We start from the raw sequence: 42,828 nt of genomic DNA, 5'->3' as shown, positions 1-42,828 counted from the left end.
TTGTAAAAGCATAAGCTTTGTTATTAAAATAGACAAGGATATATTTACAATATATTCTTGTTTGTTGTAATTTCATATTCGGTTTATAAAAGTTATTTACAAACCTTCTAAATTTTAAAAGATCTCCCATTCCTTCGCAACTCTTTCAATCATTTTTGATGTCGTTCCTCTGAAATTGGACGGGAATTATAATAGATTTTTCTCCCCTTGTCAAGGGTTTTTTCTAAATATCAGCTTAAATTTTGAAAGTTTCGCAGTTTTTAGGGTCTTTTGGGTTTTTTATGTCTTTTTGTCTATTCATATATATATGTATCCACAATATATACACATAAAATGATTTAAAATATACGATGTGAACAATTATTCATTATAATGTAACATTAGTATTAAATATTAAAGTAAATATTAAGACTAACATTATAAAATATCAAAAAATTAGAAAGGATTGAAATGTATAACAGAGATTATCTTTCACAAGAATCATCTCAATACAACTCGCAAGATGCATCAAAAGCTTCTTTAATGAGCTTCTTAAAAGCAACTTACCAGTTATTTGCTGGTTCATTATTAGCTGCTACAGCGGGAGCTTATATCGGTCTTGATATGGTTTCTATTATTGCAAGCTGGTATTGGGGACTAGTAATATTAGAATTTATATTACTATTTGCACTTTATGCAGTAAAAAATAAGCCAGGTATTAACCTAGCTGTATTATTTGGATTTACTTTCTTAAGTGGTTTAACTATTACTCCACTATTAAGTAAAATTTTAATGATGCCTGCTGGTGCGTCAATTGTTGCTCAAGCATTTTTAATGACATCAGTTGCATTTGGTGGAATCTCAATGTTTGCAATGACAACAAAAAGAGATTTTTCTTCAATGGGTAAAATGTTATTCATTGCATTAATTATCCTTATTGTTGGTTCTATTTCAAACATCTTCTTCCAATCTCCACTATTACAGTTAGGGATTGCAGGTGTTGGTGCATTACTATTTTCTGCTTTCATTCTTTATGATACACAACAAATCATCAAAGGTGGATTTGAAACTCCAATTGAAGCAGCAATTGCACTTTATTTAGATTTCTTCAACTTATTTGTATCTTTATTACAAATATTTGGAATCTTAAACAACGACGACTAATAAACTAGCCTTCAAGGCTAGTTTAACTACACATGACTGACAATAACAAAACTCTTAGATTAATTGATGCAAACCTTAATAGACTTAAAGAAGGTATTAGAGTAGTTGAGGATATCTTTAGATACAACTACGATAATAAAGAGATAGCATTAAAACTGAAATCACTTAGACATCTTTGCAGAGTTGATAACTATATTGAAGTATTAAGTACTAGAGATGTAAATAATGATGTATTAAAAGAATCAATTAAAAGTGAACAAAATAGAAGTGATTTAAACTCTATTTTAATAGCTAACTTTAAAAGGGCTCAAGAAAGCTCAAGAGTTCTAGAAGAGATTACAAAGTTAACATCTATTGAAGATAGTGAAAACTTCAAATATATTAGATATGAACTTTATAATTTAGAAACAGTCTTAATAAATATAACTTCAAACTCTAAATAGTTTAAATCATACTCTTTGTAAAGTCTTTTAGCCTCTTTGAAAGATAAAGAAGCATTAGGACTAACTCCTGATTTTTTAATATAATCAAATAAATCTTTTTTATTGTTAAATTCCAATTTATAAAGAATTGTCTCAAACTCACATTCAAAATATTTTGAAAATGATTCTTTTATAGAGTCTTCATCTAATATTGGTGATTTTGTATTTGTAATACTTTGAATTGTTTTAAAAGTGTTTGAAGTAAACAATACTGCATTTATTTCATCGGTAATGTTACTTAGGGTTTTTATAATCTTTGATAAGTCTTTTGACCATTGTAAAGCAGAAGAAGATAAAACGATATCATATTTATCATTTTTGATTTCATTTAAAAACTCATCTGTATCAAAATCAAAACACTTTACTTCTATATTTTTAGATTTAGGATGAAGTTCACACATTGATTTTGAAGCATCAATTGCTTTATAAAAATCTACTTCCCAATTGATATGATTAAATACTTGTCCAGACCCACAGCCTAATTCTAGCACTCTTTTAGGTTGAAACTTTAATTCACGGACAAGTGATTTTGCAACAATTTGTTGAATAATATTATGATTTTTATATTCGTTTGCGTATTTTGAAAATTGGTTTTTAGTAGACATATTTATATTTTAACTTTTTCTTAATAAGTTTTAGGTAAAATACCTACCATTTTTTTAAAAGGGAATTTAAAATGACATCTACACTTTTAATAGTTCAGTTTGTATTAGCAATTATCATAACTATAACTATTTTATTACAAAAAAGTTCTAGTATCGGACTTGGAGCATACAGTGGAAGCAATGACTCTGTATTTGGTGCTAAAGGACCAGGAAACTTCTTAAGCAAAGCGACTATGACGTTAGGACTTCTTTTTGTTATTAATACAATTGCATTAGGATATATTTACAATCAACAAAAAATGGAAAGTGCTGTGGACAGTGTTAAAACAGACACACTTATTCCAAGCGTACCAACAGAAAATAAAACAACTGCACCTGCTGCACCAACTAATGCTGCACCTGTAGTTCCTACAATTCCTGAAAGTAAATAATTTGTTTTAAAATGGAGTATCTTTTACTTCTAAAAAACAAACCTTTAACTACTAACTTTTTTAAGTTAGTAGCTTTCAAATTTGACTCAATAAATCAATATATAAAAGATTATAATGGTATAATCTTTTACAAATTTCAATTAGATAAACAATCAAGGAGAATACAATGTTAGAAGAAATCTATGAAGAAACTAAAGATCATATGGAAAAGTCTATTGAGGCTTTAAAAAGAGATTATAAAACTTTAAGAACTGGAAAAGTTAACACAAATATCCTAGAAGGGATTTCAATTGATTATTATGGAAACCCTACTCCACTTAACCAAGTTGGTTCAGTAACTGCAACTGATGCTACAACAATTGTTGTTAACCCTTGGGAAAAGAATCTTTTAGGTGAAGTTGAGCAAGCAATCAATGCTGCAAACATTGGTGTAAACCCAAATAATGATGGTGATGTAATTAAATTATTCTTCCCTCCAATGACTGTAGAGCAAAGACAAGAGAGTGCTAAACAAGCTAAGGGTATGACTGATAATGCAAAAGTTGCTATTAGAAATGTTAGAAAACACTCAAATGATAAAGTAAAAGCTTTACACAAAGAAAAAGAGATTACTGACGATGAAAACAAAAGAGCATTAGACGAAATTCAAAAAATTACTGATTCTTATGTTGTAAAAGCTGATGAGACTTTAAAAGCAAAAGAACAAGAAATTTTAACGGTATAATTATGAACGTAGAACAAATTTATAGAGATGCTAATGCCCTTTTAGAAGGACACTTTAAATTAAGTAGTGGTAACCACTCACAGTTTTATTTACAATCAGCAAAAGTTTTAGAAGACCCTAAAACTGCAAAGCTTCTAGCAGAAGCTTTAGCTGAACAAATTAAAAACTCTGGAATCAAAGTAGATGCTGTATGTTCTCCTGCACTTGGTGGACTAGTTGCTGGTTTTGCACTTGCAACTGCACTTGATGTAAGATTTATCTTTGCAGAAAGAGTAGATGGCGAAATGACTATTAGAAGAGGTTTTGAAGTACAAGAAGGTGAGAACTATATTATTTGTGAAGATATTATCACAACTGGTGGTTCAGCTCTTGAAGCAGCAAAACAAGTAGAAAATGATGGTGGAAATATTGTTGCTTATGCAGCTTTAGCAAATAGAGGTTTCTGTTCAAGAGAGGGTTCTGATTCTGAACCTAAAGATAACTGTAAACTACCATTAGATAAACCACTTTTTGCATTAGATGACTTTACTTTTGAAATGTATTCTCCAGAAGATTGTCCTTTATGTAAAGATGGTAGTGTTGCATATAAACCAGGAAGTAGAGGAAACTAATCTTCATGGCAAACAGATGGCGAGATATAAAACAAGGAAATGTTTCTAAGGAGTCTTCTTCAACTACTGAAGAGATAAAAGACTCTTTCGCCTCTGCACCAATTGGCAATAGAATCAAAGCATTTATCGTTGATATGTTTATGATTATGATGCCGATTATGTATATAACTACTTATTTAATCATGGATGGAAAAGATGATTTCCAAGGAAGTGATGAAGCAAGATGGATTACAGCTTTAGTTTTTGGTCTTATAATTGTTCTTTTTTGGATAGTTAAAGGGCAAACTCCTGGTTTTAAAGCTTATTCAATCAAACTAATTGATGATAATACTAAAGAAAAAATATCATTACCAAAAGCAATTCTTAGATATATAATATTTCTAGTTTCTGCAACTACGATACTTTTAGCATTTTTACCTTTTTTCAGAAAAGATAAAAAGACTATACAAGATTTACTTACCAAAACAACTGTTATAGAAACAAAAGAATAGATGCTTTTCTTTAAACTCTCTGCATTTTATTTTTTCTATTTTGCAGCGGTTGGAGTATACGTAATATTCTTACCAAAAGTTCTACACGATATTGGCTATTCAGCTTTTGAGATTGGTGTAGTATTTGCTATTGCACCACTTATGAAGTTTATTACTCCATTTTTATTTTTAAAGCATATTACATTAAATCAAAATGTATTTAAAACAGCCCTACTCTTATCTGTAGCTTGTTCTTTAATGCTTTATGTAACTTTAGAGAATCTTTATTTACTTATGATAAATAATGCTGTTTTAGCAGCTTGTTTATCTATGATATTACCTTACTTAGAAGTTACTGCTGTAAAGGTATTAGGAAAAGGAAGATATGGTAAATCAAGGCTTTATGGCTCAATTGGGTTTATGATCATCTCACTTGTACTAGCACAGTTTCTTACAAACCCATATGTTGCACTTCATTACTATTTAACAGTGAATGTACTAACTGTACTATTTGCCTTCTTATTACTTAGATATGATGATGTTAGCCATGATGAATCAAAATCTAATAGTGAATTCTCTTTCTTTAAATATTGGCCTTTTTGGATAAGTCTGTTTTTTATGCAGTTAAGTTTTGGTGCTTTTTATAACTTCTTTACTATTTATGAAACAGAGCATGGGATTAGTCTTGAAATGACTTCATATCTTTGGTCTTTTGGTGTTATATGTGAAATATTTATTCTTTATTTTCAAGGACCACTTTTAAAGAAAAATCTACTTGCTTTAATCAAGTTTTCTGTAGCAGTGACAGCACTTAGATGGTTTATTGTTTATATGTATCCAGATAATCTGACACTTACTTTTATAAGTCAAGGTATCCATGCCTTTTCATTTGGATTATTCCATAGTGCAGTAGTGATTTATCTATACTCACTATATGAAAATAAAAAACTTGCTCAACAGTTTATGTTTGGGGTAGCTTATGGATTAGGTGGTTTTTTAGGAGCTTTACTTGCAGGTTGGCTTTATGGAGAGAATCTATTTCTTTATTCAACTATTTTTGCACTATTTTCTTTACTGTTTTTATACAGTAAAAGACTTCCAAAAGAAGTCTAAACTGTTGCTTTTAATTTAAGTATATCTTGAATTTTTTCATTATTAATTAGAGTTTCAAACTCTTCATCATTTTCTATTTCTTCAACATACTGTTCATTTAAATCAATTGCTTTTTCTAAATCTAAAATTGCATTCTCTTCTTGCCCTAAAACAGCATAGATTTTAGATCTTTGATAATAAGCATTAGCATATGAATTATCTATCTCTAAAGCTTGGTTTGTAAGGTTTAATGCCCAGTTTGCTTCACCCATATCTAAAACAGCATCTGCTTTGTAAGTTAAAGCTTCTACTTCATCAGGTCTAATATTTAAAATCTCATCATAGATTTCAACTTTACCTGCAGGAGTTGACTCTTGACTTGATCTAAGCCATAAAGAGTGAATTGTATTGGTAACCTCAATCTCATGTTGATTACGTTTTACTTGTTTAGACCTATTTTCTAAATCTCTTTCAAAATTTAAAAGTCTCTCTTCATACTCTTCAATAATCTTTGATGTCTTTTCATCAATCATATTTTTTACTTTTTCATTTGTATCTTTAATTGATGTCCATCCAACAATTACAAGTAAAGACGTAGCAGCGGCAATAATATAGAACATATTATTAATAGTTGAAGTTGCATAATTAACTACATTGTTAGACATAGTAATCTCTTTTTTTGCTAAAGTTTCATGTAATTCAACTTTTAGATTTCTATTCTCTTCTCTTAACTGCTTAATTTCATGTAAAATATAGTTCTCTACAAATGGGTTATACAAAGGCTTTTCTAAATTATTTATCCTATCTTGAACTTTTTCTTCTTTTGTTGTTGTAGCAAAAGTTACACTAACTATGACAAATAATAGCAAAAATACTTTTCTCATCTAAATCCTTTGTGGGGTAAATTTCCCCTAAGATAACATTTTTTTGTATAAAGTTTCCAAAGCTATGTCAGAAATATTTTGAGATACACCAATATGGAATGAAATTTTTGAAGGACTCATATCAAACATCTCAAAAGACATGTTCTCTTCTTTTAATGCTGTAATTGCATCTACTATTGCAAAAGCATTCTCTCTTAGTCCAATTCCTACAAGGGTAATGATTGCTAAGTTGTATGTAACATAGATATTATCAGTTTTTAGTCTTCTTTCAATCTCTCTTCTTAGATTGTTAATATTACCTTTTAAATCTTCTTGGTCAACTAAAATAGAGATATCATCTCTATCTGTAGGATAGTGATATGTATTTATTCCAAACTCACTAAAGATTTTAAGAAGTTCTGCTGTAAAACCTATTTCATCTGCTAACATATCTTTTTGTAAATGAATTGCAGCCATATTATCAAGTTTTGCAATACCTACTAAGTCTTCCATAGGTACTCTTTCATTTAAAATAAGTGTACCTTCATGTTCTGGATTATTTGTATTTCTAATATTAATTGGTATTTTACTTTTTTTACAATTTAACATTGCATTAAAATGGAATACGTTAAAACCTTTAGAGCTTAATAGTCTTAACTCTTTAAAAGTAAGTCTAGGAATAACATTTGCTCCCTCAATCACTCTAGGGTCAACTTCATAAACTCCATTTGTATCAGTCCAATTCTCATAAATATCTGCATCTAAAGCATAAGCTAATTCTCCACCAGTAAGGTCACTTCCACCTCTACTCATAACAGAAATTTCTTTATCTTCATTTATTCCATAAAAACCAGGCACTAAATAGTAATCAGCCTTTTCAAAATTGAAGTACTCACTAATATTTTTGTGAGTTTTCTTAGAAACCTTTCCATCACAATATTCAGATGTAAGAATAAAACCAAAATCTTCAGGAAGCATTAGTTTTATATTTAAACCATTTTTTCGCATAAACTCAGTTATAAGTTTTGCATTATAGTGCTCTCCCCTTGATAGAAAAAAAGCATTTCTTTTTTCACCTTTTAAAGAGTTATTATTTAAATCTTTTACTAGGGAATCAATAATAGGCTTACTATCTACTTTTAAATCTTTACAAAGTTGCTCAAACTTATTGATAATTGCAGCAAAACTATCTTTTGCAGATACTTCTATTTTCTGTTCACAAAAATGATTTCCATCAGTTGAAAGGTTTAGTAAGTGGTCAGTTATTTTTTCATTGTGAGTGTCATCTCTACCAGGTGCAGAAACTACTATTACTTTTCTTTTTTCATCGCTTTTAATAATATTAAAAACTTTTTTTATCTGGGAGGCATCTTTTACTGAACTTCCTCCAAATTTACATACTTTTACATTCATTTTTCTTATTTCCTTATAAGTTAAATACTTACCTTATAGCCTCTATGTCTAACTGTTTCAATAAAGTTTTCATCAAACTCTTTTTTTAGACTATTTCTAATTGAGTTAATGTTAACCTCAATTACATTATCTGATACCATCTCTGGTTCATCCCAGTTTGCTTGTAGTAGTTCATCTTTTGAGATTGGTGCTCTATATCTATTTTTTATTAGATAACTCAAAATAGAAAAAGACTTTCCTTTAAATACAACTTTTTTGTCATCACTTACTAAGGCTTTTTCCTCTAAGTCAGCTTTATAGTTGTCTTTATAAAAAAGTTCTTTTTTAAAGTTATCTCTATGGATTGACTCCATTTTTGCTAAGATATATTCATTAGAAGTTGGCTTTTTTAGTACTGAAATTGCACCTTTTTTTAATAGACTTACTTCTAACTGTTTTGTCCAATCATCTACTAAAAATACTACTGCTGTTACTCTATTATCTATATTTCTTAATATCTTTTTACAGTCAAAGTAGTTATTACAATCTACAATTACTAAATTGTAATACCTTACTTCACTGTGATATATTGCATCACTTATATCTTCTGCAATATCTACTATATATAATTGCTCTTCATCTATATAATCTAATAGTTTCTCATCCAAGTTATATGTTAATAGTCTCATTTAATATATACACTCCTAACCACTTCATCATCTCTTTTTAAAATTAGAGTATTATCTTCTTCTATGGCTAATGAGTCAATAAAAAATGTTTCAATATAGTCATAATCTTGAAAAAATTTATCTATTTGAGTTTTAGCAATATCAAAAGAAGAGTCTTTGCTTAGTTCTATAATTAATGCATTGTCATTTAAAACAATTTTTTGATTAATTAAATTAAACTCTTCAAAGCTATAGATGAACTTTATAAATTCAAATTTCTTTTCCCTTGATATATTTAAATAGTTTTTAATATAGATAAATCTCACAATTAGTCCTCTAAGGGATATACTCCATTTTCATCATGGTGCTCAGTTCCCTTAATTGGAGGATTGAATACACAAATAAGTCTCATGTCTTCACTTCCACCATAAAGGTTATGGTCATCATGATTGTTTAAAGCATACATAACACCATCATAGATGTCATGTACTTCACCTGTTGCTAAATCTTCAATTTTTCCATTTCCAGCTACACAATAAACTGCTTCTAAATGGTTTTGATAATGGATATGCGTTTTTGTATTTGCTTTAATAATTGTTTCGTGGAAAGAGAATCCCATGCCTTCATCTTTTAAAAGCATTCTTCTACTAACCCATTGTCCACCTTCAGCAAATACTTCTCTTTCAGTTCCCATTACATCTTTTTTGATATCTTTAACAATCATCTATTAAAACTCCCCTGTTAATTTTTCTTTCTTTTCTTTTACTAATCTTCCAACTGCTTTATCAAATCTTTTTAAACCTTCAAGTAGAGTCTCTTCATCAATAATTAATGGTGGTAAAAACTTAACAATTTGGTCTTCACTACCACAAGTTTCAACAATAAGTTTCTCTTCAAATGCTAAAGAAGAAAGTTCTCCCGCAACTGAGTTATCATTTTTAATATCAAATGCATATGCTAAACCTCTACCTCTAACAACTACTTCTAAATCATCTTTATATTTATCAGCTATTTTTTGAAGCTCATCTTTAATTACTTTTTCTTTGTATTTAACAGCATTTGATAAGTCATCATTTTGCCAATACTGCTCAATTGCAACTTTTGCAGCAACGAATGCTAAGTTGTTTCCTCTAAATGTACCAGTATGCTCACCAGGTTTCCATTGGTCTAAATCAGGCTTTAATAATACAAGTGCCATTGGTAAACCACCACCAATAGATTTTGACATAGTTACGATATCTGGATTAATTCCTGCAAATTCAAATGAGAAGAATTCACCACTTCTACCATTACCAACTTGAATATCATCAATAATTAATAAAATATCATACTCTCTACAAATTGACTCAAGCTCTTGTAACCACTCTTTAGATGCAACATTAATTCCACCCTCACCTTGAATAGTTTCAACAATAACAGCTGCTGGAATATCAACACCACTACTGCTATCTTCTAAAAACTTTCTAAAGTATGCCATTGTATTCATATCACCAAAGTAACCATCAAAAGGCATAAATGTAGCATTTGTTCTACTAATATAACTCTCATCTCTGTAGTCATTATTACCAGTAACAGAAGATGAACCTTGAGTTAAACCATGGAAACCATTTGTAAATGAAACTACATTTGATCTTCCCTTTACAAGTCTTGCAAGCTTTAAAGCTGTTTCAACTGAGTTTGTACCAGTTGGTCCTGTAAATTGAACTTTATAATCAAGGTTTCTTGGTACTAAGATTGTGTCTTGGAAAGTTTGTAAAAACTCTTTTTTTGCACTTGTTGCCATATCAAGTCCATGAACAACACCATCTTTTTGAATATACTCAATTAATGCAGAACTAATGTGATCATTATTGTGTCCATAGTTTAATGTTCCAGCTCCTGCAAAAAAGTCAATAAAGTCTTCACCTTGTTCATTTGTTAAAATAGCTCCCTTTGATTTTTCAAAAATTGTTGGGAAACTCCTGATATAACCTCTTACCTCTGATTCTAAGTTTTCAAAAATTCTCATCTTCTCTTTTTCCTTTATTTTTTAAACGGTCCTATTTTATATAGAACCTCTTCTTCATGTTGATTAGTAAAATCACTAGCTTCGAAAAACTCCATACTATTCATTTGAGTTTCATAATGATTTGCAACTTTTTCAAATACCCTAATAGATGAATTATTACTAGGAGATACCGTTGTATGTAAATAGTTTACATTTAAATCCTCTCTTTGAATTATGTCCATAATTAATCTTCTTGCTAAATCATTTCCTCTAAAGTCTGAGTCAACTGCAACCTGCCATATAAACAGAGTATTTGGCTCATTTGGAATCATATATCCTGATACAAAGCCAATTACTTTATCTTCATATGTTGCAACTGAACAAATATCACGAAAATGTGTAGTTTGTAACAAATAAAGGTATTCAGAATTTACATCTAATACCTTAGTACTTTTCACAAGTTCGTAAATTTTCTGTGCATCTTTCTTGGAAGGTTTACAAATATTTATTTCACTTTTTGACATTTGTCTTTCCTTAAAATATTTTATTGACATAAAAAATTTTACATATGATATGTATTTTTTTTACATCTTATGTGTAAATTTATAACATATAAACCTTAGATAAAACTTAGACGAATGGTAACACCTCAAAATATATCAATATTTATAGCCTAAAATTAATTTTCGCTTAAGAAAAAATAAATATTATTATTTAAGAGCTTTATTTTTGAGGTTCACTAAATCACACACTAAAAGGGGCACAAATGAAAAAGTTATTCATAGCACTATTTTGTCTATGTAGCTTCACTTACGCTGTAGAGTACGATGCTTTACAAGGAAAGATGTTATCTCTATCATGTGCATCATGTCATGGGACTGATGGAAAATCTACAACTATAACACCATATATAGCTGGTATGAGTAAAACAGTTATGTATCAAACGTTACTTGCTTATAAAAATGGGGAAAAGACAGGAACAATGATGCAAAAACATGCAAAAGGTTTTACTGATGCTGAGTTAGAACAAATCTCTTATTACTTTTCTAAAGTAGAAAGATAAAGGATTGAACATGATGAATAGAAGACATTTTAATAAAGTACTTGTAGGATCAGTTGCACTTTCATTTGCTGCTTGTAGTAGTATCACTAGTGTTTCTTTACCTAAAGATAAAAAAAGAGTTGTTGTAGTAGGAGGTGGTTTCGGTGGAGCTACTGCTGCTAAATATCTGAAAAAATTCTCTCCTGAAACAGAAGTAATCTTAATTGAACAAAACAAAGAGTATTACACTTGTCCATTTGGAAATACTGTAATTGCAGGACTTAACGATATTGATTATATTAGACATGATTACAAAACTTTAGAGAGTAAATATAAAGTACAAGTTATCCATGAAAAAGTAAAAAAAGTTGATGGAGCTACTAATTCTGTAATCTTAGAAAATGGTGATGTTATTCCTTACCACAGAGCAATCGTATCACCAGGGATTGATTTCAAATATGAAAAAGGTTATGTAGAAGGTTCTGAAATGTATGCTCCTCATGCATATAAAGCAGGTGCTCAAACTACACTTTTAAGAGAACAACTTGAAGGAATGAATGATGGAGGAACATATGTAATGGTTGCCCCAGCTAATCCATTTAGATGTCCTCCTGGTCCATATGAAAGAATCTCTTTAGTTGCACACTATTTAAAAACTCATAAACCAAACTCTAAAATCATTATCTTAGACCAAAAGAATAAATTCTCTAAACAAGGTCTATTCCAAGAAGGTTGGGAAAACCTTTATGGTGATATGATTGAATGGAGAAGTGCAGAGTTTGGAGGAAAAGTTATCTCTGTTGATCCTAAGAAATTAGAGATTACAACTGAAGATGAAGTTGTAAAAGCAGATGTTCTTAACTATATTCCTTCACAAAAAGCTGGACAACTTGCATTTGATTCAGGACTTACAAAAGGTGATTGGTGTCCAGTTAACACTAAAACTTTTGAGTCAAGACTTGTTGAAAATGTACACGTAATTGGAGATGCTTCAATTGCAACAAAGATGCCAAAATCTGGTTTCTCTGCAAATTCACAAGCTAAAATTGCAGCACTTCAAATCACAAGATTATTGAAAAATAAACCTGTAGTAAACCCACCAAAACTTGCAAATACTTGTTATAGTTTAATTGCACCAAATTATGGTATTACAGTTGCTGCTGTTTATGAAGCTCACGAAGATGGAATTAGAACAGTTCCAGGAGCTGGAGGACTAAGTCCTATGGGTGCTGATGCTTCATTTAGAGCATTAGAAGCAGAATATGCTGTAGGTTGGTATCAAAACCAAACTGCTGATATATTTAAATAAGAAGAAGTACTCATATGAGTACTTCTTAATCCTCGATACTCATTATAAGTAGTTTCACGTTTTTCTTTTCTTGAATCTCTTCAAGCTTTAATCCAGGAATTTGAATTTGCATAAACTCACTATGATTTTTTATATCATTTTTTGCTATTTCTTGTAAAAGTTTTCCTCTATAAAACTTAGCCCAGTGAGAAACAACTTTCCCATCTTTTATAAATTTAAATGTCAAAACATTTGCTTTTTTTACTTTATAAAACTTCTCATAAAAACCTGCTCGTAAATCAATCACTTCTTCACCAACAAACTCATCTAAACTATCTGAAAAGTTTTCTAAATAAAATTTCTCAACATTTATATTAGGAAGTTTTGCACCTTGCTTATATTTATAGTCAGGTATTAAATCATTTGCTTTTATTGGACCAAAAAGATTTGAGAATAACAATACATTCTCATCTATATACTTTTGCGTTTTTTCATCTAAGTTTTTATAATCTAAAGCATCAAAGGCAACACCTTCATATCTATTGATAGCTTTCATAGTTGGCTTATCTTTTAAACTCTCTTTGTATTTTTCTACTTCTTCTAGCTTTTTTAAACCAAACCATTTAGATAGTTCTTCTATTGTTAAACTTGAAACATACTCTTCGTAAGTATTAAAAATCTCTTCTCTTTTTTCAAATAACTCTTCTAAAAAAAAGTTCTCTTTACAAAAAGGTTTGTTTTCTCCACCACTATTTTTTGTCTCTGCTGGAGCTAATAAAATCTTCATATATCTTTACCTTTATAATTTATTGTACAAATTCTCCACTATGATACAACCATCTTCCATCTACTTTTAGGAATTTACTTTTTTCCACAAAAGAAGAATCAATTGCACCTTGAAATATAGTGGCTTTAAAAGTCACATAAGATACCTCTTGACCATCAATAAAGTCTAATATCTCTAACTTTCTAAAGTCACTATACTTTGAAAAATTGTTTATTGAGTCTTTCCAACCTTGAATATCAGTTGTATATTCTGCATTATCTCTATGAGTAGTTGAAATAATATAGTCTTGATTGTTTGCAACATAAGCACTATATCTTGATTTCATAAGCTCTAATGCAGTTAAAGGAGTTTCACCAAAGTGAAATAGTCTACAGCATTTTTTATACTTTTTTAAGCTCCCACATGGGCAAAAAGAATTCCCAGAAATTTTCATACCAAACTCCTTTTTAGATAGTATTTTAGCAGAAAATTTCCTAGGTTTTAATATATAGCTACTTTTTAGCTTCTTTAACTTTTACATCTTTTTCAATATTTTTAATCAAACCTTTTCCAAAACCTTTTAAAACTAATAAATCTTTAGGATTATTAATTTTTTGTTTTTTTCTAAAGTCAATTATCATTGAAGCCTTTTTTTCACCTATGCCTTTTATCTGCATCAACTCCTCTTTACTTGCGCTATTTAAGTCAATTGATGCAAATAAAAATGCACAACTCAACATTAGTCCTAAGAATATTTTTTTCATTTCTTGCTCCTTTTATATAATAAATTAAATTATATATAAATAACATTTAATTTTATTTAAACTGCTCATTAGTAAAGTATAAACTCAAATATAATAAAATCTTTTAAATCAAAGGGGAAAGACACAATGGGACAAATACCACTAGAGTTAATATCTAACTTTATATCAATGGTTATACTAATCATGATATTTGTAAAATATTATCAATACAAACAAAAGTTAGATGTATTAAAAGGTTTAGATGACCTAAAAAACAAGAAAAAACTTACAGCAGAGGACAAATCTTTTATAAGTTCAAATCTAAAAGATTATCAAATTCTTTTTGCAAGGGATGAGCAAAGAGTTAAACTAGCATATCCAATTTTTATCTTAGTTGCTGGTATTGTTTTAGCATTTTTAGAGTTCAAAGAAGCAATGATTCACTTAAATGTTATTGTTGTTGCATTTATTTTTATGCAAGTAAACAAAATTCATAATAGAAATTTCGTTAACCTACTAACTGAACTAAACAAATAAGCTAGATTAAATTTTTTAATCTAGCTCCTTTATCTTCAATACTTACTTCAAATTCACATTCATATAAACTATTTGTTTTTAAGAACTCAATTAGTTGCTCAATAGTTTGCTCATAGTTTTTACAATAGATATAAAACTTCATAACTCCCTCTTTTATATCAACTGCACAAAGCTTTAAAAAGCTTTCTTCTTCAAGTTTTTCTAAATGATTTTTTTCAAAGGCTGTAAAAAATGCTAAACATGCAGGGTCTGGAAACATAATATCATCTGCCACATGGAAGTTATGTTTTACTACTACTAAGGTCTCAAAACCTTCTAAATCAATATCTTTTTTAACTCTTAATAACTGATTTATACTATCAGTTGTCACTAATTCCCAAGTATCTTCATTTATTACCATTGTATTTGCTCTTTATTGTTTTGTTTTAAAATCTCATTTGTTTTTGAAAAATGTTTACACCCAAAAAAACCTCTATAAGAAGATAAAGGACTTGGATGAGGCGCAGTTAAAATATGATGTTTTGTTTCATCAATTAGTTTGCTTTTTTTAATAGCAGGAGCTCCCCAAAGTATGAAAACTATATTTTCACATGATGATGAGATATATTTAATAATATTGTCAGTGAAAGTTTCCCAACCCATTTTGTGGTGGGATTTTGGTTTTGCTTCTTCAACTGTAAGAATTGCATTTAATAAAAGAACTCCTTGTTTTGCCCAAGGTGTCAAGTCTCCATCTAAACAAATAGAGTCATTTCCTAAATCCTCTTTTATCTCTTTTAAAATATTTTGCATAGAAGGAGGGTTTTTAATATCACTTGGTGTTGAGAAAGAGAAACCTTGTGCTTGTCCTTCTCCATGATAAGGGTCTTGTCCTAAAATAACTACCTTTAAATCCTTTAAAGGTGTTTTTTCAAAAGCATTAAAAATCAACTCTTTTGGTGGAAAAATCTTTTTTGTTGCATACTCTTTTTCTAAAGACTTTTCTAAACTTTTATAATAATCTTTATTTTTTTCAATATTTAAAATATCATCCCATCTGTTCATAATCTACCTTTAGTTATAAAAGAGTATTATTGCAGATTAAATTTAAAAAAGCCTATTAGAGAAGATAAAAAATAGAATGAAACCATATATAAAATCAATTATCGCATCATTTTTAGTAATTTTAGCCTGTTTAGGTTTTGGAAGATTCTCTTTTGGAATGGTTCTACCAAACTTACAAGATAGTCTACTTCTTAGTTCTTCACAAGTAGGTTTTATAGGAACTGCAAACTTTATTGGCTATTTTATTGGAATATTCTTTGCAAACTTTTTATATAGAAAATTTTCTACTCATAGATTAATCTTTACAACTATTTTATTACAAGCCTTTTCTATGTTTTTAATGACCCTTACAAGTGACTACAAACTTGTATCGTTTTTCTATTCTTTTAGTGGCTTCTTTTCTGCTATTTCAAATATTGCTATTATGGCTTATATCTCAAATGTTATTCCTAAAAATATTAGGGGAAAAGCTTTAGGGATAATAGTAAGTGCAAGTGGTTTAGCCATAGTATTAAGTGGGCAAATAGTTCCTTTTACACAAGATATTGTAAAAGATGTTCCTTGGGAAACAGCATGGATAATTTTTTGTTTAATCCTTCTAGTTGTTGCTTTTATGTCCCAACCTGGAATAAAAAAACATGCAGCTCACAATATAAGTGATATCACATTTAAAACTAAAGAGTTTATTACTACAACAAGCTTTTGGAAGATTGCATTTGTTTATATAGTGTTTGGTTTTACTTACTCTATTTATGTAACCTTTTTTGTAAGTGCTGTAATGCAAAAGTATGAATTATCAACACATATTTCAGGTAACTTTTGGACTTTACTTGGATTTATGAGTATTTTTTCTGGCTTTTTATTTGGAACATTAGCAGATAAGATTGGAGCATACAAAACATTGATTTTTGTATTTACTTTACAAACTATAGCCCATGGAAGTTTAGCTTTTAGTCTTCCTTCTTTTTCTATTTGGGTTTCAGTAATTTTATTTGGTATCTCTGTTTGGAGTATTCCTTCTTTGGTAACTTTACTTTGTTCAATAGAGTTTCATGGAAGTAAAACAGCAAAAGTCTTTTCCCTTGTAACTATTCTCTTTGCAGTATTTCAAGCCTTTGGACCATTTGTTGCGGGAGTAGTTCACGATATCACAAAAGACTATTCTGATATATTTATGATTACTTCACTTTTAGCATTAATTACAGTTTTTATCTCTTTTATATTTTCAAAGGATAAAATATCTTCTAATATAATAGAAAAATAAACAAAAAATAAACTATGAGGAACTACTTTGAAAAATAATGGATTTATATTTGACTTAGATGGAACACTAATAGATTCTTTAACAGATATTGCACTTTGTTCAAATATTGTTTTAAAAGAGTTTAATCTACCAACCCATGAAATAGCAACTTACAAATATTTTGTTGGTGGAGGTGCAGAAGTTTTAGTTAATAATGCTGTACCTAAAGATTCTACAGAAGAGTTAAATAGAAAAGTTCTAGAAAGATTTAAAGAAGTATATGACCAAGAGCTACACGATAATACAAAGCCTTATGATGGCATTTATGACTTATTAGACCTTTTACATGAAAATGAGATAAAAGTAGCTGTATTATCAAATAAACCCCATGAGTTTACAATCAAATATGTTGATGAGTTTTTCCCGAAATATTCAAATATCTTGGAAGTACATGGTTCAAAAGAGCATGTTCCTAAAAAACCCCACCCAAGTGCAGCTATAGAAATTGCAAATGCTTTAAATCTAGAGTGTGAAAATATCTATTTTGTGGGAGATAGCGATGTGGATATGCAAACTGCAAAAAACTCAAATATGAAAGCAGTTGGTGTATCTTGGGGATTTAGAGGTCCAAAAGAGTTGATTGAAAATGGAGCCGACCATATAGTTGAAACTCCAATTGATATCTTTAAACTACTTAAATAGAAGAGTTAAAACCCTAACTCTTCTATTACTTCTTTTGGTGTTTTTCCTACACTTTCACATAAGCTTTTAAACTTATCCTCACCTTTTGCATCTATTCCTAAAACTTTTAATTTAGCTATTAACTCTTCTGTCTCAATGCCTAAATCATTTGCTATTTGTGAAATATTTTTTCTTCCTAAGCCAGAAAGTGAATCAGACTTTTTAACACTAACTTCTTGTTTTTCACTTAATATTGAGAAAACTTTTTGAGCACTTATGTTATTGTTTTTAGCAATATCTTTTAAAGTATCCATTTCATCTGCTTCAATATTTTTTGATTTTAAAATAGCCAAACTTTTTTCTAAATCAAAGTCTACTTTTAAAGCAAACTCTTCTAAGGTATCAAGTTCTGCATGGGAATATGGAGCTTTTTCATACTTTTGCTCCCATGAATTTTTTATATCTTCACTAAAATCTATAAATGTAGAAAACGGAGATACTTCATTTAAAGTTCCTACCAAAAAAACAAGTGTAATCACAAAAGCTACAGCCATCTCTTTTGTAAATACAACTACTACTTTTGCTTTATTTTTCATATAACTAAGCATAGGTTTCCAGTTATAATATATATGTAAAATAGTAGCTATTATAAATAGAACCATAAAAGTTGAGTGTACCTGTGCATACTCTTCTTTTCCTAATCCTAATATTTCCCAGTTAGACCATTTTGCAACTCTTCCAGGAGGAGAGATAAACAACATGATTCCAGTGTAAGTCATAAGAATCATTGACAATAACATTGTTAAAGATGTGATTTTTTTAAGACTCATAATAAACTCCTTCATACTATAAGTTTATTATATTCCAATCTATTTAAATAAGTGAAATTTTTATGTAAGTTTTTGCTTGAGCTAGATGTTAAACATCTAACTCAAAGAAAGTTTCATCAATCTTCTTATACTCAGCAACTGAGCAAGTGATTTTAATTGCATTGTCATAGTCTTCAAAGTACTCTTTGAAAAGCTTTTTAAGCTCTGTAATGTTTGCAGTTCTAAAAACAAAGTAACCTACAATATTTTTACCTCTTTTTCCTGCTTTTTCTATTCCAAAACTATCGAATTTCCACTCAACACCTCTTGAATAAAAAAATACCTCTTCAAGTCTTTTCTCTAATTCACTTCTAACGTGATCATTATACTCTTTTAGGTGAACATAAAAAGCTACATTCACATTGAATGCATCCTGTACAAGCTTCTTTTCAAACTTTGTTTCAGGTGTTTTTGTTAAATCTGTATTATCCATTTTGTTCCCTATGTCATAAAATAAAATATGTAATTATAGTACATCTGAATAAAGAACAAATAAAAAGAAACTCTTTTTTATAGATATATAACTACAGTTAATAATTATCATAAATCATGTTAAGTTTTTTTTAAGCATAAGATAAATAACTATAGATTATAATTCTACAAATAAAATCATAAGGAAAACTAATGAAATTAAAAGCACTTTTATTAACTTTAGCCCTTGCAACAAGTTCAATGTTTGCAGCAGAGTTTGTAGATTACAACAAATTAAGCTCAATGCTTAAAAAAGAGAATAAAGCAAATGGTACATATGCAACAACAGAAGATGTAAAAAAAGCTTTAAAAGCAAAAGATTGGTTAGTAGCAGATGTAAGAACAATGGAAGAGTGGGCAGCTGCACATATCAAAGGTTCAGTTAGAATTGGAAGACAAGCACCAGAAAAAGGTTTAGCTTTACACGCTTTAGATATGGATGATAACTTTATCAAACAAAATGTGATTATCGTTTGTAACTCTGCTGCAAGAGCTTCAATTGAAGCAGAAACAATTAGAAAAATGGGATTTAAACAAGTTAAAGTTTATGATTTATACTCTTGGATTGATGAGTGTAATCCTGTAGTTACAAAATATACAGTAAAAAAAGACAAAGGTGGAACTGGTCTTAAATTTGGTAACTTCTTTGCAGAACACTGTAAAGAGAAGAAATAATATCTAAAGGAATTTTCTCCTTTAGATTACACTCCTATCTTTCTAGCATTTTTCATTTGCATTTTTGCAACTTCTCGTAAATCAACATTACTATCAAGTTCATCTACAATCTCAGCACCAAGTAAAGACTCTAAGGCATCTTCTAACGTCACTACACCTTCTGTTTGCTCATAATTGTCTGTTACAATAAATAGATGCTCTTTTTTTAATAAGAACATATCAATAAGTTTAGAAATAGAGATATTTTCATTTACACGAAGAACTGGTTTTATTAAGTCTTCTTTTGTTTCATAATTGTCTTCAAGCATTTCATGGAAATACTCTTTTGAAATAACTATTCCTACAATATCATCAATATCTTCATCATAAATAGGAACCCTTGAATACTCTTTGAACTTTTCTAAATCAACTTTTGTTCTATCATTAAAACTATCTAAAAAATCATTTTTTTGTACAGAAAAAACCACAGATCTTGGAGTAAAGACATCTTTTACCTTTATCTCATTTAGATTTAAAAGGTTTTCAATCATAACTGTTTCTTTTACTCTTAATACACCTTTTTTCTCTGCAATTGTAGCTGTTGCTAAAATCTCATCTTTTGTCATAGTCTCTTTTTTTGAAGGAGTTATAAAAGTAGTGATTTTATTCATAACGATTAAAATAGGATAAGTAATAAATACTAAGCCTTTAATAGTTCTAGTTGCAAAACCTGCTAAACCTTTCCAATAATATGCACCTAAAGTTTTAGGAATAATCTCTGAAAATACTAAAATCAAAATCGTTAAAACAGCAGAGATATAAAACATATACTCTTCACCAAACATTTTTGCAGCCTCTGCACCAACACCTGCTGCACCTAAAGTATGAGCAAAAGTGTTTAAAGTAAGAATTGCTGCGATTGAAAAGTCTATATTCTTTTTTTGATACTCCATTAAAGAACCAAGCTTCTTTTTCTCTTTTTTTACTACCTCGATATGAGAATCAGTTATTGAAAGAAGTACAGCCTCTAAAATTGAACAAAGAAAAGAGACTCCAACTGCTATCAAAAAATATATTGTCATCAACATCTGTTAAATATCCTAATTGTTTTAATATTTTTGCTAATTATATACTATTTTTTAGAAAAATAAATTTTTTCTTCAATATTGTAATGATAAATTAAGTGGAAAATCACTTTTATAAGGAAAGTCAATAATATTTTGACTAAATAAGAATAAGGAAATTCATCACGAACTCATCAGGAAGCTAAATAAATGAGTTCGTGAAAAACTCCCATTAAAGAAGTCCTTATCCAAGAGAATAGAAAACTAAGCTCTTGGATATGAGAAGTTTGAGTAATTAAACTGCTTTTTTAACTTTCTCTTTTTCAATATAGTCTCTACAATCTATACAATACATTGCATGAGGCTTAACTCTTAATCTTCTAATAGTAATTTCAGAGTCACACATTTCACAAAGTCCAGTGTACTTTCCTTCTTCAATCTTTCTAAGAGCATGATTTATTAAATTTAACTCTTTTAATTGTTGATTCTTGATATGTACATCTGTAGAGTAGTCTCTACTTGCTGCTGCGAAATCACCTTCATCGTTTAAATCCATTTCACTTAAATTTAAATGTTCATTAGACAGATTATTAAGTGTTGACTCGATTGTCATCTTGTTTTGTAATAAAAGACTTTTAATCTCTTCTATTTGTTTTTTATTTAAACTTTTTGGCATGTTTTTCCCTAAAAATATTTTTCTTAATTGTACCGCAACACAGTTGCAAATAAATAGCATTGTTATATTTTTTTGCTTTATTTATCATAAAATATAAGATTGTGTATAATATCAAATAAAAATAATCTTTAAAGAGTTAATATGGATAAAAAATATACACCTGTACCTTGTGCATTTTATGATGAGTTTGAGGCAGCCGCCGTTAAAGGGCAAATTTGTGAAATTGTTTATTTAGAAAATGATGTAGAAAAAATAATCAAATCAAAAATAATTAATCTACAAACAAAAGACAAAGAAGAGTTTGTAATTCTTGAAAATAATCAAAAAATTAGATTAGATTTTATACAACTTTTTAATGGAGAATCTCCAAAAAATAGAAAATATTGTTAAAAGATTTGATACTTTTCCTTAAACTTGCTTAAGCTTCAAAAAAGGTTGCATATGCAATAATTGTATATGCAACTAAAAGGAGCCTTATGAATTATGCATTAAAAGACTCTATTGCTTATCGACTTATCAGAAGTTCGAATAGCGTTGTTAATAGTTTAAATAAAATACTTTCAGCTTATGATATTGCTATTGAACAACGTGCGACGCTAGAAATCATTAAATATGAACCTAACGTTAATCAAACGAAAATAGCGCAACTTCTTGGTAAAGATAAAACAACGATAAGTCGTTCATTAAACTCTTTAGAAAAAAAAGAGTTGATCACTAGAGAAAGTGATACCCAAAATGACAAAAGAAGCAATAAGATAAAGCTAACAAAAAAAGGTGAACGAATTTTAGAAGAAACACTTCCTTATGTAACCGATTTCAGGGAAGGACTTAATTCTAAAATCAGCGAAAAAGAGCATAAACTTTTTTTTGAAATATTAGATAAACTCGAACTCTAATAAATGTATATTTATAAAAGTCCTTTTGAGTGTGCTAAAAATTGTAAGGAGTAGATATGAATAATTATGTACAGGTTTCATGCGATTTATATGACATGTTTGAGGAAGCGGCAAGTAATAGCGTTAATTGTGAGATAACATTTTTAAAAGAAAAAGAAGAAGTGACTGTTACTTCTAAAATAGTGGACATAAGAAATGTAAGTAACAGTGAGTTTATGGAAACTGCAGATGGTACTGTAATTAGACTTGATAAAATTGTGGAGTTTAATGGTAGACCAACTGCTGATATTAATTACTATCAACACGCATAAATTTTTTTACCTAATTTCTTGACTATATAGTCAAAGAATTAGATTTTTGTACCCGTCAAAATAAACAACCTACTCTTCCTTGTGAGTAGGTATGTTTTCTCTTCTAAGCATCTTCATGTATAATACCTAATATCATTTTTTAAAATCTAAGGTTACCTATGAAGACACTATTTTTTTGTATTCTATTTTTTATTTCTATTCAAGCTGTTGCAAAACCTATAGTATTTACTGAGGAAGAAAAAGAGTTTATAAAAAACACTCCCCTAGTAAAAGTCGGGATGATGCCTGATTTTACGCCTTTTTCATACTATATAAAAAATACACCTGTAGGCTTTGAACATGAATTACTAAATATCTTATCTCAAAGAACTGGACTAGTATTTGAAAAAGAGTATGCTAAATGGACGACTATTTATACAGCCTTTAAAAACAAAGAAGTAGATGTAATAACAAGTATTTCACATAAAAAATATAGAGAACCTTTCACTACTTTTACAAGCTCTTATTATGATATTCCTATTATGATTTTTGTTAGAGATGATTTTGGTGAATATCTTGGAATAAAAAGCTTAGAAGGTAAAAAAGTTGGTGTTTTAAAAGATGTATTCTATATAAAAGAGCTTCAAAAAATTGACAATATAAATTTAGTATATTATGACACCTATGAAGAACTAACAAAAGATTTAGTTTTTGGGAAGATTGATGCTTTAATGCAAAATCTTACAAACATAAACTATCTAATCAAAAAAAACCTATACTCAAACCTAAAACTTGCTAGTGAACTTATCTTACCAAATACAAAAAAAGAAGACCTAAGACTAGGAGTAATTCCTGAAAAACCAATTTTGAGTTCAATTTTACAAAAAGGATTAAACTCTATTACAAAAAAAGAGAAAGAAGCTTTAGTAAATAAATGGATTGGTTCTATAAAAGAGTACAAAGGTGGACATATTGAGCTTAACAAAGATGAAAGAGCTTATTTAAATACAAAGACTATCAAGTATTGTATAAACCCTGATGGTTTACCTTTTGAAGGTCTAAATGAAAAAAATGAACACTCAGGGATTAGCTCTGATTATTATAGTTTGTTTGAAAATATTTTATCTGCAAAGTTTGAGCTTGTAAGAACAGAGAACTGGAATCAGTCAATAACATTTATCAAAGAGAAAAAGTGCGATATGTTGGCTCTTGGGATGGAAACATACGAAAGAAAAAAATATCTAAACTTCACAAGTAACTATTTAAATGTACCACTTGTAGTAGCTACAAAAGTTGATGTACCCTTTATAAATCATATCCTTGATTTAGAAGGAGAGAAAGTTGGTATCATAAAAGGTGATGCTTTTGTGAAGATTTTAAGACAGAAGTATCCATCTCTTGATTTAGTAGAAGTTGAAGATATAAATGAAGGGCTTGACAAAGTTAAAAGTGGAAAGCTTTTTGGCTTTATTGATACCCTTGCTAGTATTGGATATGAGTTTCAGCACAAGTATTTTGGGGAACTTAAAATTGCAGGAAAGATAAATGAAACGCTAGAGCTATCTATGGCAGTTGTAAAAGAGGATGAAATTTTATTAAACATCTTACAAAAAGCTATAAATAGTATGACAAATGATATGCACAGAGAAATCTTTAGTAAATGGATTCCAATAAAATATGAAAAAGGTGTAAACTACGGACTTGTATGGAAGATTGCTATTGGTTCTTTGATAGTTATTCTTTTAGTGGTTTATTGGAATAGAAAAATCATAAAAACAAATAGACTTTTAGAAGAAGCTCAAAAAGATATAGAAGAGAAAAACAAAGAGCTAGAAAAACTTGCAACGACAGATAAACTAACAAACCTATACAATAGAAGAAAGATAGAAGAACTTTTAGAGTTTGAGATAAATAGAAGCGAAAGGTTTAATCACAACTTTGGTTTAGCAATAGTTGATATAGATAAGTTCAAAGAAGTAAATGACACATATGGTCACCAAGTTGGAGATAAAGTACTAAAAGAGCTTGCAAATATTCTAAATACAAATAGAAGAAAAACAGACTTTGTAGGACGATATGGTGGAGAAGAGTTTGTAATCATCTGCCCAGAATCAGATGTACAAGGGGTGATTAAACTAATGGAAACTTTTAAAGAAAAGATTTGCAACTATGAGTTTTCTAAAGTAGAAAATAAAACTGCAAGTTTTGGGGTAACCATGTCTCAAAGAGGTGATACTATTGAGTCAATTCTAAAAAGAGCAGATGATGCACTTTATAAAGCCAAAGATAATGGTAGAAATAAAATCGAGTACAAATAAATGACTATAGAACAAAGATTTTTACAAAAAGCTGTTGAAGATAAAAACTATGTTAGCTTTTCATATGAGAATAAATCATATAAGAAAGTTAAACCTTTAAAAATAGAAGAGAATATTTTACATAGTGACTCTGGAAAGTTTGAGATTAGTAAACTTTCTAGAGTGCAGGTTTTGAAAGATAGGTTTTAGTCTATTACTTTTTGATGGCAAAAAGTAAAACAAAAAGCCACCCACGGTTTCGAAGTTTGCTAAAGCAAATACCTTCAAGTTTTTAAATTTATTTCTAGCTTCGAAAACTCACTCACAAAAGATATATTTAATATCTTTTATTCATTCAAACAGTTCTCAGCTTTTTGCGAAATTAATTTATAAACTTTCAGCTTCTGCAAATGTGGGATTTTTTACTAATAATTAAGACTATTATTACATAAAATAGATTATTTATTAATCTTTAAATATAATTATTTAAAATACTTAAAGGTTTAATATGGGTACTGATATATCTGTTGTAAATGCTGGTAAATTTGCTAAACCAATGAATACACTAATTGAGAAAATAGCTAATGCAACAGGAGTGATTTATGAACCAACAAAAATTCGAAGAAAAGCAAAAGCTGAAGCAGATGCAGCAAAGACAAAAGCGCTTGTAGATTTAGAAATTGAAGAAATTCAAAAGAGAGCTTTAAATAGACTTGTTAATGAAGAAATTAAAAAGCAAGAAAATATTGAAGCTATTACAGAAAAATCTTTTGATTCAATAAAAGAGAATGCATCTCCTGAAAATATTGAAGATGATTGGATAAGTAACTTTTTTGATAAGTGCAAATTAATTTCAGATGAAGATATGCAAAAATTATGGGGTAAAGTTCTTGCTGGAGAAGCAAATACTCCAGGAAAACACTCTAAAAGAACTATTGAGTTTATGTCTACAATGGATAGATATGATGCAGAAATATTTAATAAATTAAGCCATTTTTGTTGGATTTTTGACGACATTCAACCTATTATTTTAAACCATAAAGATAAAGAAACAAATAAACTTCTTTCATATAATGAATTAACTCATTTAGAATCTATAGGGTTAATAACTACCGAAAGTTTTGGATTAGTTAAGCTTATTGCAAATAAAATAGAAGCTATTTGTTTTTATAAAGGAAGACAACTTAACATCAAAGCTTCAAACTCTAAAAACTATAAAGTTAATATAGGAATAATCGCTTTAACTAAAATAGGACAAGATTTAATGAGTATAATATTAGATAATCAAAACTATGAATCTTCTTATTATGATTCTATTATAACTAGTTTTTATAAACAAGGTTTTATACTTTCAGAATCTTTAGAAAATAGATATCTATTTAAATCAAATAACTAATTTTATTCAAGGTCAAGGCAGATAGAATTTTTAAGCAAGGAGTTTACTTTTGTAAATGACTTACTTAAAAATTTGTGTCGAACGTAGAGATTGGATAAAAGTAGTTATTTTCCTCTCGACATACTTTTTCCAGCTAAATATCCTGAAGCCCAAGCAAACTGAAGATTATATCCCCCACGGTTACCCACAATATCCAACACCTCTCCAGCTAAATAAAGCCCCCTACACTTCTTACTCTCAAAAGTTTTATCATCAACTTCATCAGTTCTAACTCCACCGCCACTAGCTTCTGCATGTTTGAAACCTTGAGTATCAATAACTTTCATTCTAAGATTTATAAGAGTGTTTACTATAGCTCTAATATGTTTTGCATTTACATCAATGGCTTTTATTTCACTATCTACTTTTATCATATCAAGGATTACTGGAACTAGTTTATTTGAAACTACTCCACTAAGGATATTTCCTAGTTTTTCATTTGGTAAAGACTTCACTAAAGACTCTATCATTCCTAAAACTTCATTTCTAGTTTGTTTTGGGAAAAGATTTATAGCTATTTGTACATCTTGATATAAAGACATTGGATAAACAGCATATTGAGAGATATCTAAAATAGCAAAGCCAGAAACCCCATACTTAGTAAATAAAACATCCCCTAAGATTTCATTCTCTTTTTGTCCATCTATATAAAGAGTGACTAAAGACTCTTTTTTTACCCCTTGAAGTCTAGCTTTATGTTCAAAGTCTGTTTGAAGTCCCACAAGTGAAGGGTAAGTTATATTTGACGAGTGTCCAAAGCTACTTGCAATATCCATTCCTATTTCTGTAGAGTTTAGCTGTGGAGCTGCAGCAAGTCCAGAACTAATCAAGACTTTATCATAATCTTTAAACTCTTTCTCTTCTGAACTAAGTATAAATTTCTCTTCTTCTTTTCTAATCTTTACTATTTTAGTATTGCCGATAAAATTTAAACCCAAGCTTTCTAGTTTAGATTGTAAAAGAGTAGTTACAGATTTTGCTTCATTTGATAAAGGATATACCTTACCATCTTCTTTAACATCAAGTAAAAGCCCAAGTGATTTACTAAACTTTTTAAAATGGTTAAAATCAAACTGCTTTAAACAGTAGCTAGTAAAAGAAGGGTTTTCTCCTATATAGTTAGAAACTTGGGCATTTATATTTGAGATATTACATCTTCCATTTCCACTTGCAAGTATCTTTTTTCCTATGGCATTATTAATATCAAATAGGTCAATTTCAAGACTTGGATTTTCACTTTTTGCTGTAATTGAAGCTATTAAACCTGCTGCTCCTGCACCTATTATTGCAATCTTACTCATTTAGTACTCTTTTTTTTCAAATTTTTTTATTATGATAAATATTATTTATTACAAAATGATTTTTATATCTTGATAGATACTTATAACTTTGATATAATGGGGATTATAACAAATATTTTCTTAACATCTTAATCAATCCATACTAAGTTAATCAACTATAATTCACAGCCCAGATATAAAGCCTATTTGATTAATCACTATTAAAACACTTGACTTTAATTTAAAAATATTATACAATTTCACTACAAAATAAAAAAAGACAATTTTATAAAGGAAAAAAAATGCAAAAAGAAACAATTGCAGTTCATGGAGGTTACAACAACAAAGAAGGTTGGGGTACTATGTCTGTGCCAATCGCACAAACAACTGCTTATGCATTTAGGGATGCAGAACACGCAGCAAACTTATTTGCATTAAAAGAGTTAGGTTCTATTTATACTAGACTTACGAACCCTACTACTGATGTATTAGAACAAAGATTTGCACAACTTGAAGGTGGAGCAGCTGCTATTTGTACAGCAAGTGGTCAATCTGCAATCTTCTATGCTATTGCAAATGTTGCTGAAGCAGGTGATAATATTTTAATCTCAGACAAACTATATGGTGGTGCAGTTACTTTATTAACTCACACTATTAAAAGATTTGGGATTACTGCAAAAGTATTTAAAAGTGCTGATGCTAGTGATTTAGAAGAGCAAATTGATGATAAAACAAAAGCTATCTTCTTTGAATCATTATCAAACCCACAAATTGCTATTGCAGATGTAGAAAAAATTGTTGAAATCGCTAAAAGAAATGGTGTTTTAACAGTTTGTGATAATACAGTTGCAAGTGCAGCTTTATTTAACCCAATTTCATGGGGAGTAGATGTAGTTGTTCACTCAACTTCTAAATATACAAACGGTCAAGGTACTGCTGTTGGTGGTATTGTTGTTGAAAGAGATGGTTTAGCAGAGTTTTTCAAAGAAAATGCAAACAGATATTCACACTTTGTTGAGCCAGATGAATCATATCATGGATTAGTTTATGTTGATGTTCCTCTTCCAAACTTTTGTTTAAGAATTAGATTAAACCTTTTAAGAGATATTGGAGCTGCACAGTCACCACATAACTCATGGTTACTATTACAAGCAATTGAAACTTTAGATATTAGAATGGAAAAACATTCAAACAGTGCTTTAGAAGTAGCCAAATTTTTAGAATCTCATCCAAAAGTTAAATCAGTTAACTACCCTGGATTAGAGTCAAATGCAGACTATGACAAAGCACAAAAATATTTCAAAGATGGTAAGTCTTCTGGTCTTATCTCTTTTGAAGCTGAATCTTATGAAGCAGCAAAAACAATAATTGACCAAGCTAAGTTATTTAGTGTTGTTGTAAACATTGGTGATTCTAAGTCGTTAATTGTACACCCAGCTTCAACAACTCATTCACAAATGAGTGAAGAAGAGTTATTAAAAGCAGGTGTGAATCCTAGCACTGTTAGGTTATCTATTGGATTAGAAAATCCAAAAGATTTAATTGAAGACTTAGAGCAAGCATTAGCGTAAGGATAACAGTAATGCCTCTAATTTCAACAAAAGGTGTATATGGTCTAACAGCCATGTATGAATTAAGTAAGCACGAAGATGAATCTCCCATGCAAATTAAGGAGATTTCATCAAATGCTAATATTCCACAAAACTATCTTGAGCAATTACTAGGAAAGCTTAGACGAGCTGAACTAGTAAAAAGTATCAGGGGAGCAAAAGGTGGATATGTATTAGCTCAGAAGCCTGAAGATATTTCAGTAAAGGATATTTTAGTTGCCCTTGAAGGTGATTTAAAAATCATCGATAGCAAAGCTGATAACCCGATTTTAAATATCTTCTTTGATGATGCTAAGAAAAGCACAAAAGAACTGTTTGATATCTCACTAGCAAAACTAGATGAATATCAAGACAAATATAACGAATTTTTACATTACAGTATATAAATAGAAAGGATATAAAAAATGAAATTTGCAAACAATGTTACAGAATTAATTGGAAATACACCTCTTGTAAAGTTACAAGCAGCGAGTGAAAAAAGTGGAGCTACAGTTTTAGGAAAATGTGAGTTTATGAACCCAACTCATTCAGTAAAAGATAGAATTGGTACAAACATGATTAAAGCTGCTTTAGAGCAAAACTTAATCAATGAAAATACAACAGTTATTGAGCCAACATCAGGAAATACTGGTATTGCTTTAGCTTCTGTTTGTGCAGGACTTGGAATCAAGTTAATCCTTACTATGCCTTCATCAATGAGTATTGAAAGAAGAAAATTATTAAAAGCTTTAGGTGCTGAATTAGTACTTACTGAGCCAGAAAAAGGAATGAAAGGTGCTGTTGAAAAAGCAAATGAATTAGCTGAAAAAACTGAAAACTCATTTGTTCCTCAACAATTTGCAAATGGTGCAAACCCAGATATTCACAGAAAAACAACTGCAAAAGAGATTTTAGATGACACTGACGGAAAAGTTGATATCTTAGTTGCAGCTATTGGTACAGGTGGTTCTATCACTGGTATTGGTGAAGTATTAAAACAACACAACCCTGATATTCAAGTAATTGCAGTTGAGCCAGAAGCTTCTCCTGTATTAAGTGGTGGTAAACCAGGACCACACAGAATTCAAGGTATTGGTGCTGGATTTGTTCCAGATGTATTAAATACTACTGTTTATGATGAAGTAGTACAAGTTTCAAATGAAGATGCAATTGCAGCTTCTAGAAATTTAGCTAGCAGCGAAGGTCTATTAGTTGGTATCTCAGCTGGAGCAAATGCATTCATTGCAGAGCAAGTTGCAGCAAGACCAGAAAACAAAGGTAAAACAATCGTTACTATTCTTTGTGACACAGGAGAGAGATACTTAAGTGTTGGTCTATATGATGATGAGTAAAAACTCATCATCATTCAATAATTCTATGGGGTAAATATGGCAGAAAAAGCTTACAGATCAGTTGTAAAAACTGTCTCTTGGCGTACAGTTGGAACGCTAGATACAATCATCATCTCTTATTTTATTACAGGTAATTTAGGAATGGCAGCTTCAATTGGTTCAATTGAACTTGTTACTAAAATGATATTGTATTACTTCCATGAAAGAGCATGGAATAAAATTTCCTTTGGAAAAACTAAAGAACCTGATTATCAAATTTAAAAAAGGCAATTATGGACATCAATGATTTAAACCAAAAGTTTCAAAACTCAACTGCACAAGAGATTACAGAATACTTCATAAAGGAGTATGGACAAGATGCTGCTTTATCAAGTAGCTTAGGTGCAGAAGACCAAGTTTTAACAGACATGGTTCTAAAAGTAGATAAAAGTGCAAATATCTTTACACTAGATACGGGAAGATTACATCCTGAAACATATGATGTTATGGATGCTACAAACCTAAAATATGGTGTTAAGTTAAATGTTTTTTTCCCTTTAAATGAAAAGGTAGAAGAGCTTTATCAAAAACAAGGTATCAATGGACACTTTGAGAGTATTGAAAATAGAAAAAATTGCTGTAACATTAGAAAAATGGAGCCTCTTAGACGAGCACTTAAACCTTTAAAGGTTTGGATTACAGGTCTTAGAGCAGCACAAAGTGTTACAAGAACAGATATGCCAGTAGTTGAATATGATGAAAACTTTGAAGTAATCAAAGTTAATCCTCTAATCAACTGGAGTGAAGAAGATGTATGGAATTACATTAAACAAAACAATGTTCCATATAACAAACTTCATGACCAAGGTTTCCCTAGTATTGGATGTGCACCCTGTACCAGAGCCATTAAGGATGGTGAAGATATTAGAGCTGGAAGATGGTGGTGGGAAAACCCTGAGCATAAAGAGTGCGGATTACACGCAAAGTAGTTAAATGTAGATGAATTCAAACTTTTAATTTGAGGGAATCTAAAACAAAAAATTAATGGGACGAGATATAATGAGTGAAATAAATATAAGTACTGAAAGACTTACACATTTAAAACAATTAGAAGCTGAATCAATGCATATTATGAGAGAAGTAATAGCTGAGTTTTCAAACCCAGCAATGCTTTACTCAGTAGGAAAAGACTCTTCTGTAATGCTACATATTTTACAAAAGGCTTTCTATCCAGCACCGCCACCACTTCCTTTAGTACACGTAGATACTAAATGGAAATTTAAAGAGATGATTGAGTTTAGAGATAGACGAGCAAAAGAAGTAGGAATGGAATTAATCGTTTACTCTAATCCAAAGGGAATCGAAATGGATATTTCTCCATTTGAACATGGTTCTGCTTTACATACTGATATTATGAAGACTCAAGGTCTAAAACAAATGCTAGATATTCAAAAGTTTGATGCAGTATTTGGTGGGGCTAGAAGAGATGAAGAAAAATCAAGAGCTAAAGAGAGAATTTACTCATTTAGAGATGAAAACCACAGATGGGACCCAAAAAACCAAAGACCAGAGTTATGGAATATCTATAACGGTAGACACACAAAAGGTGAGTCTATTAGAGTATTCCCATTATCAAACTGGACTGAGCTTGATATTTGGCAATATATCTATTTAGAGCAAATACCTATTCCTGATTTATACTTCTCAAAAGAAAGAGAAGTAGTTGAATACATGGGTACAAAAATCATGGTAGATGATGAAAGAATGCCAGAAGAGTTAAGAAAAACTGCTAAGAAAGAGAAAGTGAGATTTAGAACACTTGGATGTTATCCACTAACAGGAGCAGTTGAGAGTGAAGCAACTACTTTACCTGAGATTATTCAAGAGATGTTAGTTTGTACAACATCTGAAAGACAAGGTAGATTAATTGATAGTGATGGTGACGCATCAATGGAGAAGAAAAAACAAGAGGGGTATTTTTAATGGCACACCAATCAGATTTAATTGCTGAAAATATTGAACAATATTTAAAAGAGCATGAACACAAAGAGATTCTTAGATTTATTACTTGTGGTTCAGTTGATGATGGTAAAAGTACTTTAATTGGAAGACTTCTTTATGATTCAAAAATGATTTTTGAAGACCAATTAGCATCTATTGAAAAAGACTCTAAAAAAAGTGGTACAACAGGGGATAAAATTGACCTTGCACTTTTAGTTGATGGACTAGCAAGTGAGCGAGAACAAGGTATTACTATTGATGTTGCTTATAGATTCTTCTCAACTGATAAAAGAAAGTTTATTATTGCAGACACTCCAGGTCATGAGCAATATACAAGAAACATGGCTACAGGAGCTTCAACAGCAGACTTAGCGATTATTCTTATTGATGCTAGACAAGGTGTTTTAACTCAAACTAAAAGACACTCTTATATCGCTTCATTATTAGGAATTAAAAACCTAATTGTTGCTATTAATAAAATGGATTTAGTTGACTTTAGCAAAGAGAGATTTGAAGAGATTAAAAAAGATTATGAAGAGATTATTCCAAATCTTCCTCATAATGAAGATATTAACTTTAACTATATTCCAATCTCTGCATTAGATGGAGATAATATTGTTTCAATTTCTCCTAAATGTTCTTGGTATGAAGGTCTTCCATTAATGGGATTACTTGATAGTGTAGAAATTCACCATGATGAAAATGATGACTTTAGACTACCAGTTCAATATGTTTCTAGACCTCACTTAAACTTTAGAGGTTTTTCTGGAACTATTGCAAGTGGTAAAATATCTGTTGGTGATGAGATTACAGTTTTACCATCAAGAAAAACATCAGTTGTTAAATCAATTGTTTCAAATGATGTTAAAGACTTAAGACCAATAGGAAAAGATGAAACTGTTGAGACTATTGAAACAGCATATGCACCAATGGCTACAACAATTACATTAAAAGATGAAATTGATATTTCAAGAGGAGACATGATTGTAAAATCAAACTCTATTCCTCAAGTTTCAAACAAACTAAATGTAATGGTAGTTTGGATGGATGAAAAACCAATGGAGTTAAACAATAGCTATATAATTAAAAGAGCTACTTCTGTTATAAATGGTTCATTTAAAGCAATTGAATTCAAAAAAGATATCAATAGCTTTAAAGAAATCTCTACAGATAGTCTTGAACTAAATGATATTGCAAAATGTTCATTATCTTTAGATAGACAAATTGCTGTTGATTCATACTATGAAAATAGACACACTGGAAGTTTTATTATCATTGATAGATATACAAACTCAACAGTTGGTGCTGGTATGATTGTAGATGCAGTTGAAACTCAAAGTAAAGATGAAGAGTTAAGAGAGTATACAAAAGCTGAAATAGCTTTAAACCAATATATTAGAGATAACTTCCCTGAGTGGGGATGTAAAGAGATTTTAGGATAACTCATGGCAAAAGAAACTAAAGCACAAAGAGTAGAACGAATCAAAAAAGAGAAAGATGGTCTTGATGTACTTCAAGACATCTATCTTTATGCAGTTACAGGTGAAGAAGTAGACCCAGAAGATATTGATAGATTTAAATGGTACGGAATGTACACACAAAACAAAAATCTACAAGCAGATGATGATAACACTTTATATTTCATGCTTAGAGTTAAACTTGAAGGTGGTCAATTAACACTTCCTCAACTAAAAGTTGTATCTGAGATATCTGAAAAATATGCAAGGGGAACTGCTGATTTTACAACAAGACAAGATTTACAGTTTCACTTTATCAAAGTAGTTGATTTACCAGAAATCTTCAGACTTCTTGATACAGTAGGATTATCATCTATTTTTGCAGCAGGAGACGTTCCAAGAAACGTTGTTTCATGTCCTATTAATGGTATTGACCATGAAGAAATCGCTGATGTAAGAGAAACAGTTGATAAACTAAATGAAGCATTTAAAGGAAATAGAGTATTCTCTAACCTTCCTAGAAAATATAAAGTTGGTGTAAATGGATGTTCTAAAAACTGTATGCACCATGAAATCCAAGATGTTAGTTTCAATGCTGTAAAACAAGAGAATGGAAGAATCCAATTTGCAGTAAGTGTTGGTGGTGGTTTAGCTTCAAATAAAAGAGTTGCTAATCATATTGGATATGTTACACCATCACAAGTTGTTCCAGCAGCTAAAGCTATTACTAAAATCTATAGAGACCATGGATTAAGAGAAAAAAGAAATAAAGCTAGACTTGGGCACTTAATTGAAGAGTGGGGAATTGAAAAGTTTGTTGAAGAGTTACAAGCTTCTTTAACATTTAAAATCAAAGAACCAAATGAGATTGAATATACAAACTCAAGATTTAGAGAGCACTTTGGAATTCACCAAAGTAAGCAAAAAGGTAAAAGCTATATTGGGTGTGCATTAAACTCTGGACACATTGGTGTTGAGGGATTAAATGACCTAATTGAACTATTTGAAAAATATGGAGCAACTGCACTTAAATCTACAGTTACTCAAAATATTATCATCTTAGATGCAAATAGCGATACTGCTGAAGAGTTTGCTAAAGAACTAGAAAAAGTTAATATTTACCCTTACCCATCTAACTTTAGAGCAAGGGTTCAAGCATGTACAGGTATTGACTTCTGTAAATTTGCAATTTCAGAAACAAAAGGTGTTGCAAAAAGATTAGTTGACCACTTAGAAAACAAATTCCCTGATTTTGGAGAAAGAGTTTCTATTTCTGTAAATGGTTGTCCTAACTCTTGTGCTCACCCACATATTGTTGACCTTGGTTTTATGGGAACAAAAGTTAAAAAAGATGGAAAAACTGTTACAGGATTTGAGCTTCTTGTTGGTGGTTTCCTTGAAGGAGACAAGTCTCAATTTAACCAAAAAACTGGAATTAAATTTGCAGTTGAAGATGTAAATGAAAATGTTGAAGAGATTATAAATGAATATATAGCTTCTGAACATTCATCATTCCATGATTTCATCATTACAAAAGCGAAATAGTAGAAAAGATTAAATTCTTTTCTATTATTAATTAAACATATAATCTAAATAAGTTAAAATTATTTAATGAAAAAAGATATCTACAGACCATTTTTTGATAAAAATACCAATACATTAGATTTTATTAGATACAACACTATAGGTAAGAACAAAAGCGATTACTTTGACTATACAGCTTCTGGACTTGCGTTTAGACAAATAGAGAACCGTATAAGAGATGTGCTTGAAACATATGCTAATACACACTCTAAAGAGTCTTTAAATGCAAATATTACAAACCAATATTATAATGAAGCAATAGAGAGCCTAAGCAATAGTTTAGAGCTAAATGAAGAGTTTGCTATTATTCCTTCTGGTTGTGGAGCAACATCTGCAATAAAGAAGTTCCAAGAACTACTTGGTGTGTATATTCCACCAGCAACACTAAAAAGATTTAAAATAGCTGTTGCAAAAAAGAAATTACCTCTTATTATAGTTGGGCCTTATGAACATCACTCAAATGAAGTAAGCTACAGAGAAGCACTTTGTGAAGTTCAAAGAATAAGACTTACTGATGAAGGTTTAATTGACCTTAGACAGCTAAAAGAGATTTTACAAGAGAATCGACATAGAGAGATTATTGGATGTTTTTGTATAGCTTCAAATGTTACAGGAATCATAACACCATATGAAGAGATTTCAAGACTATTGAGACTTTATGGAGCAACTGTATGTTTTGATGCAGCGGCTAGTTCTTCATATATGAATATTCCTTGTGAATTATATGATGCCCTTGTAATGTCTCCCCATAAACTTCTTGGAGGTCCATCAAGTTGTGGAGTTCTTGCTATTAGAAAATCATTAGTTGATGAAACTTTAGCTCCAACTTTTGCAGGTGGTGGAACTGTAGCTTATGTAAATGCTCAAGTACAAGAGTATGAAAAAGATATTAGTGCTAGAGAAACAGCAGGAACTCCTGGAATTTTACAACTTATTCGTGCAGCACTTGCTTATCAACTTAGAAATGAAATAGGTTTTGAGTTTATAAAAGAGCAAAAGAAAGAACTTCTTTCTCACTTACTAGAAGGTTTAGAAAAAATAGAAGGTATTACAATCTATGGTAATAAAGAAGAAGAGAATATAGGAATTGTCTCTTTTAATATTGCCAATTTAAACCCATATAAGATATGTGAAAAACTATCTTCGAATAGTGGTGTTCAAACAAGAGCTGGATGTTCTTGTGCAGGACCATATGGACATGATTTATTAGGTAAAACTTCTAAAGAAGAGTTAGAGGAAAAACCAGGATGGCTTAGAATTTCTGTTCACTATTCACAAACAAAAGAGGATATTGATAGATTAATAGAGGCTATTAAAAGCTCTCTTTAATTAAGAGATATATTTTATAATTCGAATATTGTCTCTATCAATGTTTCTATATTCATCATATAAACTTTGATATTTTAGTTTTTCTTTGAAAGTAATTGGTGTTCTAATTGATTTATACTCAACTAGTTTATCATCTTTATAAACACCACTAATTGTGGCGTGAACCCAATAAAAACCTTTGTCTTTTCTAAGGTTTTTTATTACGCCTTCCCATTTTTGTTCAGTTTTTAGAGTATCCCATAAGTTTTTAAAAACCCTTTTAGGCATATCTGGATGTCTAAGTATATTATGAGATTGTCCCATTAACTCATTTATTTCATAGCCAGAGATATTTGCAAAAGCTTCATTTGCATATGTTATTTTCCCTTTTAAATCAGTTCGAGAAATAATTAATTCATCTTCTGGGATTTCTGTTTCAATTAAAAACTCACTCTCTAAAAACTCCATGATTTCTACCTTTTATCAAACTCTTTTGCAAAGCCTTCAAGATCTTTTTTCTTTAAATCACCTCTATACACAATTTGGTCAGCAGGAATATCTTCATTTAACATTTTTGGAACAACATCTGCATCATTTAATACATCCATATGTTCATCTAACTCATCCTCACTATAAGCCATTTGCATATCAGCACTTACAATATGAGGAATAGCTTCTATAACTCTTAGTTTTTCAAGCTCTTCTTGTACACCGTTTCCTTCTATTGTAACAATAACTCTTCCTACCTCATCATGAAGATGATATTCACACACTTCACATTTTTTTAATGCTTCTACAACCTCATCTAAATACTCTGGTCTTGTTTGAACTACGATACTTGAAATATTCATTTTAATCTCCAAAAATTTATTGTTTGACTATCACTACTTGCAAAAATCTCTTTATCTGATATAAATAGAATCTGCGTCAAAGTAGCATCTTGTCCAATTAGTTTATATAAATACTTTTTACTGCTTGTATTAAACACTAAAATTTCATTCTCCTCATTATATGCAATTGCACCATACTTAGCATTTTTGCTTAAAGCACAACTGTAAAGAAGAAAATCAAAATTTAGTGCATATGAGCTAAAACTATCATAGAAAACTGCTTTTCTATCTTGTCCTGCTGTTAATACTTTTCCCTTTTTAAAATCTAGTTGATAAACCCTATCTAGATTTAAAGCCTTTAATCTCTTTTCAACTACTAAATCACTTGTTTTTAATACTCTTATTACTCCACTCTCATCTGTAGTAATTAACTTACTTCTATTCTCATTTAATGCAAAATGTGAAAAAGAGGATTGGCTAACTTGTGTTAGAACTGTTACCTCATTTTTTTCTATATCAAAAATTCCAATCTGATTACTTAGTAATGCAAATACTATTCTTGTATCACTTACAAAAGATGCCTTTTGAATAAAAAACTTTTTCTCTATTCCGATTAGCTTCTTTAACTCTTCATTTTCATATATCCAAAGGTTTCTATACCCTTTCATCCCTTGAGTTACTATTAGTATTTTGTCCTCTATTAAATCAATAGAATAAACCTTTGCAGGAATTGTATCTCCCATAAAGTCTTTTATCTTTGGAAGTTCTATTGTTTTAATTATCTTTTTCTCTTTAGTATCAAAGACTTCTACAGTTCCATTAGCTGTCCCTGCATATAAAAGTTCATCTTTATATACTATTCCTTGAACTGCACCTGTTGCTTTTAAAGAGTATGTAGGAGTTACTTCCTCTAAAGCAAAAGATGACACTACTAAGATAAAAAAAGATAAAAAAAGTTTACTCATCTAAATCCAAGTCCTCTTTTATTTTTGCCATTTGTTGATGTAGTTCATAAAAGTGTTCATCTGTCACATCATCATCTTTTGACCATTGAACTTCTATATCTGAACCATAATCTTCACTCATAAGAGCTAACTGTTTTGAGAAGTCTTCCATATCTTGACAGATAACTTGTCTTGTATCTTCTGTATCAGTTAATCTAATAACCCAAGTATCATTATCTGACTCTTCTACATTTGCTGTAAATATTGCTGGCATTTACACTCCTTTTAATATTATTGCATCACTAGGGCATACATTCAAACAAAAACCACAGCTTGTACACTTATCTTCTACAATAGAAGGTCTAAACATTCCTAGAAACTCTATTGCATCATCTAAGCAAGGGTCTTTACATGAAAAACACATTGTATTGTGCCAACTTAAACACTTAATCATATCAATCTCTACTTTTACAGGTATCTTCTCTTTTGAGTCTTCTAATAAAACTCCATACTCACAGGCTTTTGCACATTCGCCACAGTAAGTACAACCACCTTTAGAAAAATCAATATGAGGTGTTTTATCTTCACCCATTACAATTATATCTTCTTCGCACAAAGTAACACAAGGTGCATCACAACTTGGGCACTCTTTGAGAAAAAGACTCTTGTCTTCATTGTATGGTAATCTTATAACTTGCTCTTGTTCTTCTTTTTTATTAAAAGAAGAAGCAAGAGAGCTAAATAACTCTCTTCTTCTCATATTACTCTACTAAAGTATCTAAACCTTCAGTTAGACTAGTTCCAGTCCATGAAGATTTTTTTGCTCCGTCTTTACTTGTATAATCAGGAGTAAATGTATTACCTACTAATTCTCCCTCACTTTGAGGAGCATGACATTGAGAACAGTTGAATCTTGAATTTGATAACTGATGCATCTCATTAATAGTCACATAGTCCATTTTTTCTGTTGAAGTATTTTCAACAAGTTTACCATTTTTAACGATATCACCATTTTTTGTTAATGACGTATCAGGTCTAAAATTAATCATGTGTGATTTTGGATACGGTAAAGCTCCAAAAGACTCTGCCACACCTGGTGTATGACAAGAGATACATTGATTATTATTAACTGTAATTGGAAGCATTCCATCTACATCATGTGGAATCATTGGCGGAGCATCTTGGAATGCTCTATCAATAGTTTTTGACGTACTTGGAGCTGCTTTACTATATTTTGTTTCATCTGGCGTTACTTTGTCTTCACTATAAAGGTCAACTTTTCTAAGCCCTAAAGACTCTTCACTAATTGTAGGTTGAGCTGTACTACATCCTACAAAGATTAAAAAGGAAGAAGTTGCAAGACCAATACTAATTTTTGTGATTAGTTTCATTTTATTTCTCCTTGTTTTTTTGCTCTATTAAATTTCTTATTGAGAAGTTTAGTGCATCATCATCACAAACTTCTACACATCTAGCACAATTTGTACACTCGCCTGAAAGAACTTGTTCACTTGATTTTCCAACCATAAAAAGTACTTGGCTTTCTGGACAAACCTCTTTACATTTCATACATAAAGTACATTTACTTTCGTTATGTTCAACACGAACTAGACTATATTTACCCACTATTGAGTAGAAGGCTCCTAATGGACAAACATGTCCGCACCATCCATTTTTTAAAACAAAAAGGTCAAAAAGAAAAATAATAAGTACCGCTGCCCATCCTAGGCCCATACCAAATATTATTCCCCTGTGTAACATAGAGATTGGAGAGATAAACTCAAAAGCAGGAACTGCTAAGATAAACGATATCACTAAACTAAGACCTAATACCCAATATCTAATCGTTCTACTTGCTGGCTGTCTTTTTTGAATTTGATTAAAACCTAATCTTCTTCTTAAGAAGTTAGATAAATCAGTTACAATATTCATTGGACAAACCCATGAGCAAAATACTCTTCCACCAACTAAAGCATAGAAAATAAAAATAATCAATGCTCCTATAAATATATCAGAGGCAACCACTGCTCCTGAGAAAAACATCTGTAATACAGCATAAGGGTCACTTAATGGAACCTTATCAAATAATACAGAAGTACTTAGATTACCAGTTAAAACACTCCATCCCCAAATGTTTGCTGCTACATAAAGGAATAGAATCGATACTTGAACTACTCTTCTTTGGATTAAATATTTATTCTTAATCATCTAGTAATCCTTCCATATCATTTAAAGAATCAACTGCTTTACGCTCACTAATGTCTGTTTTAGTAATTTCACTAGTAACGTTTTCTAATCTTTTCTCATCTGCTTTATCCCAACCTTTAATATAATAATCCCCTACTTTTCCTAAAGCAACTTCTCTAGGAAGAACAAATATGGCTGCTTTTTCTGTAACACAAGCTTTTTCACAAAGACCACATCCAGTACAATAATCACTATTCACAACAGGTTTCATAAAAGCATGTTTTCCTGTTCTTTCATTTTTAGTGTACTCAATAGTAATTGCTTCACCTAAAATAGGACAAGCTCGATAACAGGCATCACACTGAATTCCCCAAAAGGCAATGCAGTTTTTAGAGTCAACAACTGCAACTCCCATATCTGCCATATTTATATCTAGTTTATTATTCTTACTAACCTTAGTTATATCTAAGGCATCAGTTGGACAAACTGGAACACATGGTATATCTGGACACATATAACATGGTATATCTCTTGGAGTAAAATATGGTGTACCTAAAGGCTTATTATCACCTGGCTTTGCTAACTTTAATGTATCATAAGGACAGGCTTCAACACACATACCACACTTAATACATGTTTTTAAAAAGTCCTCTTCATCTAAAGCAGCAGGAGGTCTTAGTGTTAATTGAGATGCTGTCACCTCATCAACATAAGCACTCCAAGTTAGGGCACCTAAAGTTGCTAATCCAAAGGCTCTTGCTATATTTAGAAAGAATCTTCGTCTATCACTTACAACTTCTTTTTTCATTTTTTACTCTTTTTGTTTCTTTTGTTTTTATACTTTATATACGTTTACTGCACATTTTTTAAAGTCTGTTTGTTTTGACTGCGGACAAGTGTAGTCTGCACAAACTTTATTAATAAATACTTTTTCATCAAACCATGGAACATAAACAAGTCCTCTTGAAGGTCTGTTTCTTCCTCTTGTTTCAACTCTAGCTTTAACTTTTCCTCTTCTAGACTCAACCCATGCTAACTCACCTTGTTTAACACCAAACTTCTTAGCATCTTCTGGGTGAATATAACAAAGTGCTTCTGGAACTGCTCTATATAGTTCAGGAACTCTCATAGTCATTGTTCCACTATGCCAGTGTTCTAACACTCTACCTGTACTCATCCATAATGGGTAAGTTTCATCTGGAACTTCTGGTGGATCCATATATGGTCTAGCGAAGATTTTTGCTTTATTTTTTAAAGCTTTTTTAGTTTTGTCTTTAATACCATTTAAATCACCTTGAGGTAATGCTTTTGCTAATTTACCATAGAATGCAAACTCAGTGTGTCCTGTTTCTTTACCATATTTTTTAGCATATGGGTCATATTTAGCATTAAATCTCCATTGAGTCTCTTTACCATCAACAACTGGCCATTTAAGACCTCTTACTCTGTGATAAGTATCAAAGTCTGCTAAATCGTGCGCATGTCCTCTACCAAACCATGCATACTCTTCAAATAGATATTTTTGAATAAAGAATCCATAACCTTCCCAAACTTTTCCATCACTACCTTTAACATTTCTGCTATCACCTAATGCTTCTGAGTTATCAAAACCTTTTTGGATAGGGTCTTCTAAATCAACTTTATATGATTTTGCTTCTTTATTTGCAAATAGGATTTCGTACATTGTAGTATCTTCGTTATATCCCATTTTTTTAGCTTCTGCAATTACATCTGGAAGTTTTTTACCATTTCTTAGAGTATATTCACCCCAAACATCTTTTACAGTAAATCTTTTTGAAAGCTCTACCCATTGCCATGTATCAGACATTGCATCACCTACAGGTAATACTTGC

The 42,828-nt window shown here is 30.3% G+C and carries 55 protein-coding genes (1 of these 55 only partly in view); 28 read left to right on the top strand and 27 right to left on the bottom strand.

Annotated features, from left to right (window positions below):
* The first annotated feature begins 450 nt into the window (after positions 1–450).
* Together CRV03_RS05660 and CRV03_RS05655 are read left to right on the top strand one after the other, a co-directional pair.
* The gene (locus CRV03_RS05660; protein WP_129084178.1) at positions 451–1,143 is read left to right on the top strand and encodes a Bax inhibitor-1/YccA family protein; all 693 of its coding nucleotides are present in this window, start codon (positions 451–453) and stop codon (positions 1,141–1,143) included.
* Positions 1,144–1,175: 32 nt separating this feature from the next.
* Positions 1,176–1,586 carry a thiamine-phosphate pyrophosphorylase gene (locus CRV03_RS05655; protein ID WP_129084177.1) on the top strand — a complete coding sequence of 137 codons (411 nt, stop codon included), beginning with the start codon at positions 1,176–1,178 and terminating at the stop codon, positions 1,584–1,586.
* On the opposite strand, the gene CRV03_RS05650 is transcribed toward CRV03_RS05655, so the two are convergent.
* Positions 1,538–2,230: a methyltransferase domain-containing protein gene (locus CRV03_RS05650; protein WP_129084176.1), complete on the bottom strand. Its 693-nt coding sequence runs from the start codon at positions 2,228–2,230 to the stop codon at positions 1,538–1,540. The genes CRV03_RS05655 and CRV03_RS05650 overlap by 49 nt on opposite strands.
* Before the next feature lie 71 nt (positions 2,231–2,301).
* Between CRV03_RS05650 and secG the strand changes: the two genes are divergently transcribed.
* The 5 genes from secG to CRV03_RS05625 all read left to right on the top strand — a co-directional run bounded on the left by secG (position 2,302) and on the right by CRV03_RS05625 (position 5,579).
* Positions 2,302–2,661 carry a preprotein translocase subunit SecG gene (gene secG / locus CRV03_RS05645; RefSeq protein ID WP_129084175.1) on the top strand — a complete coding sequence of 120 codons (360 nt, stop codon included), beginning with the start codon at positions 2,302–2,304 and terminating at the stop codon, positions 2,659–2,661.
* A 166-nt stretch (positions 2,662–2,827) separates the two neighbouring features.
* Positions 2,828–3,385 (top strand): ribosome recycling factor, encoded by a 558-nt coding sequence (gene frr, locus CRV03_RS05640; RefSeq protein ID WP_129084174.1) that lies wholly within the window; start codon positions 2,828–2,830, stop codon positions 3,383–3,385.
* A 2-nt stretch (positions 3,386–3,387) separates the two neighbouring features.
* Positions 3,388–3,996 carry an orotate phosphoribosyltransferase gene (gene pyrE / locus CRV03_RS05635; RefSeq protein WP_129084173.1) on the top strand — a complete coding sequence of 203 codons (609 nt, stop codon included), beginning with the start codon at positions 3,388–3,390 and terminating at the stop codon, positions 3,994–3,996.
* A 5-nt stretch (positions 3,997–4,001) separates the two neighbouring features.
* Complete coding sequence (locus CRV03_RS05630; RefSeq protein WP_129084172.1) at positions 4,002–4,487, top strand: RDD family protein; 486 nt, start codon at positions 4,002–4,004, stop codon at positions 4,485–4,487.
* Positions 4,488–5,579: an MFS transporter gene (locus tag CRV03_RS05625; RefSeq protein ID WP_129084171.1), complete on the top strand. Its 1,092-nt coding sequence runs from the start codon at positions 4,488–4,490 to the stop codon at positions 5,577–5,579. It begins immediately after the preceding gene.
* On the opposite strand, the gene CRV03_RS05620 is transcribed toward CRV03_RS05625, so the two are convergent.
* From CRV03_RS05620 to ectA, 7 genes are read right to left on the bottom strand one after another with little or no spacing between them, the layout of a single operon-like run.
* Positions 5,576–6,442 carry a tetratricopeptide repeat protein gene (locus CRV03_RS05620; RefSeq protein ID WP_129084170.1) on the bottom strand — a complete coding sequence of 289 codons (867 nt, stop codon included), beginning with the start codon at positions 6,440–6,442 and terminating at the stop codon, positions 5,576–5,578. The two genes, CRV03_RS05625 and CRV03_RS05620, sit on opposite strands and share 4 nt — an antisense overlap.
* A gap of 27 nt (positions 6,443–6,469) precedes the next feature.
* Positions 6,470–7,834 (bottom strand): aspartate kinase, encoded by a 1,365-nt coding sequence (locus CRV03_RS05615; protein WP_129084169.1) that lies wholly within the window; start codon positions 7,832–7,834, stop codon positions 6,470–6,472.
* A gap of 20 nt (positions 7,835–7,854) precedes the next feature.
* Positions 7,855–8,502, bottom strand: coding sequence for a winged helix-turn-helix domain-containing protein (locus CRV03_RS05610; protein ID WP_129084168.1), 648 nt, complete (start codon positions 8,500–8,502; stop codon positions 7,855–7,857).
* Positions 8,499–8,807, bottom strand: coding sequence for a hypothetical protein (locus tag CRV03_RS05605; RefSeq protein WP_129084167.1), 309 nt, complete (start codon positions 8,805–8,807; stop codon positions 8,499–8,501). Before CRV03_RS05605 ends, CRV03_RS05610 begins: the two co-directional genes overlap by 4 nt.
* Positions 8,808–8,809: 2 nt before the next feature.
* On the bottom strand, positions 8,810–9,205 hold the full coding sequence (locus tag CRV03_RS05600; RefSeq protein WP_129084166.1) for an ectoine synthase: 396 nt from the start codon (positions 9,203–9,205) through the stop codon (positions 8,810–8,812).
* A 3-nt stretch (positions 9,206–9,208) separates the two neighbouring features.
* Positions 9,209–10,489 carry a diaminobutyrate--2-oxoglutarate transaminase gene (gene ectB, locus CRV03_RS05595; RefSeq protein ID WP_129084165.1) on the bottom strand — a complete coding sequence of 427 codons (1,281 nt, stop codon included), beginning with the start codon at positions 10,487–10,489 and terminating at the stop codon, positions 9,209–9,211.
* A gap of 14 nt (positions 10,490–10,503) precedes the next feature.
* Positions 10,504–10,992 (bottom strand): diaminobutyrate acetyltransferase, encoded by a 489-nt coding sequence (ectA, locus tag CRV03_RS05590; RefSeq protein ID WP_129084164.1) that lies wholly within the window; start codon positions 10,990–10,992, stop codon positions 10,504–10,506.
* A gap of 242 nt (positions 10,993–11,234) precedes the next feature.
* On the opposite strand from ectA, the gene CRV03_RS05585 reads away from it, so the two are divergent.
* Both CRV03_RS05585 and CRV03_RS05580 read left to right on the top strand, forming a co-directional pair.
* A complete protein-coding gene (locus CRV03_RS05585) occupies positions 11,235–11,531 on the top strand; it encodes a c-type cytochrome (RefSeq protein ID WP_129084163.1) in 297 nt (98 codons plus the stop codon).
* 10 nt (positions 11,532–11,541) lie between these two features.
* Complete coding sequence (locus tag CRV03_RS05580) at positions 11,542–12,819, top strand: NAD(P)/FAD-dependent oxidoreductase (RefSeq protein WP_258239016.1); 1,278 nt, start codon at positions 11,542–11,544, stop codon at positions 12,817–12,819.
* Positions 12,820–12,844: 25 nt separating this feature from the next.
* Here the strand turns inward: CRV03_RS05580 and CRV03_RS05575 are convergent, their stop codons facing one another.
* The 3 genes from CRV03_RS05575 to CRV03_RS05565 are packed head-to-tail and all read right to left on the bottom strand — an operon-like array spanning position 12,845 to position 14,328.
* The gene (locus tag CRV03_RS05575; protein WP_129084161.1) at positions 12,845–13,585 is read right to left on the bottom strand and encodes a YaaA family protein; all 741 of its coding nucleotides are present in this window, start codon (positions 13,583–13,585) and stop codon (positions 12,845–12,847) included.
* Positions 13,586–13,604: 19 nt separating this feature from the next.
* Positions 13,605–14,018, bottom strand: a complete 414-nt coding sequence (locus CRV03_RS05570) for a YchJ family protein (RefSeq protein ID WP_129084160.1) — start codon at positions 14,016–14,018, stop codon at positions 13,605–13,607.
* A gap of 58 nt (positions 14,019–14,076) precedes the next feature.
* Positions 14,077–14,328, bottom strand: a complete 252-nt coding sequence (locus CRV03_RS05565; protein WP_129084159.1) for a helix-hairpin-helix domain-containing protein — start codon at positions 14,326–14,328, stop codon at positions 14,077–14,079.
* Positions 14,329–14,454: 126 nt separating this feature from the next.
* Here CRV03_RS05565 and CRV03_RS05560 point away from each other — a divergent pair, with 126 nt between their 5' ends.
* Entirely contained in the window at positions 14,455–14,844 is a 390-nt protein-coding gene (locus CRV03_RS05560; protein WP_129084158.1) for a hypothetical protein, read from the top strand.
* A gap of 1 nt (position 14,845) precedes the next feature.
* Here the strand turns inward: CRV03_RS05560 and CRV03_RS05555 are convergent, their stop codons facing one another.
* Together CRV03_RS05555 and ung are read right to left on the bottom strand one after the other, a co-directional pair.
* Positions 14,846–15,244: a DUF695 domain-containing protein gene (locus tag CRV03_RS05555; RefSeq protein WP_129084157.1), complete on the bottom strand. Its 399-nt coding sequence runs from the start codon at positions 15,242–15,244 to the stop codon at positions 14,846–14,848.
* Positions 15,238–15,888 carry a uracil-DNA glycosylase gene (gene ung, locus CRV03_RS05550; protein WP_129084156.1) on the bottom strand — a complete coding sequence of 217 codons (651 nt, stop codon included), beginning with the start codon at positions 15,886–15,888 and terminating at the stop codon, positions 15,238–15,240. The genes CRV03_RS05555 and ung overlap by 7 nt, the downstream gene beginning before the upstream one ends.
* Positions 15,889–15,964: 76 nt before the next feature.
* On the opposite strand from ung, the gene CRV03_RS05545 reads away from it, so the two are divergent.
* The gene (locus CRV03_RS05545; protein ID WP_129084155.1) at positions 15,965–17,152 is read left to right on the top strand and encodes a YbfB/YjiJ family MFS transporter; all 1,188 of its coding nucleotides are present in this window, start codon (positions 15,965–15,967) and stop codon (positions 17,150–17,152) included.
* Between the two features lie 27 nt (positions 17,153–17,179).
* Positions 17,180–17,833: an HAD family hydrolase gene (locus tag CRV03_RS05540; RefSeq protein WP_129084154.1), complete on the top strand. Its 654-nt coding sequence runs from the start codon at positions 17,180–17,182 to the stop codon at positions 17,831–17,833.
* A 5-nt stretch (positions 17,834–17,838) separates the two neighbouring features.
* On the opposite strand, the gene CRV03_RS05535 is transcribed toward CRV03_RS05540, so the two are convergent.
* Together CRV03_RS05535 and CRV03_RS05530 are read right to left on the bottom strand one after the other, a co-directional pair.
* Complete coding sequence (locus tag CRV03_RS05535; RefSeq protein ID WP_129084153.1) at positions 17,839–18,642, bottom strand: DUF4405 domain-containing protein; 804 nt, start codon at positions 18,640–18,642, stop codon at positions 17,839–17,841.
* Positions 18,643–18,730: 88 nt separating this feature from the next.
* Positions 18,731–19,114 carry a hypothetical protein gene (locus tag CRV03_RS05530; protein WP_129084152.1) on the bottom strand — a complete coding sequence of 128 codons (384 nt, stop codon included), beginning with the start codon at positions 19,112–19,114 and terminating at the stop codon, positions 18,731–18,733.
* Positions 19,115–19,305: 191 nt separating this feature from the next.
* Between CRV03_RS05530 and CRV03_RS05525 the strand changes: the two genes are divergently transcribed.
* On the top strand, positions 19,306–19,827 hold the full coding sequence (locus CRV03_RS05525; RefSeq protein ID WP_129084151.1) for a rhodanese-like domain-containing protein: 522 nt from the start codon (positions 19,306–19,308) through the stop codon (positions 19,825–19,827).
* Between the two features lie 26 nt (positions 19,828–19,853).
* Here the strand turns inward: CRV03_RS05525 and CRV03_RS05520 are convergent, their stop codons facing one another.
* Complete coding sequence (locus tag CRV03_RS05520; RefSeq protein ID WP_258239015.1) at positions 19,854–20,888, bottom strand: CNNM domain-containing protein; 1,035 nt, start codon at positions 20,886–20,888, stop codon at positions 19,854–19,856.
* A 277-nt stretch (positions 20,889–21,165) separates the two neighbouring features.
* Entirely contained in the window at positions 21,166–21,546 is a 381-nt protein-coding gene (dksA, locus tag CRV03_RS05515) for an RNA polymerase-binding protein DksA (RefSeq protein WP_129084149.1), read from the bottom strand.
* 141 nt (positions 21,547–21,687) lie between these two features.
* On the opposite strand from dksA, the gene CRV03_RS05510 reads away from it, so the two are divergent.
* The 6 genes from CRV03_RS05510 (at position 21,688) to CRV03_RS05485 (ending at position 26,425) form a co-directional block, all read left to right on the top strand.
* The gene (locus tag CRV03_RS05510) at positions 21,688–21,936 is read left to right on the top strand and encodes a hypothetical protein (protein WP_129084148.1); all 249 of its coding nucleotides are present in this window, start codon (positions 21,688–21,690) and stop codon (positions 21,934–21,936) included.
* 86 nt (positions 21,937–22,022) lie between these two features.
* Positions 22,023–22,442, top strand: coding sequence for a MarR family winged helix-turn-helix transcriptional regulator (locus CRV03_RS05505; protein WP_129084147.1), 420 nt, complete (start codon positions 22,023–22,025; stop codon positions 22,440–22,442).
* Between the two features lie 56 nt (positions 22,443–22,498).
* On the top strand, positions 22,499–22,753 hold the full coding sequence (locus CRV03_RS05500; RefSeq protein WP_129084146.1) for a hypothetical protein: 255 nt from the start codon (positions 22,499–22,501) through the stop codon (positions 22,751–22,753).
* A gap of 158 nt (positions 22,754–22,911) precedes the next feature.
* Positions 22,912–25,050, top strand: a complete 2,139-nt coding sequence (locus CRV03_RS05495; protein WP_129084145.1) for a diguanylate cyclase — start codon at positions 22,912–22,914, stop codon at positions 25,048–25,050.
* Complete coding sequence (locus CRV03_RS05490; RefSeq protein ID WP_129084144.1) at positions 25,051–25,239, top strand: hypothetical protein; 189 nt, start codon at positions 25,051–25,053, stop codon at positions 25,237–25,239.
* Between the two features lie 298 nt (positions 25,240–25,537).
* Positions 25,538–26,425 carry a DUF2806 domain-containing protein gene (locus CRV03_RS05485; protein ID WP_129084143.1) on the top strand — a complete coding sequence of 296 codons (888 nt, stop codon included), beginning with the start codon at positions 25,538–25,540 and terminating at the stop codon, positions 26,423–26,425.
* Positions 26,426–26,529: 104 nt separating this feature from the next.
* Here CRV03_RS05485 and CRV03_RS05480 read toward each other — a convergent pair whose 3' ends face one another.
* Positions 26,530–27,765 carry an NAD(P)/FAD-dependent oxidoreductase gene (locus CRV03_RS05480; protein ID WP_129084142.1) on the bottom strand — a complete coding sequence of 412 codons (1,236 nt, stop codon included), beginning with the start codon at positions 27,763–27,765 and terminating at the stop codon, positions 26,530–26,532.
* Positions 27,766–28,046: 281 nt separating this feature from the next.
* Here CRV03_RS05480 and CRV03_RS05475 point away from each other — a divergent pair, with 281 nt between their 5' ends.
* The 9 genes from CRV03_RS05475 (at position 28,047) to CRV03_RS05435 (ending at position 37,035) form a co-directional block, all read left to right on the top strand.
* Positions 28,047–29,315, top strand: a complete 1,269-nt coding sequence (locus tag CRV03_RS05475) for an O-acetylhomoserine aminocarboxypropyltransferase/cysteine synthase family protein (protein ID WP_129084141.1) — start codon at positions 28,047–28,049, stop codon at positions 29,313–29,315.
* A gap of 11 nt (positions 29,316–29,326) precedes the next feature.
* Positions 29,327–29,740 (top strand): Rrf2 family transcriptional regulator, encoded by a 414-nt coding sequence (locus tag CRV03_RS05470; RefSeq protein WP_129084140.1) that lies wholly within the window; start codon positions 29,327–29,329, stop codon positions 29,738–29,740.
* An 18-nt stretch (positions 29,741–29,758) separates the two neighbouring features.
* Positions 29,759–30,685, top strand: a complete 927-nt coding sequence (cysK, locus tag CRV03_RS05465) for a cysteine synthase A (protein WP_129084139.1) — start codon at positions 29,759–29,761, stop codon at positions 30,683–30,685.
* A 36-nt stretch (positions 30,686–30,721) separates the two neighbouring features.
* Entirely contained in the window at positions 30,722–30,946 is a 225-nt protein-coding gene (locus tag CRV03_RS05460) for a DUF2061 domain-containing protein (protein ID WP_129084138.1), read from the top strand.
* Between the two features lie 11 nt (positions 30,947–30,957).
* Complete coding sequence (locus CRV03_RS05455) at positions 30,958–31,653, top strand: phosphoadenylyl-sulfate reductase (RefSeq protein ID WP_129084137.1); 696 nt, start codon at positions 30,958–30,960, stop codon at positions 31,651–31,653.
* A gap of 70 nt (positions 31,654–31,723) precedes the next feature.
* Complete coding sequence (gene cysD / locus CRV03_RS05450; protein ID WP_258239014.1) at positions 31,724–32,647, top strand: sulfate adenylyltransferase subunit CysD; 924 nt, start codon at positions 31,724–31,726, stop codon at positions 32,645–32,647.
* Entirely contained in the window at positions 32,647–34,107 is a 1,461-nt protein-coding gene (cysN, locus tag CRV03_RS05445; protein WP_129084136.1) for a sulfate adenylyltransferase subunit CysN, read from the top strand. The genes cysD and cysN overlap by 1 nt, the downstream gene beginning before the upstream one ends.
* A 3-nt stretch (positions 34,108–34,110) precedes the next feature.
* Positions 34,111–35,667, top strand: coding sequence for a nitrite/sulfite reductase (locus tag CRV03_RS05440; protein WP_129084135.1), 1,557 nt, complete (start codon positions 34,111–34,113; stop codon positions 35,665–35,667).
* A 66-nt stretch (positions 35,668–35,733) separates the two neighbouring features.
* Complete coding sequence (locus tag CRV03_RS05435) at positions 35,734–37,035, top strand: aminotransferase class V-fold PLP-dependent enzyme (RefSeq protein ID WP_129084134.1); 1,302 nt, start codon at positions 35,734–35,736, stop codon at positions 37,033–37,035.
* Here the strand turns inward: CRV03_RS05435 and CRV03_RS05430 are convergent, their stop codons facing one another.
* The 9 genes in view from CRV03_RS05430 to napA are tightly spaced (at most 27 nt apart) and all read right to left on the bottom strand, a layout consistent with a single transcriptional unit that may run on beyond the window.
* Positions 37,036–37,482 carry a PAS domain-containing protein gene (locus CRV03_RS05430; protein ID WP_129084133.1) on the bottom strand — a complete coding sequence of 149 codons (447 nt, stop codon included), beginning with the start codon at positions 37,480–37,482 and terminating at the stop codon, positions 37,036–37,038. It lies immediately after the preceding gene.
* A gap of 5 nt (positions 37,483–37,487) precedes the next feature.
* Positions 37,488–37,865 (bottom strand): chaperone NapD, encoded by a 378-nt coding sequence (locus CRV03_RS05425; RefSeq protein WP_129084132.1) that lies wholly within the window; start codon positions 37,863–37,865, stop codon positions 37,488–37,490.
* Entirely contained in the window at positions 37,862–38,809 is a 948-nt protein-coding gene (locus CRV03_RS05420; protein WP_129084131.1) for a WD40 repeat domain-containing protein, read from the bottom strand. Before CRV03_RS05420 ends, CRV03_RS05425 begins: the two co-directional genes overlap by 4 nt.
* A complete protein-coding gene (locus CRV03_RS05415) occupies positions 38,802–39,062 on the bottom strand; it encodes a hypothetical protein (RefSeq protein ID WP_129084130.1) in 261 nt (86 codons plus the stop codon). The genes CRV03_RS05420 and CRV03_RS05415 overlap by 8 nt, the downstream gene beginning before the upstream one ends.
* Positions 39,063–39,548 (bottom strand): ferredoxin-type protein NapF, encoded by a 486-nt coding sequence (locus tag CRV03_RS05410; protein ID WP_129084129.1) that lies wholly within the window; start codon positions 39,546–39,548, stop codon positions 39,063–39,065.
* A 1-nt stretch (position 39,549) separates the two neighbouring features.
* On the bottom strand, positions 39,550–40,179 hold the full coding sequence (locus CRV03_RS05405; RefSeq protein WP_129084128.1) for a nitrate reductase cytochrome c-type subunit: 630 nt from the start codon (positions 40,177–40,179) through the stop codon (positions 39,550–39,552).
* 1 nt (position 40,180) lies between these two features.
* Complete coding sequence (gene napH / locus CRV03_RS05400) at positions 40,181–40,996, bottom strand: quinol dehydrogenase ferredoxin subunit NapH (protein ID WP_129084127.1); 816 nt, start codon at positions 40,994–40,996, stop codon at positions 40,181–40,183.
* Positions 40,989–41,783 (bottom strand): ferredoxin-type protein NapG, encoded by a 795-nt coding sequence (napG, locus tag CRV03_RS05395; RefSeq protein WP_129084126.1) that lies wholly within the window; start codon positions 41,781–41,783, stop codon positions 40,989–40,991. The genes napH and napG overlap by 8 nt, the downstream gene beginning before the upstream one ends.
* 27 nt (positions 41,784–41,810) lie before the next feature.
* On the bottom strand, positions 41,811–42,828 hold the end of the coding sequence (gene napA / locus CRV03_RS05390) for a nitrate reductase catalytic subunit NapA (protein WP_129084125.1). 1,793 nt of this gene lie beyond the right edge of the window; the window shows 1,018 of its 2,811 coding nt (coding positions 1,794–2,811); its start codon lies off the right edge, out of view; the stop codon is at positions 41,811–41,813.

It is taken from the genome of Arcobacter sp. F155 (genome assembly GCF_004116455.1).
Lineage (GTDB): Bacteria > Campylobacterota > Campylobacteria > Campylobacterales > Arcobacteraceae > Halarcobacter.
This window is presented reverse-complemented; position numbering and strand designations above follow the sequence as displayed.

Bases quoted from the DNA above. Each gene is read 5' to 3' on its own strand.
- CRV03_RS05565 (WP_129084159.1), bottom strand. From the start codon at position 14,328: ATGAAAAAAATATTCTTAGGACTAATGTTGAGTTGTGCATTTTTATTT.
- CRV03_RS05475 (WP_129084141.1), top strand. From the start codon at position 28,047: ATGCAAAAAGAAACAATTGCAGTTCATGGAGGTTACAACAACAAAGAA.
- CRV03_RS05525 (WP_129084151.1), top strand. From the start codon at position 19,306: ATGAAATTAAAAGCACTTTTATTAACTTTAGCCCTTGCAACAAGTTCA.
- pyrE (WP_129084173.1), top strand. From the start codon at position 3,388: ATGAACGTAGAACAAATTTATAGAGATGCTAATGCCCTTTTAGAAGGA.
- ectB (WP_129084165.1), bottom strand. From the start codon at position 10,489: ATGAGAATTTTTGAAAACTTAGAATCAGAGGTAAGAGGTTATATCAGG.
- CRV03_RS05410 (WP_129084129.1), bottom strand. From the start codon at position 39,548: ATGAGAAGAAGAGAGTTATTTAGCTCTCTTGCTTCTTCTTTTAATAAA.
- cysK (WP_129084139.1), top strand. From the start codon at position 29,759: ATGAAATTTGCAAACAATGTTACAGAATTAATTGGAAATACACCTCTT.
- CRV03_RS05650 (WP_129084176.1), bottom strand. From the start codon at position 2,230: ATGTCTACTAAAAACCAATTTTCAAAATACGCAAACGAATATAAAAAT.
- ung (WP_129084156.1), bottom strand. From the start codon at position 15,888: ATGAACAGATGGGATGATATTTTAAATATTGAAAAAAATAAAGATTAT.
- CRV03_RS05575 (WP_129084161.1), bottom strand. From the start codon at position 13,585: ATGAAGATTTTATTAGCTCCAGCAGAGACAAAAAATAGTGGTGGAGAA.
- CRV03_RS05455 (WP_129084137.1), top strand. From the start codon at position 30,958: ATGGACATCAATGATTTAAACCAAAAGTTTCAAAACTCAACTGCACAA.
- CRV03_RS05520 (WP_258239015.1), bottom strand. From the start codon at position 20,888: ATGACAATATATTTTTTGATAGCAGTTGGAGTCTCTTTTCTTTGTTCA.
- CRV03_RS05405 (WP_129084128.1), bottom strand. From the start codon at position 40,179: ATGAAACTAATCACAAAAATTAGTATTGGTCTTGCAACTTCTTCCTTT.
- CRV03_RS05630 (WP_129084172.1), top strand. From the start codon at position 4,002: ATGGCAAACAGATGGCGAGATATAAAACAAGGAAATGTTTCTAAGGAG.
- ectA (WP_129084164.1), bottom strand. From the start codon at position 10,992: ATGTCAAAAAGTGAAATAAATATTTGTAAACCTTCCAAGAAAGATGCA.
- CRV03_RS05485 (WP_129084143.1), top strand. From the start codon at position 25,538: ATGGGTACTGATATATCTGTTGTAAATGCTGGTAAATTTGCTAAACCA.
- cysD (WP_258239014.1), top strand. From the start codon at position 31,724: ATGAGTGAAATAAATATAAGTACTGAAAGACTTACACATTTAAAACAA.
- CRV03_RS05505 (WP_129084147.1), top strand. From the start codon at position 22,023: ATGAATTATGCATTAAAAGACTCTATTGCTTATCGACTTATCAGAAGT.
- CRV03_RS05570 (WP_129084160.1), bottom strand. From the start codon at position 14,018: ATGAAAATTTCTGGGAATTCTTTTTGCCCATGTGGGAGCTTAAAAAAG.
- napG (WP_129084126.1), bottom strand. From the start codon at position 41,783: ATGAAAAAAGAAGTTGTAAGTGATAGACGAAGATTCTTTCTAAATATA.
- CRV03_RS05600 (WP_129084166.1), bottom strand. From the start codon at position 9,205: ATGATTGTTAAAGATATCAAAAAAGATGTAATGGGAACTGAAAGAGAA.
- CRV03_RS05435 (WP_129084134.1), top strand. From the start codon at position 35,734: ATGAAAAAAGATATCTACAGACCATTTTTTGATAAAAATACCAATACA.
- cysN (WP_129084136.1), top strand. From the start codon at position 32,647: ATGGCACACCAATCAGATTTAATTGCTGAAAATATTGAACAATATTTA.
- CRV03_RS05655 (WP_129084177.1), top strand. From the start codon at position 1,176: ATGACTGACAATAACAAAACTCTTAGATTAATTGATGCAAACCTTAAT.
- CRV03_RS05585 (WP_129084163.1), top strand. From the start codon at position 11,235: ATGAAAAAGTTATTCATAGCACTATTTTGTCTATGTAGCTTCACTTAC.
- secG (WP_129084175.1), top strand. From the start codon at position 2,302: ATGACATCTACACTTTTAATAGTTCAGTTTGTATTAGCAATTATCATA.
- CRV03_RS05495 (WP_129084145.1), top strand. From the start codon at position 22,912: ATGAAGACACTATTTTTTTGTATTCTATTTTTTATTTCTATTCAAGCT.
- CRV03_RS05625 (WP_129084171.1), top strand. From the start codon at position 4,488: ATGCTTTTCTTTAAACTCTCTGCATTTTATTTTTTCTATTTTGCAGCG.
- CRV03_RS05480 (WP_129084142.1), bottom strand. From the start codon at position 27,765: ATGAGTAAGATTGCAATAATAGGTGCAGGAGCAGCAGGTTTAATAGCT.
- CRV03_RS05490 (WP_129084144.1), top strand. From the start codon at position 25,051: ATGACTATAGAACAAAGATTTTTACAAAAAGCTGTTGAAGATAAAAAC.
- CRV03_RS05425 (WP_129084132.1), bottom strand. From the start codon at position 37,865: ATGAATATTTCAAGTATCGTAGTTCAAACAAGACCAGAGTATTTAGAT.
- CRV03_RS05660 (WP_129084178.1), top strand. From the start codon at position 451: ATGTATAACAGAGATTATCTTTCACAAGAATCATCTCAATACAACTCG.
- CRV03_RS05430 (WP_129084133.1), bottom strand. From the start codon at position 37,482: ATGGAGTTTTTAGAGAGTGAGTTTTTAATTGAAACAGAAATCCCAGAA.
- frr (WP_129084174.1), top strand. From the start codon at position 2,828: ATGTTAGAAGAAATCTATGAAGAAACTAAAGATCATATGGAAAAGTCT.
- CRV03_RS05440 (WP_129084135.1), top strand. From the start codon at position 34,111: ATGGCAAAAGAAACTAAAGCACAAAGAGTAGAACGAATCAAAAAAGAG.
- CRV03_RS05620 (WP_129084170.1), bottom strand. From the start codon at position 6,442: ATGAGAAAAGTATTTTTGCTATTATTTGTCATAGTTAGTGTAACTTTT.
- dksA (WP_129084149.1), bottom strand. From the start codon at position 21,546: ATGCCAAAAAGTTTAAATAAAAAACAAATAGAAGAGATTAAAAGTCTT.
- CRV03_RS05510 (WP_129084148.1), top strand. From the start codon at position 21,688: ATGGATAAAAAATATACACCTGTACCTTGTGCATTTTATGATGAGTTT.
- CRV03_RS05610 (WP_129084168.1), bottom strand. From the start codon at position 8,502: ATGAGACTATTAACATATAACTTGGATGAGAAACTATTAGATTATATA.
- CRV03_RS05580 (WP_258239016.1), top strand. From the start codon at position 11,542: ATGATGAATAGAAGACATTTTAATAAAGTACTTGTAGGATCAGTTGCA.
- CRV03_RS05560 (WP_129084158.1), top strand. From the start codon at position 14,455: ATGGGACAAATACCACTAGAGTTAATATCTAACTTTATATCAATGGTT.
- CRV03_RS05555 (WP_129084157.1), bottom strand. From the start codon at position 15,244: ATGGTAATAAATGAAGATACTTGGGAATTAGTGACAACTGATAGTATA.
- CRV03_RS05460 (WP_129084138.1), top strand. From the start codon at position 30,722: ATGGCAGAAAAAGCTTACAGATCAGTTGTAAAAACTGTCTCTTGGCGT.
- CRV03_RS05500 (WP_129084146.1), top strand. From the start codon at position 22,499: ATGAATAATTATGTACAGGTTTCATGCGATTTATATGACATGTTTGAG.
- CRV03_RS05535 (WP_129084153.1), bottom strand. From the start codon at position 18,642: ATGAGTCTTAAAAAAATCACATCTTTAACAATGTTATTGTCAATGATT.
- CRV03_RS05420 (WP_129084131.1), bottom strand. From the start codon at position 38,809: ATGAGTAAACTTTTTTTATCTTTTTTTATCTTAGTAGTGTCATCTTTT.
- CRV03_RS05615 (WP_129084169.1), bottom strand. From the start codon at position 7,834: ATGAATGTAAAAGTATGTAAATTTGGAGGAAGTTCAGTAAAAGATGCC.
- CRV03_RS05545 (WP_129084155.1), top strand. From the start codon at position 15,965: ATGAAACCATATATAAAATCAATTATCGCATCATTTTTAGTAATTTTA.
- CRV03_RS05415 (WP_129084130.1), bottom strand. From the start codon at position 39,062: ATGCCAGCAATATTTACAGCAAATGTAGAAGAGTCAGATAATGATACT.
- CRV03_RS05470 (WP_129084140.1), top strand. From the start codon at position 29,327: ATGCCTCTAATTTCAACAAAAGGTGTATATGGTCTAACAGCCATGTAT.
- CRV03_RS05530 (WP_129084152.1), bottom strand. From the start codon at position 19,114: ATGGATAATACAGATTTAACAAAAACACCTGAAACAAAGTTTGAAAAG.
- napH (WP_129084127.1), bottom strand. From the start codon at position 40,996: ATGATTAAGAATAAATATTTAATCCAAAGAAGAGTAGTTCAAGTATCG.